Source organism: Rhodopseudomonas sp. (assembly GCF_013377015.1).
Classification (GTDB): domain Bacteria; phylum Pseudomonadota; class Alphaproteobacteria; order Rhizobiales; family Xanthobacteraceae; genus JARJEH01.
Map to the genome: position 1 here is coordinate 1 of NZ_JACABA010000005.1, position 56,763 is coordinate 56,763.

The following is a 56,763-nucleotide window of genomic DNA, read 5'->3' on the forward strand; positions in this document are numbered from 1 at the left end:
CAACCCGAACGCCAGGAACGAACTCATCGCTGGATAAAACTTGGGGGAAACGTCACCGCCGCTGGATTGCTTCGCTTTCGGCCGGCGCTTCGCGCCGGCCTCTCCCCGCAATGACGAAATCGAGGCTGATCCTATTGATCGCTTTTCGGTCAGGCTCTACGAAGGATTTCGAAGGCCCGTCGCAATCAGGCCGTCAGGTTTGTCCCCACGACCGGGACCGCCTGGCCTGACCGGCATGAGTCGGGGATCGGACCGACTGTCGTTATCAAGTGCGTATAGTCGCAACCATCGTCTTGTTGCCGTCGGCAGTTTCGGGTGACTGAGAGTCGGTAGCGCTCCCGCCAGATCAGAAAAGACGGAGCCGTCTCATGCAGGATTTCATCCGCGAGGAAAATCTCAAGCTGTATCGCCGAGCCCTGGTGGAAAGCACCGACGAAGAGCAGCGCAAGGTGCTGCTGGTGCTGCTTCGGCTGCTGGTGCTCGAGCAGGCCGCGATGGCGCCGCGCTCCCAGCAAGCTCAGATGGAGAGTCATCTGAGCCTTTGACCTTTCATCGCCGCCAAACCTCCCCAAGGTTCGGTGATTACTGATCCCCCGGGCCGACCTCCGCCCGCGCCCGGGGGATCGATTCTTTCAGGTTGATCCCTATTTGGAGATTTCGGCTGATGGCTGGCTTGCGGCCCGCGACGTTTTTGCCCGGGCAATTCCACTTGCTGGCTCGCGCTTTCGAGGAAGCCACCGCGGCGCTCTCGAAGGCGGAGTCGATCCCGTCGATCGAGGCTTGCCTGGCCGACAAGGTTCTTGCCGCCGTCGCAGCCGGCGAGTGCAATCCGGTCACGGTCAGTGTAGCCGCGCTCGCGGCGATGCGCGATTGCCTGCGCGATTGCACAGGCTGTCAGATCGGCGATCTGCCATCGTCATTCGTCGCGGGCGTCACAGCCTCGCCGTCGTGCGCGGGCGGCGATGCGAGATGGAATTAGCGAAGGAGTGACCGCGAACTACTTCGCCGCCTTCCCAATCACGCCTTCGCGTTTCTTGATCGCGTGGTAATAGGCCCACCACAGATGCGCCGCGGCGCCGCGCAGCGGCCGCCACGGTTCCGCCAGCGGCGCCATCTGCTTCGGCGTCGGCCGCGCCTCGAGGCCGAGCCCGATCCGCATCGCCTCCTGCACCGCGAGATCGCCGGCCGGCCAGGCGTCGCCGTGGCCGAGACAGAACAGCAGATAGATGTCGGCGGTCCACGGCCCGATGCCGTGCAGCGCGGTCAGCGTGGTGTGCGCGGCGTCGGCGTCCTCGTTGGCCAGCACCTCGAGATTGAGCCGCTCGGCGCCGAGTTCGCGCGCCAGGTTCTTCAGCGTCTTGATCTTCGCCGCCGACAGGCCGAGCCGGCCCAGCCGGTCGGCGCGGGCGCGCCGGATCGCGTCATGGTGAAACGGATCGAACGACTTGCTGACCCGGCCCCAGATCGCCGCCGCGCTGGCGACCGACAATTGCTGGCCGCAGACGATCGCGGCGAGCCCGGTAAAGCCGGGGTCGCGCCGTCGCAGCGCCGGCATCCCGGCGATCTTGACGACGGGCTTCAGCCGCGGGTCCAGCTTGACCAGCGCCTTGATCGCGTCGTCGAGATCGGCCTGGGTGTTGAGGTGGACGGTCATTGCGCTAGAACCATCATGTCCGTCGAAAGAGATCAATGCCACCCGTTTTCCGTTTCGCACCGAGTCCGAACGGCCTCTTGCATCTCGGCCACGCCTATTCGGCGCTGCTGAATTTCGATTCCGCGCGCGCCGCCGGCGGGCGGCTACTGTTGCGGATCGAGGATATCGACACCGCCCGCTGCAAGCCGGAATTCGAGGTCGCGCTGCTGGAAGATCTGGCCTGGCTCGGGATCGCATGGGAAACGCCAATTCGGCGGCAGTCCGAACATCTGGCGCTGTATCGCCAGGCGCTGCAGCGGTTGCAGGCGTTGGGCCTGATCTATCCGTCGTTCGAAAGCCGCGGCGAGATCGCCCGGCTGGTCGCCGGCCGCGAGGCGGAAGCGCCCTGGCCGCGCGATCCCGACGGCGCGCCATTGTATCCCGGCATGGCCAAGCAACTGGCGGCGGACGAGCGCGCGCGGCTGATCGAGTTGGGGACGCCTTATGCGCTGCGGCTCGACATCGCGGCGGCCCTTGAAAAGGTCGGCGATTTGTCCTGGACCGAGCTTGGCGAAGGCCCCCTTGGCGAGACCGGCGAGGTCACCGCCGATCCGCAAGCCTGGGGCGACGCCATCCTGGCGCGCAAGGAGACCCCGACCAGCTATCACCTCTCGGTGGTGATCGACGACGCCCTGCAAGGCGTCACCGACGTGGTGCGCGGCCGCGACCTGTTCTGGTCGACCAGCCTGCACCGCCTGCTGCAAGAGTTACTTGGCCTGCCGCGGCCGGTGTACCGCCACCACGGATTGCTGCGCGACCCGGCCGGGCGGAAGCTGTCGAAGTCGACCGCGGCCACCGGACTGCGAGAATTGCGCGCCCAGGGGGTCACCCCAACCGAGGTCCGGGCCATGGTCGGGCTGCCTTATTTGGCCTGAACTTCGCCCCACGCCGGTCGCAACGCTGCTCGACTACTGACCAGGGGTGACTTCGGCAACCGCTCCGTGGCAGTGTGGCGCCGGGCCGGGGTGAAAGAATCATGGCGCCGAAATCGCGCGCGCTACGCAGCTCACGGACGCAAGTGACGCGGACGGTGAAGAAAGCTGTCCGCAAGCCAGCCAAGCCCAAGCCAAAGCCCAAGTCAGACACCAAGCCAAAGAATCACCGGCCCGGCATGGTGGAAGCGGCGCTGGCCGCCTTCGCCCATGAAGTGCGCACGCCGCTGACCGGTATTCTCGCGGTCAGCGATCTGCTCGCGACCTCCGATCTCGGCGAGCGCGAGCGCCGCTGGGTCGATACGATCAAGGCCGGCGCCGAACACCTGGCCGGCCTCGCCACGCTGTTCGTCGATGCGGCCCGCAGCAGTCAATCCAGCCTCGGGGTCCGGCAGGAATTCTTCGACCTGCGGGCGCTGGCGCGCAATACCGGCGACTCGCTGGCCGGCCGCGCCGCGGCCAAGGGGCTGCGCGCCGCGGTGACGATCTCGCCGCGGCTGCCGGCCTTCGTGGTCGGCGACGCGGTGCGGCTGCGCGCGGCGCTGGAGAACCTGATCGACAATGCCGTGAAGTTCACCGAGCGCGGCGACGTCGCCTTGAAGGTCTCGCCGCTCGCCGGTGGCTCGAAGCAAAGTGTCGGCGTGGTGTTCGCGGTCTCCGACAGCGGCATCGGATTGTCGCTGGCCGAGATCAAGCGGCTGTTCCGTCCATTCTCGCAGGCCAACGTCACCATCGCCGCCAGATTCGGCGGCGCCGGCCTTGGATTGTCGTCGGTGCGGCAGATCGCCCGCGCGATGGGCGGCGACATCGCGGTGGCGCAGCGCGCCGGCGGCGGCACTACCTTCACGCTGACGGTGATGCTGACTCGGGCGAAGACGCCGGCGACCGGCAGCGCCGGCGGCCATCATCATGCGGCATCGGGGCCGGCGCCGGCGCTGCGGATCCTGAGCGTCGAGGACAATCCGTTCGGCCGGGTCGTGCTCAACGCGATCCTGACCGAACTCGGCCACCAGACCGAATTCATCGGACGCGGGGAATTCGCGCCCGAGCGCCTCGCACAAGGCTTTTCGCAAGGCGGCGGCTTCGACGCGGTGCTGATGGACATGGTGCTGCCCGGCATCAACGGCATCGAGGCGATCCGGCGGATTCGCGCGCTGCCGCAGCCGCTCGGCGGTATCGTCATCATCGGCGTGTCCGGGCGCGACGACGATGAGGCCGCCTCGCGCGCCGCCGGCGCCGACGCCTTCCTGCTCAAGCCGGTGTCGCCTCGCGCGCTCGCGACTGCGCTGCTTGAAGCGACACGCCGTGCGGCAGCCGCGACTTGATGATCGCGGCGTTGAGTTCGCCGCCAAAGACGAAGATCGCGGCGATGAAATACAGAAATACCAGCGCGATGATCACCGAGGCGAGGCCAGCATACATCGTGACGTAGTTGCTGGCGAAGTGCGCCAGATACATGCCGAAGCCGATGCTGGAAAGCAGCGACGCCAGCATGGTGAAGATGATGCCCGGGAAGATCTGGGTCAGGGTGCGACGTCCGGTCGGCAGCCAGGCGTGCAGGATGAATAGCGCGACGATCAGCGCGCTGACGGTGATGCCATAGCGCACGACGGTGACCAGGGTGGCGTTGACCTCGACCATCACCGGGACGTAGCGGCGTGCCGCCGCCAGCAGCAGCGGGCCGAGCACGATCAGGAACGACATCGCCAGCGCGGTGAAGGCGGCCACCAGGGTGTAGCCGATCGATTCCAGCCGCAGCCAATACCAGCGTCGCTGCTCGACCACCGAATAGGCGCGATTGAGCGCGACCCGCAGGCTCTCGACGCCGTTCGAGGCGAAATACAGTGCCAGCACCAGGCCGATGGTCAGGGCGTCGCCACGGGTGGTGGTCAGCACGTTGTGGATCTCGCCGGACAGGGTGTCGGCGACCTGAACCGGCCAGACCTGCAGCATCAGGCCCGCGGCCTGGTCGGCGAGATCCTTGGAGCCGAAGAAGCCGGCCAGCGAGGTCAGCACGATCAGAAATGGAAACAGCGCCATCAGCGACGACAGCGCGATATGGCTGGCGATCGCCCAGCCATCATCGGCCAGAAACGTATAGAAGGCATCCATCCCGACCAGGTAGACATAGCGAATCTGCCTCACGGCTTCACCTTGATGCGAGATGCGGGCCGACGCCGGGCTTGGTTTGCGAAGGATCCAGCATCCGATACTAACCGGCAAAAAGCTAGATCGTTGCGCCGGCGGCGATTTCATGAGATGGCATGACCACGCTCGCGGTGTTATGAAACCCTGATGACGACATTCCTCAGCACGATTCTTCTTCCGGTCCTGGTCGCGGCGGTGGCGCTGGTGCTGCTGTTCGGCCTGATCAACATGATGCGGGGCGGCTCGCCGAACCGGTCGCAGACCCTGATGCGGTGGCGGGTGCTGCTGCAATTCGCCGCCGTCGTCGTCACCATGCTGGCGGTCTGGGCGATGGGACGCTGACCGATGGTCGTGCTCAATCGGATCTACACCCGAACCGGCGATGACGGCACCACAGCGCTCGGCAGCGGTGAGCGTCGCCCGAAATATGATCTGCGCATCAGCGCCTATGGCACCGTCGACGAGACCAACGCCGCGATCGGCGTGGTGCGGCTGCATCTGGCCGACACGCCCGAGATCGACGCCATGCTGGGACGGATCCAGAACGACCTGTTCGACCTCGGCGCCGACCTCGCGGTGCCGGATCGCGACGGCAAGGCGGAGCGGCTGCGGATGCTGGCGACCCAGGTCGAGCGGCTGGAACGCGAGATCGATACGCTGAACGACCGGCTGGCACCGCTCACTTCGTTCGTGCTGCCGGGCGGCAAGCCGGCCGCGGCGCAACTCCATGTCGCCCGCACAATATGCCGCCGCGCGGAACGCATCATGGTGGAACTGGCTACCCGGCCCGACGAGCGGGTCAGCGCCGCCGCCGTGCAGTACATCAACCGGTTGTCGGATTTCCTGTTTGTCGCCAGCCGGTCGGTGAACGACAACGGCGCCGGCGACGTGCTCTGGGTTCCGGGCCAAAACCGCTAGGTTGGCGCAGTTTTTGGCTTTCGCGCGTTGACCGCCGATACCGGGCGCTTTAGGTTCCGCGGCCACGAGTTACAAACCAAGATGAACACGAAAGAGGATCGATGAAGGTTCTGGTGCCGGTCAAGCGGGTGGTCGACTACAACGTCAAGATCAGGGTCAAGAGTGACGGATCTGGCGTGGAACTCGCCAACGTCAAGATGTCGATGAATCCGTTCGACGAAATCGCGGTCGAGGAAGCCCTGCGCCTGAAAGAGGCCGGCAAGGCGACCGAGGTCGTGGTGGTGTCGATCGGCCCGGCGCAGGCCTCGGAAACCATCCGCACCGGGCTCGCGATGGGCGCCGACCGCGGCATCCTGGTGAAAGTCGAAGGCAGCGTCGAACCGCTCACCGTGGCGAAGATCCTGAAGGGAATCGCCGGCGAGGAGAAGCCGGGACTGATCATTCTCGGCAAGCAGGCGATCGACGATGACTGCAATCAGACCGGTCAGATGCTGGCCGCGTTGCTCGGCTGGTCGCAGGCCACCTTCGCCTCCAAGCTCGAGGTCGACGGCTCCGATTTCCAGGTCTCGCGTGAAATCGACGGCGGCTCGCAGACCGTGAAGTTGAAGGGCCCGGCGATCGTCACCACCGATCTGCGGCTGAACGAGCCGCGCTACGCCAGCCTGCCCAACATCATGAAGGCGAAGAAGAAGCCGATCGACGAAAAGACCGCCGAGCAATACGGCGTCGATCTCACGCCCCGTCTTGAAATTCTCAAGACCGTCGAACCGGGTGGCCGCAAGGCCGGCGTCAAGGTCAAGGATGTCGCCGAACTGGTGGCGAAACTCAAAGATGAAGCGGGTGTGATCTGATGGCTACGCTGTTGATTGCCGAGCACGACCATGCGGTGCTCAAGGATTCCACCAACAAGGCGCTGACGGCGGCCGCGGCGCTCGGCGCCGAGGTCCACGTTCTGGTCGCCGGTGGCGGCGAGGGCACCAGGGCCGCGGCAGAGAGCGCCGCCAAGCTCGCCGGCGTCAGCAAGGTGCTGCTGGCCGACGCCGCGATCTACGAGCACGACCTGGCCGAGCCGTTGGCCGCGCTGATCGTTTCGCTGGCGCCGGGCTATGACGCCTTCGTGGCTCCCGCGACCTCGCGGTTCAAGAATGTGATGCCGCGCGTCGCTGCATTGCTGGACGTGATGCAGGTTTCGGAGATCATCAAGGTGGTCTCGCCCGACACGTTCGAGCGGCCGATCTATGCCGGCAACGCGATCCAGACCGTGAAGTCGAAGGACGCCAAGAAGGTGATCACCGTCCGCACCTCGACCTTCGCAGCAGCGCCGGGCGAAGGCGGCAGTGCGGCGATCGAGACCGTGGCGGCTGCGGCCGATCCCGGCCTGTCCAGCTTCGTCGGCGAGGAAGTCGCCAAGAGCGACCGCCCGGAACTGGCCTCGGCCAAGATCATCGTCTCCGGCGGTCGCGCGATGCAGAGTCGTGAGAACTTCACCAAATACATCGAGCCGCTGGCCGACAAGCTCGGCGCCGGCGTCGGCGCCTCGCGCGCCGCGGTCGATGCCGGCTATGCCCCGAACGACTGGCAGGTGGGTCAGACCGGCAAGGTGGTGGCGCCGGAACTTTACATTGCGATCGGCATTTCGGGCGCGATCCAGCATCTCGCCGGCATGAAGGATTCCAAGGTGATCGTCGCGATCAACAAGGACGAAGATGCGCCGATCTTCCAGGTTGCCGATTACGGTCTGGTCGCCGATCTGTATCAGGCGGTTCCCGAACTCACCGAGGCGCTCGGCAAGCTTGGGCGGTAAGGTGTCGATATAAGGAACCGGCCACGGCCGGTTCCGCTTGATGGACTGAGAGCGTTTTTCGATGAGGGGGCGGTTTACCCTGAAAATGCTCCGATGGCCGGTCCGACGGACTCCGGCCGGCGTTTGTGCGAGGATGGGCTGGGCCGCGATCCGCGAGCCGAACCTTCCCAATGAGATGACAAGATGGCGGTAGTAATCAAGAAGGTCGGCGTGATCGGCTCGGGCCAGATGGGCAACGGCATCGCGCATGTGGTGGCGCTGGGCGGGTTCGACGTGGTGCTGAGCGATGTCTCGGCCGATCGCCTGAAATCGGCGATGGCCACCATCAACGGTAATCTGTCGCGGCAGGTGGCCAAGAAGATCATCACCGAGGACGCCCGCAAGCAGGCGCTGGCCCGGATCACCGCGGCCGAGAAGCTCGACGGCCTCTCCGATTGCGACTTGGTGATCGAGACCGCGGTCGAGAAGGAAGAAATCAAGCGCAAGATTTTTCTCGATCTGTGCGCGACGCTGAAGCCGGAGGCGATCATCGCCTCCAATACCTCGTCGATCTCGATCACCCGGCTGGCCGCGTCCACCGACCGGCCGGAGCGATTCATCGGCATTCACTTCATGAATCCGGTGCCGTTGATGGAGCTGGTCGAACTGATCCGCGGCATCGCCACCGACGATGCGACCTTCGATACCGCAAAGGATTTCGTCACCCGGCTCGGCAAGCATGTCGCGGTGTCGGAGGATTTCCCGGCCTTCATCGTCAACCGCATCCTGCTGCCGATGATCAACGAGGCGATCTATACGTTGTATGAGGGTGTCGGCAATGTCGAGGCGATCGACGCCGCGATGAAGCTCGGCGCGCATCATCCGATGGGACCGCTCGAACTGGCTGATTTCATCGGGCTCGATACCTGCCTGTCGATCATGCAGGTATTGCATGAGGGGCTGGCGGATTCGAAGTATCGGCCCTGTCCGCTGCTGGTGAAATATGTCGAGGCCGGTTGGCTTGGCCGCAAGACCCAGCGCGGTTTCTACGACTATCGCGGCGACAAGCCGGTCCCGACCCGCTAGGCCCTTTCCACCGACCGTTAACCGATCGCGGCTAAAGCTACCGCGACGGAGTTTTGCGCATGGATATGAGCCTGGTCACCGGCATTCTGGCCTCGAAGGCCGGCAGCGTGCAGATGCAAGTTGCCGCCACGATCCTGAAATCCAATGCCGATGCGGAGAAATCCGCGGTCGCCACGCTGCTCGGCGCGGCTCAGCAAAACCTGTCGTCGTTCGCCAATGTTGGCGCGGGCATCGGCGGAAATCTCGACGTTTCGGCCTAAAGGCCCGCGGCGACCGGCTTCACCGCAGCCTTGATCAGCTTCATCGCGTCGTCGCTGTCCCATTCCGCGGGACCCGCGATGGTGCCGATCTCGCAGCCGTTGCCGTCGACCAGCACCGAGGTCGGCATCCCGAGCGCCCGGCCGACGCTCTTAAGATCCTGGAACACCCTGGCCTTGGCGTCGCTAAAATAGCCGAGCCGGGTCAGCTTTTCGTCCTGAAGAAACTTCTTCGGCTTGTCGTGGTCGCGGGTGTCGATGTTGATCGCCACCACCTCGAAATTCGCGCTGCCGAGCTTGGCCTGCAAATTATCCAGCGCCGGCATTTCCTTGCGGCAGGGCACACACCAGGTCGCCCACAGGTTCACCAGAATGGTGCGGCCGCGCCAGTCCGACAGCTTTTTCGGCTGGCCGCCGGCATCCTCGAAGGCGAGGTCCGGGAGCTTCAGCGGCGCCGTCGCCATGGTCAGCGCGGCAACCTCGCCGTGCGCCAGCGGCGCCAGCTTCTGCGCAAGGTTGACTGCGGCGCGGCAGGCCGGATCGCCCGACGCATTGCGTTTCAGCCCGGCAATCCCGTATACCCCGGCCAATCCGATCAAACCGCCGACCGCGACGACGGCGACAATGATCGGGATGCGGCGGCTGGCGCCAGGTCGCTGCGGGGCGGGGTCGGGCAAGGTTTCATCCATCAGGATTTAATTACCGGCAGGCTGCGTCTGGTTGGAGGCGAATGTGAGATGACGGATTCGGGCGGCGCAGGGACGGGCATGATCGTGGACGGCACAGCATGAGCAACAAGATGTGGGGCGGCCGGTTCACCGAGCGTCCCGACGAGATCATGGAAGAGATCAACGTCTCGATCGACGTCGATCGCCACCTTTACGCCCAGGACATCGCGGCGTCCAAGGCCCATGCCGCGATGCTCGCCAAGCAAGGCATCATCACGGCGGTTGATGCGAAAAATATCGCCAAGGGTCTAGACACGATCCTGTCAGAGATCGGCCAGGACAAATTCAGCTTCAAGCGCGCGCTCGAAGACATTCACATGAATGTCGAGAGCCGGCTGTCGGACTTGATCGGCTCCGCCGCCGGACGGCTGCACACCGCGCGCTCGCGCAACGACCAGGTGGCCACCGATTTCCGGCTGTTCGTGCGCGATATCATCGACGACACCGACGCCGCGCTGGCCGCGTTCCAGCGCGCGCTGGTCGACCGCGCGATCGAGCATGCCGACACCGTAATGCCGGGCTTCACCCATCTGCAGACCGCCCAGCCGGTGACCTTCGGGCATCATCTGATGGCCTATGTGGAGATGGCGGCGCGGGATCGCGGCCGGTTCCAGGACGCCCGCAAGCGGCTGAACGAAAGCCCGCTCGGCGCCGCGGCGCTGGCCGGGACCTCGTTCCCGATCGACCGCGTCGCCACCGCGCAGGCGCTCGGCTTTGAGCGGCCGATGGCGAATTCGCTCGACGCGGTGTCGGACCGCGACTTCGTGCTGGAAACGCTGGCGGCGGCGTCGATCTGCGCGGTGCATTTGTCGCGCTTCGCCGAGGAGATCGTGATCTGGACCTCGCCGCTGGTCGGCCTGATCCGGCTGTCCGACAAATTCACCACCGGCTCCTCGATCATGCCGCAGAAGCGGAATCCCGACGCTGCCGAACTGGTGCGGGCGAAAACCGGCCGGGTGATTGGCGCGCTGACCGGGCTGTTAATCGTTATGAAGGGGCTGCCGCTGGCCTATCAGAAGGACATGCAGGAAGACAAACAGGGCGCGATGGAGGCCTTCGCCGCGCTGTCGCTGGCGATCCGGGCGATGACCGGCATGGTTGGCGACCTGGTCCCGGACCAGGAGCGGATGAAAGCCGCCGCCGGCGAGGGCTATGCCACCGCCACCGATCTGGCCGACTGGCTGGTGCGGACGCTGAAAATGCCGTTCCGCGACGCCCATCACGTCACCGGCCGGATTGTCGGCGTCGCCTTCAAGGCCGGGGTGGCGCTGCACGAATTGCCGCTGCAGCAGATGCAGGCGATCGAACCGCGCATCACCTCGGCTGCGTTGGCTGTGCTGAGCGTGGAATCGTCGGTGAAAAGCCGCGTCTCCTACGGCGGCACTGCGCCGAAGAACGTCCGCGCGCAGGCCAAGGCCTGGCTCAAGCGATTGGAAAAAGAGCGGAAATTAGGCTGATCCGGAGGCTGGCCGGAAAATACAATTTGACTCCGGGTCTCGCCAGAGCCCGGCAATCTTTGTATGGTGCCGCCGCAATTGGGGAAATCGACGTGAACCGCTCTGCCAGTCCATCGCGATGGGCCATCCTTGTTGTTGTCGCGGCATCCCTGGCCCTTGCCGGCTGCGGCCGCAAGTCCGGGCTGGATCTGCCGCCGGGCGCGGCGGGGGCGGCGACTCCCACGGCAGAGGCCGAGCCGGCGGCCAAGGGTGACGTGTTCGATCCTTCCTACGGAATCAATGCGCCTCCCAAAGCGGAGAAGGGTAGGAAGAAGTCCTTCATCCTCGATCCGCTGCTGGACTAGCCGCCAATGCGCCATTTCGATTATCGCGACGGCGTGCTTCACGCCGAGGGCGTGAATCTTGCGGCTTTGGCCGACTCGGTCGGCACGCCGTTCTACTGCTATTCCACCGCGACGCTGGAGCGGCACTACCGGGTGTTCACCGAGGCCTTCGCCGGCATCGACACGCTGGTGTGTTACGCCATGAAGGCCAATTCCAACCAGTCGGTGCTGCGCACCCTGGCGAAGCTCGGCGCCGGCGCCGACGTGGTCTCGGGCGGCGAGTTGAAGCGGGCGCTGGCGGCCGGAATTCCGCCGCAGAAGATCCTGTTCTCCGGCGTCGGCAAGACCGAGACCGAGCTGCGCGCCGCGCTGGCCCACGACATCCTCTGCATCAACGTCGAATCCGAGCCCGAACTCGAACTGCTGTCGCGGCTCGCCAGCGAGACCGGCCACACCGCGCGGATCTCGATCCGGGTCAATCCGGACGTCGATTCCGGCGGCCACGCCAAGATCTCCACCGGCAAATCGGAGAACAAGTTCGGCATTCCGCTCAGCCATGCCCGCGCGGTCTATGCCCGCGCAGCGTCGTTGCCCGGCATCCGCGTCACCGGCGTCGACATGCATATCGGCAGCCAGATCATCGATCTCGGTCCGATGGAAGCGGCGTTCCGGCTGCTCGCCGAATTCGTCACCGTGCTGCGCAGCGACGGCCACATCATCGGCCACGTCGATTTTGGCGGCGGGCTCGGGATTCCCTACTACGAGGATCGCGACGCGCCGCCGGAGCCCTTGGCCTATGCGGAGATGGTCAAGCGGGTGACGCACAATCTCGGCTGCACGCTGATGTTCGAGCCGGGCCGGATGATCGTCGGCAACGCCGGCATTCTGGTCAGCCGGGTGATCTATCTGAAGCGCGGCGATGGCAAGAATTTTGTGATCATCGACGCCGCGATGAATGATTTGATCCGTCCCACTCTGTACGAGGCCTATCACGAAATTTTGCCGGTGCGGGCTCCCGCGCCTGGTGCCACGACGATCGTCGCCGACGTGGTCGGTCCGGTCTGCGAGACCGGCGACTATCTCGCGCTCGACCGCAAATTGCCCGAGCCGAAATCCGGCGATCTGCTGGCGATTATGACCGCCGGCGCCTATGGGGCGGTGCAGGCCGGCAGCTACAACACCCGCGCGCTGGTGCCGGAAGTACTGGTCAATGGCGAACAATACGCTGTGGTGCGTCCGCGCATCGAGGTCGAGCAACTGATCGCGATGGATACGCTCGCGCCATGGCTGTGAGGCCCAACGGGGCTCGAAGGTGGATTGCAAGGGCGGGACCGCCATACGCGACTAAAAGATGGCGGTCCCGATCGCGCGATTGCAACTAGTGCCGGGAAGGGCGGCTTCGCCGACCTGCTCTGCGCGACAATTTCACCGTATCGATCTGCCGCGCCGCAGCAACGCAATCCATCGCTTAACCTAACTGATCAACCTTACCGCGGCGGAGGCGTGGAACTCGCTCTGCCCACCACCACGACTCCCGCCGCCTGCTCGAACGGCTTGATCGCGGTAGTAGTCGGACTCCTCGCCCGTCTTGCGCCTCAGCCCTTGTCGAGTTCGGCGAATACTTCGCGGGCGTGGCGGAAGCTGTCGACCCCAGCCGGCACCCCGGCATAGATCGCCACCTGCATGAAGATCTCGCGGATCTCGTCCTTGGTGACGCCGTTGGTCAGCGCGCCCTTGATGTGGATCCGCAATTCATGCGGCCGGTTCAGAATCGCGATCATCGCCAGATTGAGCATGCTGCGGGTCTTGCGCGGCAATTGCTCGCGGCCCCAGACCGCGCCCCAGCAATATTCGGTGACCAGTTCCTGGAACGGCTTGTTGAAATCGTCGGCGTTCTTCATCGCGTTCTCGACATAGGCCTCGCCCAGCACCGCCTTGCGAATTTCCAGTCCCTTGTCGTGTGTTGCCTTGTCCATCTTGTTTCCTCTAGTGGATGTGCGCGGACGTTACGGGGTCGGGCCGCCGCCGTCACGCTTTCGTGTTATGCGCGGCCGGGACAGGGTTTCCCGTCTCAAGGCGGTGCCTCATTGCCGCCTTTGTGCTAGGCTGCAGTTCGGCAACCCGGAGAGATTGTTGAGCGGCAGCATCCCTGACCCGTCGCAGGCCCCGCGCGATCACGACGCCGCGGCGCGGCTGCAATTGTCGCAAGCCCTGCAGCGATCGAAATTCGCGATCGCGTGGGAGCGTGGGTGGCCGTGTTTGGCGCGGTTTCTCAGCGTCACGGGGCTGTTTCTTGCGGTGTCTTGGGCCGGGCTGTGGCTGGCGCTCGCCCGCGCCGTCGGGCTTGCGCTCTTTGCGCTGCTGTTGCTGGCGGCGCTGTTTCCGCTGATTCGTTTTCGCTGGCCAAGCCGCGACGACGCGCTCGCCCGGCTCGACCGCAACAGCGGGATTCGGCATCGCCCCGCCACCGCGCTGACCGACACGCTGGCCTCGAGCGACCCGGTGGCGCAGGCGCTGTGGCAGGTGCAGCGCGAGCGCACGCTTGCCTCATTGAAGCGGATTCGCGCCGGGCTGCCGTCGCCACGGCTGGCGATCCACGATCCCTGGGCGCTGCGCGCCTTGGTCGCGGTGACGCTGGTAGCAACCTTCATCGCCGCGGGCGAAGAGCGTTCGGCGCGGGTCGCGGCGGCGTTCGATTGGAACGGCGTGCTGGCGCCCGCCAATGTCCGGGTCGACGCCTGGGTCACCCCGCCGCTCTACACCAACAAGCCGCCGATCATCCTGTCGGCGAGCAAGGACGCCGGCGCGCCGGTGCAAGGGGTGCTGCCGGTGCCGGCGGGCTCGACCCTGCTGGTGCGCTCCAGCGGCGGCAGTCTCGACGTCGCGGTCGGCGGTGGCGTCACCGCGGCCGAGTCGGCGACCGAAGCCCCGAAGGGCACCAGCGAGCGGCACTTCACGATTGCAGCCGACGGCACCGCACAGGTCCGCGCGCCGTCCGGACAGCCGCTGTGGAAATTCAGCGCGACGCCCGATCGCGCGCCAACGATCGCGCTGGCCAAGGACCCCGAACGTCAGGCCCGCGGCTCGCTGCAGATGTCCTACAAGCTCGAGGACGATTACGGGGTCACCGAGGCGCATGCGCTGTTCGCCTTGGCCGCGCCTGTTCCGACCAAACCCGGCGACGCCGCCAAGCCCGGCGGCCCGAACGCCGCGGCGCCGCGGCCGCTGTTCGAGCCGCCACAATTCGCGCTGGTGCTGCCGAATGCGCGGACCCGCAACGGCGTCGGTCAGACCGTCAAGGATCTCAGCGAGGACCCGTTCGCCGGCACCGACGTCACACTGACGCTGACCGCGAAGGATGAGGCCGGCAACAAAGGCAAGAGTGAGCCGTTCAGCATGCGGCTGCCGGAGCGGCTGTTCACCAAACCGCTGGCGCGCGCGTTGATCGAGCAGCGCCGGATTCTCGCGCTCGACGCCAACCAGAATGCCCAGGTCTACACCGCGCTCGACGCGCTGATGATCGCTCCGGAAGCCTTCACGCCCGAGGCCGGACAATATCTCGGCCTCTACACCGTGACCAACCAGCTCGAGCGGGCGCGCACCGACGATCAGCTGCGCGACGTGGTCGCCAGCCTGTGGTCGTTGGCGGTGACGATCGAGGACGGCGACATCACCGATGTCGACAAGGCGTTGCGCGCCGCGCAGGACGCGCTGAAGCAGGCGCTGGAGCGCGGCGCCAGCGACGAGGAAATCAAGAAGCTCACCGAGAATCTGCGCGCCGCGCTGGACAATTTCCTGCGCCAACTCGCCCAGCAGCAGCGCAACAATCCGCAGCAGCTGGCCCGCCCGCTCGACCCAAATACCAAGATGATGCGGCAGCAGGATCTCAACAACATGATCGAGCGCATGGAGCGGCTGTCGCGCTCCGGCGACAAGGACGCCGCCAAGCAATTGCTCGAACAGTTGCAGCAGATGCTGGAAAATCTGCAGATGGCGCAGCCGGGCCAGGCCGGCGACGGCGAAATGCAGCAATCGCTGAACGAACTCGGCGACATGATCCGCAAGCAGCAGCAATTGCGCGACAAGACCTTCAAGCAGGGCCAGGACCAGCGCCGCGACCGGATGCGCGGCCAGAAGGGCGAGCAGGGTCTCGGCGATCTGCAGCAGGACCAGCAAGGGCTGCGCGACCGGCTGAAGAAGCTGCAGGACGAACTGGCCAAGCGCGGCATGGGGCCGGGGCAGCAGGATCAGCAGGGCGAGGGCGAGGACGGTCTTGGCCAGGCGGATTCCGCGATGGGCGACGCCGATGGCCGGCTCGGCGAGGGCAATGCCGACGGCGCGGTCGACTCCCAGGGCAAGGCGCTGGAGGCGCTGCGCAAGGGCGCCCAGAAGCTCGCCGAGGCGATGCAGCAAGGCGACGGCGAAGGCCAGGGCGACGGCCCGGGCAACCGCCCCGGCCGCCAGCAAAGCGGCGGCAATCGCAGCGACCCGTTGGGCCGGCCGTTGCACGGCCGAGAATTCGGCGACGATCTGACCGTCAAGATCCCCGGCGAAATCGACGTGCAGCGGGTGCGGCGGATCCTCGAAGAACTGCGGCGCCGGCTTGGCGACGTCGCGCGGCCGCAGATCGAACTCGATTACATTGAGCGGCTGCTGAAGGATTACTGAGCGAGCGGTATCACCCCGCTGTCATCACCCGCGCGAGCGGGTGACCCAGTATTGCAGAGCGCTCGCGATATAGATGTGAAGCTGCGGCGTACGGGATCCCCGCTTTCGCGGGGATGACGGGGTATTAAACGGCGGGCTGCCCCGGTCCCCTCGTCAGCCCCGCTTCTTCGCCGCCAGCGCGTCGGCCACCGCGGTGCGGATGTCGGCCACCGAGAACGGCTTGGTGATGACGTCGTGGACGATGGCGTCTAGGCCGGAGGCGCGTTCACGCTGATCGGCGAAGCCGGTCATCAGCAGGATGGTGAGATTGGGGAAATCGCGCTTCACCGCCAGCGCCAGCGCGATGCCGTCCATGATCGGCATCTTGATGTCGGTCAGCAACAAGTCGAACGCGCCGTTCTCGCGGGTCAGGATTTCCAGCGCCTCGCCGCCGTCCTCGGCGGTGACGGTCTGGTGGCCGTCCATCGCGATGGCGCGCGCCACCAGCAGGCGCATCGATTCTTCGTCGTCGGCGATCAGTACACGCGGCATCGTACCGTCCTGAACAGGCGGCGGTCGCGGTGGCCGCCGGGCAATCGGAATCAAGCTTTAGGGAGCAATCCTATGCGCGCCCGGACGCCATGTCGCGCTTGGAGAAGAAGCGGACGTCGATGGCCCGGGCCTCGGCCGGCGGCGAGGCCAGCCGCGAGCGGAACCAGGCCTTTTCGCCCGGCTCCAGCACGGATTGTTCGAGCACCGCGTTCCAGGCGTAGATTTCGGTGCCGTGCTCGTCGCGGACCACGAAGCGCAGCCGCGGCAGGCTGACCGGCTTGCGGCCCTGGCCGATGATCAGGCCCTCGATCACCAGCACCGGCTTGTTTTCCACAGTCTCGGTCGTGATCTTGACGTCCTTGATCGCCAGGTCGCGCAGGTTCACTTCGAACCCGACCAGCTTGAAGAACGTCGCTGTCTGCGGCATCAGCCGCACCACATCGACGCGCCAGATCAGCAGCGCCATCACCAGCGCGCCCATCGCCGCGCAGGCGATCGGCGCGCTGAAAATCGATTTGACCGGCTTGAACAGATTGTCGACCGGCCGCAGCAGCCGCACCAGCAGCGACGGTCGGCGCGGCCGTGCGAACGATCGCGATTCGGCGATTTCCTCGACCGGTTGTTGCGACCAGCTTTCGGGTTCGGCGGCCTGCGAGAAAGCGGCGCTGGCCTCGGTCTCGGGCATCTCGGCAGTGATCGAGGGGCTCTCGACCACGGGGGTCTCCTCGTCGTCGCCGAGATCGCCCCAGCCCGGGTCGTTGTCGAGCCCCGCCGCTGGCTTGGCGTCCGCGGTCATCGCCGCGACCCGAACCTCGGTCTGGGCGGCGTCCTCGGCGTGGGCCAGCCAGACCTGCTTGCAGCGGGAACAGCGGACCGTGCGGCCGGCTTCGCCCAAAGTGGACGGATCGATCGCATAGGATGTCGTACAATGGGGACAGACGATGTGCATGAGCGAATCGCTACAATGATGCTGACCAGATCGTACCTCGCGTCCGTTAACGAACCGGAAACCATAACAGCGTCACAACCGGCGGGTCGGCCGGCGCCCTCGGCGCTGCCGTGGTGTTGCTTCTGGCGGCGCGCCGAAGCGGGCCGGCGGGCCGTGCCGCGCCATGGCGATCGCCGTCGCGCCAACCTCGAACGGAGCTGAATGTGGTTCGGTTCGAAAATGTCGGCCTCCGCTACGGGCTCGGACCGGAAATCCTGCGCGACCTCAATTTCGCGGTTCCGGCGCATTCATTCCAGTTCCTCACCGGCCCGTCCGGCGCCGGCAAGACCTCGCTGCTGCGGCTGCTGTTCCTGTCGCTGCGGCCGACCCGCGGTCTGGTCAATCTATTCGGTCACGACGTCTCACTGCTGAGCAAGGACGAAATCGCCGCGCTGCGGCAGCGGATCGGCATCGTGTTGCAGGATTTTCGCCTGCTCGACCACATGACCACCTATGAAAACGTCGCGTTGCCGTTCCGGGTGATGGGCCGCGACGAATCCAGCTACCGCCGGGAAGTCATCGATCTCTTGAAATGGGTTGGACTCGGCGAACGGATGGATGCGCTGCCGCCGATCCTGTCCGGCGGCGAGAAGCAGCGCGCCGCGATCGCGCGGGCGGTGATCGGAAGGCCGCATCTGTTGCTGGCCGACGAGCCGACCGGCAATGTTGATCCGACCCTGGGGCGGCGGCTGCTACGGCTGTTCATCGAGTTGAACAAGTCGGGCACCGCGGTGATCATCGCCACCCACGATATCGCGCTGATGGATCAGTACGAGGCGCGGCGGCTGGTGCTGCATCAGGGACGACTGCACATCTATGAGTAGGCAGGGCAGTGAATCGAATTGAAGACCAGCACGACGCGTTGATGGACCTCGGACATGAACGTCCGCAGGTTCCGGCGAAGGCGCGCAATTTGTCGCCGATCGTGCCGCGGGCTTCGATCGCCGGCCGCGCCTTGGTCGCGGTGGTGGCGATCATGACCTTCCTGGCGTCGATTACCACCGGCGCGGTGCTGCTGATCAGCGCCTCGGCCAGCGAATGGCAGTCCGAGGTCGCCAGCGAAATCACCATTCAGGTCCGTCCCGTCGCCGGTCGCGACCTCGAGCGCGACGTGGTCGCGGTGACCGAAGCGATCCGGAGCCAGCCGGGCGTCGTCGAGGTCCGGCCCTACACCAAGGACGAGTCCGCCAAGCTGCTTGAGCCGTGGCTGGGAACCGGTCTGTCGCTCGACGAACTGCCGGTGCCGCGTCTGATCGTGGCGCGAATAGCGGCCGCGGGCGGGCTCGATCTTGTCGATTTGCGCCGCCGGGTGAGGGAGCTGGCGCCGTCGGCCAGCCTCGACGATCACCGCGCCTGGATCGAGCGGATGCGGTCGATGACCGGCGCCACCGTGATCGCGGGGCTGGCGATCCTGGCGCTGGTGATCGTCGCGACCATCATCTCGGTGTCGTTCGCGACTCGCGGCGCGATGGCGGCGAACCGGCCGATCGTCGAAGTGCTGCATTTCGTCGGCGCCTCCGACCGCTATATCGCCGACCGCTTCTTCCGGCATTTCCTGATGCTCGGATTGCAGGGCGGCGTGATCGGTGTCGGCGCCGCGATGCTGGCCTTTGGATTCTCCGAATCGATCGCGACCTGGTTTTCCGGCACCCCGGTCGGAGACCAGTTCGCGGCCTTGCTGGGGACGTTTTCGCTGCGGCCGCTCGGCTATCTGGCGCTGGCCGCGCAGGGCGTGCTGATCGCGGCGATCACCGCGCTGGCGTCGCGCCGGACCTTGTTCGCCACGCTCAATGCGATCGACTGAGGTGTCCGTCGGACTATCCAGCAAGAAGAGAAAAAGCGCCCGGCAAATCCCCCTGACGCCGGACATGGAGACGCATTAACGCCACCGGTCCGACTCCAATTCGCCGGAAAACGCCTTATATTTCCGACGTTTTGCAGCGGTCCCGGGTGGTTCGCCGAAAGAGACCGAAGCGCCATCCCGCAATCGGAGTATATTAGGATCGAATGAATCCGCAGGCCGACCAGCATCCGTCGAAAGCCGCGCCCGGTCGCTCCGCGCGTCAGCCCAGCCGGCTGCGCGCCGCGATCGTTGCCATGCTGGCGCTGGGTTTCCTCGGCATGGCCGCCGGCTTCGTTGCGTTTCTGTCGCAATTGCGGATCGCCGAATTGAAGCCGGACCGCAACGCCGACGGCATCGTGGTGCTCACCGGCGGTTCGTCCCGGGTGTCGGACGCGATCGAATTGCTCGCCGGCGGCTTCGGCAAGCGGCTGCTGATCTCCGGCGTCCATCGGGCCAACGGCGTCAGCGATATCTCGCGCTCGCTGCCGGACAGCCAGGGCTGGCTGACCTGCTGCGTCGATCTCGACCGCTCCGCTGTCAACACCCGCAGCAACGCCGCCGAGACCAGGCGTTGGGCCCACGAGCGCGGCTTCAAATCGCTGATCGTGGTGACGTCGAACTATCACATGCCGCGGGCGATCGTCGAAATGTCACATGCCATGCCGGAGATCGAGCTGATCCCGTTCGCGGTGGTGGGTGACAAATGGCGCGAAGATCCATGGTGGACAAGTGGCGGAACGTTCAGGCTGCTGTTATCGGAATATGCCAAATACATCGCCGCGGAGCTGCGGGTGCGGCTGGCGCATCTCGGCATTGAACTTTCGCCGGATGCCGTCGAGCCGGGTCCCGAAGCGCTCAATCACCGCAAGCCGGCGACCGCTCTCGCCAACTGATCGGGTCATTCGATGGTATCGATTTTCTTGCGTTCGCTGGTCTTCAACGTGCTGTTCTATCTGCTGCTGGCGTTCTGGGTGCTGCTCGGCATCCCGACCTATCTGATGCCGCGCTGGGCGATCATGAACATCGCCAAATATTGGGGCCGCAGCAGCATCTGGCTGATGCGGGTGGTGTGCAACACCAAGGTGGAATATCGCGGCCTCGAGAAGATCCCGCAGGGACCGCTGATCGTCGCCTCGAAGCACCAGTCGATGTGGGAGACTTTCGCGCTGCTGCAGTTTTTCGACCAGCCGCTCTACATCCTGAAGCGCGAACTGCTCTATATCCCGCTGTTCGGCTGGTACCTGATCAAGTCGCACATGATCGGTGTCGATCGCAGTGCCGGCGGCCGTTCGCTGAAGCCGATGGCGCAACGGGCGGGCGAGGAGGTCCGGCGCGGCCGGCAGCTGATCATCTTTCCGGAGGGCACCCGGACCGCGGTCGACGCGGCGCCGAACTACAAAACCGGCGTCGGCCAGATCTATGTCGATTGCAACGTGCCGTGCCTGCCGGTGGCGCTGAATTCCGGGCTGTTCTGGCCGCGCCGGATGTTCATGCGCTATCCCGGAACGCTGGTGGTGGAGTTCCTCGATCCGCTGCCGGCCGGATTGCCGCGCAAGGAATTTCTGACCCGGGTCAGCACGGCGATCGAGACCGCCACCAACCGGCTGGTGGAAGACGCGCGGCGCGAGCAGGCGCAATTGTTCGGCCGGGTGCCGAGCACGTCGCGCAAGGCGGCACCGCGTCCCACCACCTGATCCAGCAACGGATTGTCGAATAGAGTGTGGACCGGTTTCAGCTCCCCAGCGCGCCGGGAGAGGTGAAACGCACGCGCGGCGAGGTGGCTTGATCTCGGCGAATCGGAATTTAGCGATGCGGCGCGACGTCGTCTCGCAGCCGCAGCGCTAATTGGTGCAATTGCGGATCGGGACAGCCCTGCGCTTCCAGCGCCTGCACGGTCGCCAGCACGTAGTCCCGGTTGGCGCCGGAGCGGCCGTGGCCCTGGCGGACGTAGCGGACCTGCTCGGCCAGCGACAGCCGTCCGGCATATTGCACATGGCCGCGATCGACCACATAGGCCAGCGCGCTGACCCGGCTGCGGGCGTCGTCGTGCAGCCACACCGAGCGCATCACTTCGCGATAGACGTTGGTGGTTTGCTCGCGCGCCCGCAGATAGGCGATGGTAGCGTCGCGGCGCTCGGCGGCGACGCGGAATGCGATGCCGCGGCAGGCGCCGCCGCGATCGAGCCCGAGCACCAGGCCCGGCCGTTCCGGCGTGCCGCGATGGTCGAACGAATAGACGCACAGCGCGCGGTGTTCGCCGATCAGCCGGGCCGGGACCTGCTCGACGAAGTCGAAGCCCGGCCGCCACATCAGCGATCCATAGCCGAACACCCAAAGATCGCCGCTGGCAGCTTCGGGTTCCGGCAGGTTTTTCGGGGACATCGTGGTTGCACCGCTCAATTGACAAAATCTGTGCTGTAAGGTCGCCGGATGTCAGACATCACCCTCGCGCCTCGCCGCCGGCTTTGGCCGGTATTCATTGCGCCCGCTTTGCTGCTGATCGCAGCGATCGGCTGGAGCGCGTTCTGGTTTTACACGGCGTCCAAGGTCGATCAATCGGTCGACAGCTGGCGCGCCCGCGAAGCCGCCTCCGGCCGGGTGTTCGATTGCGGCGACCGCTCGGTCGTAGGCTTCCCGTTCCGGCTCGAGGTGCGCTGCGCCAATGCCAGCGTCGCCTTGGTTTCGCAGACCGCCGCGCAGGCCACGAGCCAGACCCCGCTCACCGCGAAGCTGGGCGAAATCCTGGTGGTGTCGCAGATCTATGACCCACGGTTGTTGATCGCCGAATTCAAGGGGCCGGCGAGCTTCGCCGATCGCGGCCAGCCGACCTCGATGACCGCGAGCTGGAAAACCGCGCGCAGCAGCGTGGTCGGCCTGCCCGGTCCGCCGCAGCGTGTCGCGCTGGTGTTTGATGATCCCGCGCTCGATCGCGTCGCCGGGGCGGTGCCGACGCCGCTGGCGCGCGCCCGCCATGCCGAACTGCATGGCCGGCTGGTCGAGGGCGCAACCCCCGGACAGAAGCTGATCGAAGCCGATCTGCAGCTCGCCGGCGCCAGCGTGCAGGACGTCCATCCGCTGCTGGCCGAGAGTTTCGATGCCGAGGTTCGCGCTTTGCTCAGCGGGCTGCAGGATTTCGCGCCGAAACCTTGGCCAGTGCGGTTTCGCGAGATCCAGGCCGCGGGCGGCCGGATCGAATTCACCAAGGCGCGGATTCAACAGGGCGAGATGATCGCGGTGGCTACCGGGTCGCTCGGGCTGACCGCGGCCGGCAATGTCGACGGCGAATTGCAGATGACGGTGGCCGGGATCGACAAGGTGGTGGCGACGCTCGGCATCGACAAAATGCTCGAGCAGGGCGTGCCGCAGGCGACGCTGGACCGGGTCGCCCCCGGAGTCCGCGCCAAGGATCTCAACAATCTGATGGGCGCGCTCGACCGCGCGATCCCCGGTCTCGGCAATGTGGTCCGCAAGAACGCCAATGTCGGCGTCGCCGCCGGCATCAACGCGCTCGGCAAGGAGGCGGTGCTGGAAGGCAAGCCGGCCCGTGCCTTCCCGCTGCGCTTCGTCGACGGCGCGGTGATGCTCGGCCCGCTGAAAGTGGCGCAGGTGCAGCCGCTGTTCTGAGCGTCATTCCGTGCTGGTCTGGCCTGCCCGCAGCGATTTGCTGATGCGGGTCACGATGGCGTCGTAAGTCGACGCCTGGTCGGCCGGATAGTTCAGCGACATGCAATGCACGGTATCGCGGATGAAGTTGCAGCGCTGGTAATAGATGTCGTTGCCGCGTTTGCCAGACACCGCGAAGAAATTCGCCGTGACCTGTTTGTAGGTCGCGCCCTGGTGGTCGACATACTCTTCGAGATAGCTCTTCGGCGTGTTGTCCATGGCATTGTAGCTGGCGTAGATCGACAGCTCCGCCCGGCCGTCGCTGCTGTGGAAGCGCCGGCCGTCGTTGTTTTCCGGTGGCGGATCGATCACGCTGAAAATATCGGCCGGATAGTCGACGATCGTGCCGAACCGCGCGTTGGCGTAGCTGGTCCAGCGCGGAGCACCGGCGGCCGGGGTGGCTGCCGGCGCGTTGGCGTCGCTCTTTGTGGCGAGACGGTCCTTGGCGCAGGCGAGCAGCGCCGGAATCGCCTCGGCGCTGAAGTGGTAGATCGCCACCACGTTGACCGCTTTCGGATCGGCTTGCGACTGCACCACGACGAACTCGTTGCGGGCCGCCGCCACCATCTCCAGAAACGCCTGCGGGTTGCTCCGGGCCGTGAGGGTGAAATCGGTCGTGGTCGGTCGAGGCGTCGCGTAGTCGACGTCGCCCTCGAATGCGCGGATCGTCAGCCAGTCGCCGTTGCCGGTCTCCTTGCCGGCGAACACGCGCAGCGGCGCCGTCGGCGTGGCTTCCCGTTCGTCCGGTGCTTCCAGCCGGATGAAGGCGCCTGCCGCGGTGATGCCGATATCCAGCCGGTGGCTGGAGCCTTCCTCGCGGAAGTAGCACGCGGTCAGCCCGCGATCGGAGCGGCCGATCTCGATCTTGCGAGCCCGGTCGAAGGTTGCGGTCTTGGTCAGGGCGCCGACCGGATCGACGGTGGTCGCCGGTTGGGTCCAGGCGGGCGCAAGCGCCCCCGGTACGACGATGCAGGTGACGCTAGCCAGCGCTGCGGTCGCTGCGATCAAATTCGGCAGGCGATATCCCGACATAACCCATCTCCCGGCTTTGCGCGCGACGTGTCGCCGACGGTTGACTGTCGGCCGGTCGCCCCGCAGCGGCATTGACACGGCGCAAGCAGGCCGGCGCAGCCGCGGCCACTCAGGCGTGTAGCCCCGGCGCTTCCTGGCCGGTGCGGGCGACGTATTCGGTATAGCCGCCGCCATATTGGTGGATGCCCTCCGGCGTCAGCTCCAGCACCCGGTTCGACAGCGCGGCGAGAAAATGCCGGTCATGCGAGACGAACAGCATGGTGCCCTCATATTCCGACAGCGCCTTGATCAGCATTTCCTTGGTGGCGATGTCGAGATGGTTGGTGGGCTCGTCCAGCACCAAGAGGTTCGGCGGATCGAACAGCATCTTGGCCATCACCAGCCGTGCCTTCTCGCCGCCGGATAGAACGCGACAGCGCTTCTCGACGTCGTCGCCTGAAAAGCCGAAGCAGCCGGCCAGCGCCCGCAGCGAGCCTTGCCCGGCCTGCGGAAACCACTGCTCCAGCGATTCGAATACGGTGAGTTCGCCGTCGATCAGGTCCATCGCGTGCTGGGCGAAATAGCCCATCTTGACGCTGCCGCCGAGCGCCACGGTGCCGTCGTCCGGTTCGGTCGCGCCCGCCACCAGCTTCAGCAGCGTCGACTTGCCGGCGCCGTTGATTCCCATCACCGCCCAGCGCTCGCGGCGGCGGACCTGGAAATCCAGCCCGTCATAGATCCGGCGGCTGCCATAGCCCTTCTGCACGTTCTTCAGGCTGACCACGTCCTCGCCGGAGCGCGGCGCCGGCAGGAAGTCGAACGCCACGCTCTGGCGCCGTTTCGGCGGCTCGACCTTCTCGATCTTCTCCAGCTTCTTGACCCGGCTCTGCACCTGGGCGGCGTGCGAGGCGCGCGCCTTGAAGCGCTCGATGAAGTTGATCTCCTTGGCCAGCATCGCCTGCTGGCGCTCGAACTGCGCCTGCTGCTGCTTTTCGCTGAGCGCGCGCTGCTGTTCGTAGAATTCGTAATCGCCCGAATAGGAGGTCAGGGTGCCGCCGTCGATCTCGATGATCTTGTTGACGATGCGGTTCATGAACTCGCGGTCGTGCGAGGTCATCAGCAGCGCGCCCTCGTAGCCCTTGAGAAACTGTTCCAGCCAGATCAGGCTTTCGAGATCGAGATGGTTGCTCGGCTCGTCGAGTAGCATGGCGTCGGGCCGCATCAGAAGAATCCGCGCGAGTGCGACGCGCATCTTCCAGCCACCCGACAGGGAGCCGACGTCGCCGTCCATCATCTCCTGGGTAAAGCTCAGGCCGGCCAGCACCTCGCGGGCGCGGCCTTCCAGGGCGTAGCCGTCGAGTTCCTCGAAGCGGTGCTGCACCTCGCCATAACGCTCCAGGATGCTTTCCATCTGATCGGCCTGGTCGGGATCGGCCAGCGCGTGCTCGAGCGCCGACAGTTCGGCCGAGACGGCGGCGACCGGGCCGGCGCCGTCCATCACCTCGGCGACCGCGCTGCGGCCCGCCATTTCGCCGACATCCTGGCTGAAATAGCCGATGCTGACGCCGCGCTCGACCGAGACCTGGCCCTCGTCGGGCAGTTCCTGGCCGGTGATCATCCGGAACAGGGTGGTTTTGCCGGCGCCGTTGGGGCCGACCAGGCCGACCTTCTCGCCCTTCAGCAGGGTCGCCGAGGCCTCGATAAAGACCAGCTGGTGGCCGTTCTGCTTGGAAATATTGTCGAGACGGATCATGGGTCCACGGGGTTCGGAAAGGGGTTGCCGGCCCTTAGCCCATGTGGAGCATCGGTGGAAGGGTGTTGCGAATCGAAAGCCGTCGGTCGGAGGGGCGCGCGCCTCAGGAATGTAGGTTGAGATCGATGTTGTTGCGCGCAGCAAACAGCGCCGCCTGGGTCCGATTGGCGACGTCCAGCTTCTGGATCACGGTCGCCACCTGAGCCTTGACGGTATTGACGCTGATCCCCCGCGCCTTGGCGATCTCCAGATTGCTCATGCCGCGCGCCAGATAGGCCAGCAGTTCGACCTGACTCTTGCTCAGCCGGTCGAGTTGTTTCTCATCACGACCGCCGGTGTCACGAATCTGATTGGGATATCGTTCCTTCGGCCGCGACAGGGTTTCGGCGATGGCGCGCCGGACCGTGCTGGTGATGGCAGCGTCGAGCTGTGCCGAGGCTGCGTCGCCCATGCCCACCATCAATGCCGACAGGTCGCTGCGCCCTCTCAACGCCACCGAGATATCGATATGGAGCACGACGGTTACCGGCAGCTCGACGGATTTCGGAAATGCGACAACCAGGAGCCACTCGGTACCGCTCACGCCCTGCTGCCGGCAGATGGTGGAAAAGAAATCGATCTTGCGTTCGAGCAAATTCTTGAAGCCGCGCAGCAGCTCGATTGAATGCGGATCCGGTCGGATGCAGCGTTCAAAATAATTGTCGCCGACGTTGACACTGGCATGAGCCGCCGACTTGGCGGCCCTCGCCTTCCAGCCGTCGCTCAGTTCGACGATGTTGCCGGATCGATCGAGAACGACGCCGGTGATTTCAATGTCTTTGAGGATCGTACTGATCTCGTGGTGGACCATCAAGCTCCCCATACGCGAGGCTCAGCGTCTTTTGATTCATGATTCGATCAAAGAAAATCGTTGACGCAAATCAAACTCCCCGCGCGAGCCCGGCCCGGGTCAGCCGACTGGAATACCAGATGAGACGCATCGCTTTTCTAAGGCCGGTTCACCCGAAAGGATGTGAAATCCACCCGAAGTGATGGTCTCGGTTTCACCCATCGTTCTCGGGCGCGCATTCATGGTGACACGCCGACAGAAAGGTTCGGCGTCACAACATGCGTAGTCCAGAAGGATAAAAGTCAATGTCAGGAATTGTTCTCTCCAACGCCGTCCGTCAGAACCTGTCCTCTCTGCAGGCCACCGCGGATTTGCTCGCAACCACCCAGAGCCGTCTGTCGTCCGGCAAGAAGGTCAACACCGCTCTCGATAACCCGACCAATTTCTTCACCGCCGCCTCGCTCGACAGCCGGGCCAGCGACATCAACAACCTGCTGGATGGCATCGGCAACGGCGTGCAGATTCTGCAAGCCGCCAACACCGGTATCACCTCGTTGAACAAGCTCGTGGACAGCGCCAAGTCGATCGCCAACCAGGCGCTGCAGACCACCGCTGGCTATTCGACCAAGTCGAACGTTTCGACCACGGTCACCGGCGCCACCGCCGACGATCTGCGCGGCACCACCACCTACACCAGCACCTCTGCGCTCGGTAACGTGCTGTATGACGGCACCGCGGCCGGTGCGACCGCGATCACCAGCGCTACGAAGCTGGGTGGATCTTCGACCGCCGTCACGGGCTCGTCGATCTCCAACAACGGTACCGGTTCGCCGGCGCTGTCGACCTCGACGCTGCTCTACGACGCCGCTTCGGCGACGGGCGCTCTGAGCACGAAGGCGAACACCCAGTTCACCGATGGCTCGACGATCAACGTGAACGGCAAGACCATCACCTTTAGCGCCACCGCCTATACGCCAGGCACCGTGCCGAGCGGCTCTACCCAGCTCGGCGCCGGTTCGCACGTGACCCAAGACAATACCACGGGCAACCTGACCGTTTACATGGGCACTTCCGCCACCACTTCGACCGCGACCCTCGGAGATCTGTTGGCGGCCGTCGACGTCGCCAGCGGCGCGCAGACGATCACCGGTGTCACTTCCGGCGTGGGTACGCTCGGCGGTGGTACCGCCAGCTCGGTCACGGCCGGCACGGCGCCCGCGGGTAATCTCGTGCTGCAGACCTCCACCGGCGGCAGCCTCAACATCACCGGCAAAGCCGATATCCTGCACGCGCTCGGTTTGACCGGGTCGGTGGGCGGCAGCGATGCGACAGTCACGGCGAGCCCGACCAGCGCCGCTGGTTACCTGGGTTCGGCGGTCAAGGACGGCTCGACCCTGGTGGTCGACGGCAAGACCATCACCTTCAAGAACGAACGGTCGACCGACGTCAATGCGACGCCGACCGGCTTCGGCAAGACCGGCCATCTGGCGACCGACGGCAACGGCAACTCCACCGTGTTCCTGCAGGATGCGACGGTTGCCGACCTGCTGACGGCGGTTGACCTTGCCTCCGGCGTCAGCACCGCGACGATCGCGACCACGACCGCTACGGTGACGACCAGCGGCGCGAACGGGGTATCTTCGTCGGTTGTGTCGGGCGCTCTGAAGCTCTCTACCGGAACGGCAAAGGACCTCTCGATCGCCGGTACCGGCAATGCCCTGGCCGCGCTCGGTCTCTCCGGCCCGACCGGCACCGACACTTCGTTCAACGCCTCGCGTACCGCGAGCGCTGGCGCGGTGAGTGGTAAGACCTTGACCTTCAGCTCGTTCAACAACGGCACGGCGGTCAACGTCACCTTCGGCGACGGCACCAACGGCACCGTCAAGTCGCTGGCTCAGCTCAACGTCCAGTTGGCGGCCAACAACATGGTGGCGGCGGTCGACAACTCGACCGGAAAGCTGACGATCTCGACGTCGAACGACTACGCCTCGCATACGCTGGGCGGCAGCGAAGGCGGCGCGATCGGCGGCACCCTGAGTTCGTCCCTGACCTGGACGGTCCCATCGGCGCCGGTGGCCGACGTTAATGCGCAGACCACCCGCGCGGGCCTCGTCAAGCAGTTCAACGACGTCATGGACCAGATCACCACCACGGCCCAGGACGCCTCGTTCAACGGCGTCAACCTGCTGAACGGCGACAACCTGAAGCTGGTGTTCAACGAAACCGGCAAGTCGACAATCCAGATCCAGGGCGTCACCAACAACCCGACCGGCCTCGGCCTGTCGAGCCTGACCTCCGGGACCGACTTCATCGACAACAACGCCACCAACGGCGTGCTGACCAAGCTGGGCACTGCATCCACCACGCTGCGCGCTCAGGCCTCGGCGTTCGGTTCCAACCTGTCGATCGTGCAGGCGCGCCAGGCCTTCTCCAAGGATCTGATCAGCGTGCTGCAGACCGGCTCGTCGAACCTGACGTTGGCCGACACCAATGAGGAAGCGGCCAACAGCCAGGCGCTGTCGACCCGCCAGTCGATCGCGGTGTCCGCGCTGTCCTTGGCCAACACCTCGCAGCAAAGCGTGCTGCAGCTGCTGCGCTAAGCGCTTTGAAAATTGGAGACGGCGGAAGCAATTCCGCCGTCTCTTCCACCAACCAACCGGCTGCAACGATCGCTCGGAGAGAATCCATGGCCCTGAAGGTGAAGATGATGCCCTACGAGCGGATCTTCATTGGGGCCACCACCGTGACGAATTGCTGGTCGGAGCCGGCGAAATTCACCATCGAAGGCAGCGCGCCGGTGCTGCGCCAGGCGCATGCGATGCTCGAAGAGCGCGCCGACACCACGCTGAAGCGGGTCTATCTCTGCGTTCAGAAATTGTATCTCGGCTGCGATGGCGCCACGCCGGCGCAGTATTTCGCTCTGGTCTCGGCCTTGCTGGCGGAGATGCCGCAGGCGGCGACGACGGTCGCCCAGGCCAATTCCGAGATCGCCAACGGCTCGTATTACGGCGCGATCCGGGAATACCGGAAGCTGCTCGACAGCGAATACCCGCAACGCGACTGGGCCGCCGAACTCACCGGGATGTTCCAGCCGGACCCGAAGGCCGCGCCGGAGGTGATCCGCGCACCGCGCCGCGGCCGGCCGCCGCGCAAGGCGCAGGTCGCGGAACCCGAACTCGCCGACGCGTAGCGCTGCCTTCAGGATAGTCGGTCTGCCTCATTCCGCTCCCGGGTCATTCCGGGGCGCGAGCCCATTGGACGAGCGAACCTGGAATCTTGCGGCGAGGCTATCTTCGCCGTTTTCCCTCACTCGCCGTCGGGCAGCACCGCGTTGCTCGGCGTCTGGCGGTCGGAAATCTGCATCCCGAATAGGCTGCCGATCAGCTCGACCGCGACCCGCGCGGTGCGGCCGCGCTCGTCGAGGAACGGATTGAGTTCGACGATGTCGAGCGAGCGCACCAGTCCGGAATCGTGCAGCAACTCCATCACCAGATGCGCCTCGCGATAGGTCGCGCCGCCCGGCACCGTGGTGCCGACTCCCGGCGCCAGCTCGGGATCGAGGAAATCGACGTCGAACGAGACGTGCAGCACGCCGTCCTGGGCCTTGACCCGATCGATCACCCGGCGGATCAGCACGCCGACGCCGAATTCGTCGATCGCCCGCATGTCGGCGATCGCGATCTGGCGCTTGCGCACCAGATCTTTTTCCAAGGGATCGATCGAGCGGATCCCGAACAGGTCGAGCCGGTCGGGGTTGATCGAGGCGCGCGGCTGGTCGCCGAGCAATTGATCGAAGCCGGGCTCGCCGCACAAGAATGCCGCCGACATGCCGTGCATGTTCGCGGTCATCGTCGTGGCGGGTGTGTTGTAGTCGGCATGGGCGTCGAGCCACAGCACGAACAGCGGCCGGCCTGATTCTGCGCAGTGGCGCGCCACGCCGTTCACCGATCCCATCGACAGGCTGTGATCGCCGCCCATGAAGATCGGCACCGCGCCCGAACGCGCCAGCTGATAGGCATGTTCGCTGACCGTGCCGATCCAGGCCCGGATCTCGTCATAGAATTTTGCGTTCGGCGGCAGCAGCAGGCTGGCGTCGACAGCGGCCGGCGCCAGATCGCCATGGTCCTCGACCGCAAAGCCGAGCTGCTCCAGCACTCGACCGATGCCGGCGGTGCGCAGCGCCGCCGGGCCCATCAGCGTGCCGCGCTGGCCGGCGCCGATCTCGATCGGCACCCCAAGCAGGGCGATAAGCCCTGGCGCGTTCGATGCAGTCGATGCGCCGGATGATGACATGCGCGGGGCCGCCTTCGCTGCAGCAGATGCGGAAAGGATCAGACCTTGAAATAGGCGATCTGATGCGTGCTCGCCAGCAAACGCCCGCCGGCGGACCACAGTTCCCCGGTCTGGTCGGCGTAGCTCTTGTGAAAGATCTTGGCGTCGGCGACGCCGAGCACCGCGGTGGAATCCTCGGCCGCGAGGTCGGCGGCGTCGGCATGGAAATAGGTCGTCATCGACATCGTGCCGAACGGCACGATCTCGCCGCGGACATGGAAGATCCGGGCGAAGAACGCGTCAGCGATCGCCGCCAGCGACACTGCGTCGATCTTGCGCGGCACGCGGTTGCCGATCCACACCTTGGTGTGGGCGCTGGCGGGCGCGTCGTGCGGCGCGCCACCGAATTTCGGGGTGCTTTCGACGAAACGAAACTCGAACTGCCTGATCCAGGGCGCAGCGCCTGCGCTGCCGAACACCGGCGTCTGCTCGTAGGACGGGGTGTCCGGCAGCCCGGCGGGCTGGTGCGACCAGGTCGACCGGCGCAGAGCGAACACCGCGGTGGCGAAGGCCAGAACGTCGTCGTTCCCTTGCGTGAGTTCGACCGACCAATGCTGGCTTGAGCGGTTCGCCTTGATCAGGCGCAGATCGAGATCGAACGGCCCGGTGCCGATCGGCGCGCAGAAATTGACGGTGAAGGCCAGCGGATCGCCGGCGCGCTCGGGATGATCGAGCAGCGCACGCAGCATGGTCGCGGCGGTGACGCCGCCGAACGGACCGACGAAGGCGCGGTAGTCGTCACTGACGTGGCCGATCCAGCGGCCGTTTTCGGGCGTAACCCTGGTGGCGAAATCGAACGGGTCGGCGGCACCGTCCTGGACCTTGGCGTGCATGTTGTCTCCATTGTGGCGATGCAGGTTGGCCCCGCATTCCGTCTCATTCAATCAAGTTAGACGTGACGATCCTGTCGCAGTTGGACGACGCTGAAGTGGTCATTCCGGGGCGCGAGAGCGTCGCTCGAGCGAACCCGGAATCTTGCGGTCCTGCCGTGTAGCGAGATTCCGGGTTCGCACGCGGCTGGCGCCGCGCGCGCCCCGGAATGACGGGGGAGATGCGGTAGGATGGATCGACACCGCCCAACTGGCCCACGCTCAGCGCAGCGCCTGCCGTGGGGATGATTGCTGCGCGGCGGGCCTGCTCGGTACGTTCCAGATCTCCTCGGCATATTCGCGGATGGTGCGGTCGGACGAGAACCACGCCATTCGCGCGACGTTGAGAATGCCGGCGCGGGTCCAGGCCGGGCCGGCGCGCCAGCGCGCGTCGATACCGCGCTGGGCCTCGAAGTAGCTGTCGAAATCGGCGCTGACCATGTAGTGGTCGAGGTGCCGCAGCGCGTGCGCGATCGACGCGAAGCGGGCCGGATCGTCAGGCGAAAACGCGCCAGCATCGATGGCGCGGATCGCCCGGGCCAGATGCGGCGAGCGCGTGATCACATCGTTGGCGTCCAGCCCCTGCGCACGGCGTGCCACCACTTCGAGCGCTTCCATGCCGAAGATCGCGATGTTCTCGGCGCCGACATGATCGCGGATCTCGATATTGGCGCCGTCCAGCGTGCCGATGGTCAAGGCGCCGTTCAACGCCAGCTTCATGTTGCCGGTGCCCGAGGCTTCCATCCCGGCGGTCGAGATCTGTTCCGACAGGTCGGCGGCGGGGATGATGACTTCGGCCAGGCTGACATTGTAGTCGGCCATGAACACCACCTTCAGCCGTCCGGCGATCGCCGGGTCGTTGTTGACCACCTCGGCGACGTCGTTGATCAGCTTGATGATCAGCTTGGCGTAGCGATAGCTCGCCGCCGCCTTGCCGGCGAAGATCTTGACCCGCGGCACCCAGTCGCGCTGCGGCTCGTCCTTGATCGCGTAATACAGTGCGACGGTCTCGAGAATATTGAGCAACTGCCGCTTGTATTCGTGGATACGCTTGATCTGCACGTCGAACAGTGCGCTGGCGTCGATCTTGATGCCGTTACGCTCGGCGATCAGCCGGGCCAGCGCCACCTTGTTGCGGTGCTTGACGTCGCGGAACTCCTGCTGGAACGCATTGTCGCCGGCGAACGCTTCGAGCCGTTCAAGCCGCGATGGGTCGTCCAGCACCTCCTCGCCGCAGGTCGCGCGCAAAAGGTCGGTCAGCCCCGGATTAGCCAGCATCAGCCAGCGCCGGAAGGTGATGCCGTTGGTCTTGTTGGTGATGCGGCCCGGATAGAGGTGATTGAGATCGTGGAACACGGTCTCCTTCATCAGGTCGGAATGCATCGCCGAAACGCCGTTGATCCGGTGCGAGCCGATGAAGGCGAGATGCCCCATCCGCACCCGCCGTCCGGCGCGCTCGTCGATCAGCGAAACCGAGGCGCGGAAATCGACGTCGCCGGGGCACCGGGTTTCGGCGAGGCCGAGATGGATTTCGTTGATGCGATAAACGATCTCGAGATGGCGCGGCAGGCAGCGCTCGAACAATTCGACCGGCCAGGTCTCCAGCGCCTCGGGCAGCAGGGTGTGGTTGGTGTAGGACAGCGTCGCCTTGGTGATTTCCCAGGCGTCTTCCCAGCGCAGGCCATGGAGGTCGACCAGGATCCGCATCAGCTCGGTGACGGCGAGACTGGGATGGGTGTCGTTGAGCTGGATCGCGGCTTTCTTCGCCAGCCCGCGGATCTGCCCGTCGGACGCAAGGTGGCGCTTGATCAAATCCTGCAGCGAGGCCGAGACGAAGAAATATTCCTGCCGCAGCCGCAATTCGCGACCTGCGGCGCTTTCGTCGTTTGGATAGAGGAACTTGCAGATCGATTCGGCGCGGGCTTCGTGCGCGGTCGCGCCGAGATAGTCGCCGGTGTTGAAGACGTCGATCAACAGCGGATCGGGCGCCCGCGCCGACCACAGCCGTAGCGCGTTGACGTGCTGGCCGCGCCAGCCGACGATCGGGGTGTCGTAAGCCACGGCCTGCACCGTCTCGCCCGGAGTCCAGAACGCACGATCGCGCCCCTTCGAATCGGCGACGTGTTCGACATGGCCGCCGAAATAGACCTGGTACACCACCTCCGGCCGCTGCAACTCCCAAGGATTGCCGAAGCCGAGCCACTCGTCGGGATATTCCTTCTGCCAGCCCTGCGAAATGATCTGGCGGAACAGGCCGAAATCGTAGCGGATGCCGTAGCCGAACGCCGGAATCTCCAGCGTCGCCATGCTTTCCATAAAGCAAGCCGCGAGCCGGCCCAAGCCGCCATTGCCGAGTGCGGCGTCCGGTTCGCATTTGCGCAGATCGTCGAGCCCGACCCCGAGGTCACCGAGCGCCGCGTCGAACAGCGGCAGCAGGCCCATATTGTTCAGCGCGTCGGTGAACAGCCGGCCGATCAGGAATTCCAGCGACAAATAGTAGACCCGCTTGCGGCCGCCGTCGTAGCTTTCCTTTTCAGACAGCAGCCAGCGGTAGACGATACGGTCGCGCAGCGCCAACGCCGCCGCCTTGTACCAGTCGTGCTTGGTCGCGAGTGCGGCTTCCTTGCCGATCCCAAGCGTCAGCTTGGAGACGATCGCGGTCTTGATCTCGGCAAGCGCCAGCTCGTCGAGCGGGGCATTCGGCGGCTGGAAGTTCTCTGGGGACGACTGGACTGGCAAGTTTCGATCCTAAACGACGTAGATGGTAAGCATACGCGCATTATGACCGGATCGGAACCCGTTGCGAGTGCATCGTTGCGGCGCGATGCCTCGGATTTGTGCAAAACAGCACGAGTGGAAATAAAATGTGCCGATGGCGTTTGTTATTTTGTGTTCGTTGCGTCGGCTGATGCTGCGATGATGCGCGCAATCGAGCTCAGCGAGGGAGACAATCGAGATGTCGGACCAACGTCGTCGCGCCGGCGTGAAGATCACCGGGCTGTTCCACGACCTGGTTCGGAAATGGTCGACGGTTTCGGTCGTCTGGGAGGACGATCCCGAAAAGGCGATACGCGAGTTGGCCTCTGCGATCGCGACCATCCCGGTCAAGGCCGTCGAGTGAGCCTAGAACAAATTAAGAACACTTTAGCAAGTCTTTGATATATCATAGTGATTCGGCGCGTGCCGGCACAATATCTATGGTCTGTCTCTGCTTGCGAGGACTACATGTCCACCATCGCCTTCGATCAACTGGCGCTCACCCGGATCGCCGATTTCGCCCGTTCGCTGTCGCGGCTACATCAACTGGCCCGCCGGCAGGTGGTCGATGACGACCAGATCGACCGCGAGTTCAACGCGGTGTGTCTGTCGATCTGGGGCTACACCACCGACGACATCAGCGACGAACTGTTCTCCGACACCGACCACGGCTGGCTCGACACGCTGGACGAGGCCCATGCGCGGATCTTCGCCGCCGAGCAGGGCTACGACCTGGTCGACGACACCGGCATGCTGACCGATTGGTGGGGCTATTGCTGGATGATCCTGGCCGAGAAGCGTGGCCTCTTGACGCCGGAAAACCGCGCCGCGGCGCGCGTGCGGATCGAGGAGAAATATCTGTTGGCGCCGAACGTGATCGGCGTGATCGTCGGACGATGACCGGTTAGTTGATGTCGGCGCGCTTGGCTTTCGGCGACGCGGTCTTCGGGATCACCGTCGTCGGCGGGGCGACGTCGCGGCTGACTTCCGGCAGTGGCGCATCCTCGGCGAGCAGTTCGGCGCTGACCGGCGCCACCTTCATGTCGCCGAGCTTGGCGCGGACCTCCGCGGTGAGCCCCGGATAGGACGCCACCGGGGTGAGTTCCGGGGTCTGATCGGCACCGAGCCGGACCCCCGAATAGGCGACGAGGCCGTCCGCAGTCGCCACCACGTCGCCGCGCCGCAGCGAGGTGTCGAGCGACAGATCGATCGGCGCCAGACCGGCCGGGTCGCGGCCGTTGCAGGTGCAGTCGGCCTTCAGCGCCGTACGATAGGCGAAGGCATTGTCGCTGTCGGCATAGCGCTGGCCGTTGTTGGCTCTCGCGCTAGCAATGCTGCCGCCGAAGAATACTTGGGCGTTTCCGGCCGGACAGAACGCCTGGCACATCTGCGCTGGCGTAATGCCGCCGCGCGCCTGCAGCGGGAAATACTTGCCGTCGCAGCTGCGCACGCAAAACGCCGGTCCGCCGCCGGCGGCGACCGGACGCGGCGGCGGCGGTGCCGCCTGCTGGTTGAATCCGAACGGATCGGCAAAGAAGTTCGCTTGCGCCGGTGCCTGCTGCCGTTGCTGTCGCTGCTGGCCGCCGCCGAACAGCGCTTCGAAGAAATTCTCCGCGGAGGCAGTCCCCGGCGCCAGCGTTACGGGGCCGGCGATGGCGACCGCGGCCACCAGCGTAATGCCGCGACGCAGGCGCGAAATTCTCGATACTTTAAGCAACGCTCACTCCACCACCGCGATCGACCGTGCGCGACGAAGGATGCCGCGATACTGGTGACTTTAATGCGGGATGGTAAACGAGCGGTGAGTGAGGGTCCGACTGCCGAAAAGATTTGCAGCCGGAACAGGGAGATCGGCGCCCTCAGCGGCTCAGCGGTTCAGGAATTCGCTCGCCTTGTACAGCGAGCGGAACGGCAGGCCGGCTTCGGCGAAATTCGCGGCGGCGCCTTCCTCGCGATCGATCATGGTCAGCACCATGACGATTTCGGCGCCGGCCTCGCGCACCGACTCCACCGCCTTGATGGCGGAGCCGCCGGTGGTGGTGACGTCCTCTACGATCACCACGCGCTTGCCCTGCAGCGTCTCGCCCTTCGCCAGCCCCTCGATTGCCAGCTTGGCGCCGTGCTCCTTCGGCTTCTTGCGCACGAAGAACGCCGCGATCGGATGGTTCTTCAGCCAAGACAATTGCGCGATCGCGCCGGCCAGCGGCACCGCGCCCATTTCCAGCCCGCCGACATAATCCGGCATGTCGTCGCGCAGCGCCTCATAGGTCAATTCTGCCAGCAAGGTCGCGCCCTCGGGGTCGAGCATGGTCGGCTTCAGGTTGAAATAGAAGTCGCTCTTGCGCCCGGAGGCCAGCGTGATCTCGCCGCGGCCGAACGAGCGGACGCGGATGATGTCGGCAAGGCGGGCGCGGGAGGCTGATTTGGACACGGGCGGGTTCTTTCGGCTGGACGCGCCGCAATCTATCGGCGCCGCGCGGCGAATTCCAGCGGAGATCGCCCGGAAAGAGGGATGGGGAATAGCGCGGCAACAAGAAAGTCCGTCATCGCCCGGCTTGACCGGGCGACCCAGTATTCCAGAGCTGTCATGGCTTCGTGTCCGCGCTTTACGTCAAGTTTGGTCGGCGGCACAGCTATCATCGACCGCCGTGCGTACTGGGTCGCCCGGTCAAGCCGGGCGATGACGGCAGAAATTCTCAATGGGCTTCGTCCCAATTCACCGCGGCCCGGGCGTCGACCTGCAGCGGCACGTGCAGGATCACCGCCGGGAACGGCGCGTCCTGCATCACGTGCTGCACCACCGGCAGAGTCGCGGCGACCTCGTCGTCCGGGACCTCGAAGATCAGTTCGTCGTGGACCTGCAGCAGCATCTGCGCCGAGAGTTTTTTCTCGGCCAGTGCGTCCTCCATCCGCACCATGGCGCGGCGGATGATGTCGGCGGCGGTGCCCTGCAACCGCGCATTGATCGCGGCGCGCTCGTTGAAGGCGCGGATCGAGGCGTTGGACGCCTTGATGTCGGGGTAGTGGCACTTGCGGCCAAACAGGGTCTCGACATAGCCGTGCTCGCGGCAGAAATCGCGGGTCGCGTCCATATAGGCGCGGATGCCGGGGAAGCGCTCGAAGTACTTCTTGATATAGGCGCCAGCCTCCTCGCGCGGAATCCCGAGCTGGTTGGCGAGGCCGAAGGCCGAGATGCCGTAGATGATGCCGAAATTGATCGCCTTGGCGCGGCGGCGGACTTCGCCCGGCATGTCCTTGACCGGCACGCCGAACATTTCCGACGCCGTCATGGCGTGGATGTCGACGCCGTCCTGGAACGCCTTGCGCAACGCCGGGACATCGGCGACTTCGGACAGCAGCCTCAGCTCGATCTGCGAATAATCCGCCGACACCAATTTATGACCGGGCGACGCCACGAAGGCGCGGCGGATCTTGCGGCCGTCCTCGGTGCGCACCGGAATGTTCTGCAGGTTCGGCTCGTTCGACGACAGCCGACCGGTGGTGGTGGCGGCCAGCGCATAAGTAGTGTGAACCCGGTGGGTCTGCGGATGCACGTAATTCGGCAGCGCATCCGTATAGGTCGAGCGCAGTTTCGACACCTGGCGCCAGTCGAGAATCTTGCGCGGGAATTCGTGGCCCTGTTCGGCCAGTTCGTCGAGGATCTGCGCCGAGGTCGACCACGCCCCGGTCTTGGTCTTGGTGCCGCCCGGCAGGCCCATCTTGCCGAACAGGATGTCGCCCAGCTGCTTCGGACTGCCGATATTGACCTCCTCGCCGGCGATCTCGCGGATTTCCGATTCAATGCGCGCCGCCGTCTGGGCGAAATCCGCCGACAGCTTCGACAGCACCGCCCGGTCGATCGAAATGCCGCGCCGCTCCATCCGCGCCAGCACGCCGATCAGCGGCCGTTCCAGCGTCTCGTACACCGTCGTCATCCGCTCGGCGGGCAGCCGCGGCTTCAGCACGCGCCACAGCCGCAACGTCACGTCGGCGGTTTCGCCGGCATATTCGGTCGCCCGCTCGATCGTCACCTGATCGAAGCCGACCTTGCCTTTGCCGCTGCCGATCACCTCGGCGAAGCTCAGCATCTTGTGGCCGAGGCGGCTTTCCGCCAGCGCCTCAAGGCCGTGGCTGTTGCTGCCGGCATCGAGCGCATAGGACATCAGCTGCACGTCGTCGGCATTGCGGATCGAAATGCCGTGCTGCGCCAGCAGCACCGCGGTGAATTTGATGTTGAAGCCGATCTTCAACAGTCCCGGCGATTCAAGCAGCGGTTTCAGCACCTCGAGCGCATCGCTGGCCTTGATCTGGTCGGGCGCGAGACCGGCGGCGAACAGGCCGGAGCCATCGCCGGATTGCCGGTGCCCGAGCGGAATGTAGCAGGCGTCATTGGGGCCGAGCGCCAGCCCGATGCCGACCAGATCGGCCTGCATCGGATCAATCGAGGTCGCCTTGGCTTCCACGGCGAAATGGCCGGTGTCGTGAATCCGGGCGATCCAGGCGTGCAGTTCGTCGAGCGTGCGGACGATCGCGTACTTGCTGCGATCCACCGGAGTCTTTCGCGCAGCTTCCGCGCGTGAGGCGGCCAGCGCCTGCGGGGTGAACTGGTCCTGCGGCGACGTCTGCGCGCTCCCTCCCCCCTTGCGGGGGAGGGTTGGGGAGGGGGGTAACTCCGAAGTGCTGCGGTCCTGGGCCCCCCCACCCCGACCCTCCCCCGCAAGGGGGGAGGGGGAAGAACCGCTCTTGTTTGCCGCGTCGGCTTCCACATCCGCCGGATCGATCTGCGAATATTCCGCCACCCGCCTTGTCAGTGTGGAAAACTCCATCGACTTCAGGAACGCAATCAGTTTTCGCGCGTCGGGTTCGTGCACCGCGAGTTCGTCCAGCGGCACGTCGAGCTTGACGTGATCGTCGAGCAGCACCAGCTGCCGCGAGATCCGCGCCTTCTCGGCGTTCGCGAGCAGCGCCTCGCGCCGCTTCGGTTGCTTGATCTCGCCAGCGCGCGCGAGCAGCGCTTCCAGATCGCCATATTCGACGATCAGCTGCGCCGCGGTCTTGACGCCGATGCCGGGCACGCCCGGCACGTTGTCGACGCTGTCGCCTGCCAGCGCCTGGACCTCGACCACCTTGTCGGGCGGCACGCCGAATTTCTCGATCACTTCGGGGATGCCGATGCGGCGATCCTTCATGGTGTCGTACATCGTGACGCAATCGGTGACGAGCTGCATCAGGTCCTTGTCGGACGACACGATGGTGGCGGTGGCGCCGCGTTCGCAGGCTTCGCGCACATAGGTCGCGATCAGATCGTCGGCCTCGAACCCGACCTGTTCCAGGCAGGGCAGGTCGAAGGCGCGCACCGCCTCGCGGATCAGCGCGAATTGCGGGATCAGATCGTCCGGCGCCGGCGGCCGGTGCGCCTTGTAGTCGGGGTACAACTTGTTGCGGAAGGTGGCTTCGGATTTATCGAAGATGATCGCCAGATGCGTAGGCCGGTTGTCCGGCGGCATCTCGCGCAGCAGCTTCCACAGCATGTTGCAGAAGCCGAGTACGGCGTTGACCTGCAAGCCGTCTGATTTGCGGTTCAGCGGCGGCAGTGCGTGATAGGCGCGGAAAATATAGGACGACCCATCGACCAGGAAGACGTGGTCGCCTTTTCCGGGGGCTTTGGCGGCGGCTTGTTCTGCGGTTTTCGGCATCGCCGCAACTTAAGGATTTTTCCGCGCAATGACACCCGTCCGGAAGCCGAGAAAGCGGGATTTTTCCGCGTCGGCTGTCCCGGAATTGGTTGCATCGGAGCCTGTTCCATGACCCGGTGGTTCTTTCGACTCAAGGCTTCGGAAGGACGCCACGATGACCACGCAACTCGACGATCTGATGCAGAAGCTGCGCTCGGTCGAGGCTGAGATCGAGGTCGAATTGGCGAAGCGGCGCGAGGGGCTGCGCTACCGTCTGGAAAACCAGAAGATTGTGTTCGAGCAGGAGGCGCTGCGGTTGCAGCGCCAGGTCAAGGTGGCGCTGGCGCGCTACATTCGCGACGCCAACCCGAAGATCGCGCTGTCGGCGCCGGTGATCTATTCGCTGATCGTGCCGTTCGTGCTGGTCGACCTCTGGGTGATGGCGTATCAGGCGATCTGCTTTCCGATCTACAAGATCCCGAAAGTCCGCCGCCGCGATTATCTGGTATTCGACCGGCATCATCTGGCCTATCTCAACCTGCTGGAAAAGATCAATTGCGGCTATTGCTCCTATGGCAATGGCGTGATCGCGTTCGTGCGCGAGGTGGCGTCGCGCACTGAAGTCTATTGGTGCCCGATCAAGCACGCCCGCCGCGTGCTCGGTCCGCATCCGCACTATCAGGGATTCGCGGATTTCGGCGACGCCGAAGGTTTTCGCGAAAAAATCAATCAAATGAAAGACGGCGTGAAGATCGACGGCGCGGGGTAGCGTCGCGGACCGCGACGCATGTCGCATTCACGCCTTACAGGCCGATCCGATGGACGCTGGTCTGCGGCATGAGGCGGCTGATATCGTCCAGCCGGGCAAGCTCCGTTCCGGGATGGAGCAGCGCCGCCGAGCCCGCGGCAATTCCATATCTCAGGGCGGTTTCGAGAGGATCCTGACGCGCCAGGCTCCAGATGATCGCGGCCAGGAAGCTGTCGCCAGCTCCGACGGCGCTCGCGGGTTCGATCGCGAGCCCTTCCGAGCGCAACGCGCAGTCCGCCGTGATCAGAAGTCCGCCCTTGGAGCCCATACTCAGAGCGACGATCTCGACCTGGCCCTGCGCAATCAAGTCGCGACCGGCGTCGGCCAGCGCATCGTCGTCCTCGGAAACGACGCCGGTCAGTTCGTGAAACTCGCGGAGGCTCGGCTTGATCAGGTGGACGCCTTCCCGCAAAGCGGCCTTGAGAGCCGGCCCCGAGCTATCGACAACCACCTTGCTGCCCATCGCCTTCGCGGCACGGGCCACCAGAGCAAAGAAATCTGCCGGGACCCCCGGAGGCAAGCTGCCGCTTGCGACCACGAAGGCGGGCGCAGGCGTGGCCGAGACGACGGCGCCGATCAGTTGTTGCCATTCTTGTTCGGTCAGCTTCGCCGCCGGCACAACGAAGCGAAACTCTTGTCTGGTGGCGTCCTCGAATACGGTAAAGTCTTCCCTTGTCTCCTCGGACGTCAGGATTGCCCGGCTCGCAACGCCTTCCTCTTCCACCAGCGAGCGGAGCAGCTCGCCGATCGCTCCTCCCGCTGGATAGATTGTGAGGGCCTCGCCGCCCAATCGCTTGATCACGCGCGCCACGTTGATGCCGCCGCCGCCGGGGTGCCGCAGTAGCGGACCGCACCGGAGTTTTGAGATCGGCACGATCTTCTTCACGGAGGTCCAGGCGTCGATCGCCGGACCAGGGGTGACGGTGACGATGTGGGGCAAGCGGATTTCCCGATTCGAAGCGCCGGCATCCTAGCGGCGCTGGTGGCGTGGTTCGGACGTTCTCTTCACTATTGCCGCGAGTTCTTCAAGTGAAGTTCTGAACCAAGACCACGCCAAAACCGCCAATCTACAACCCTGCATCGGGATGTCGGCGCCGAACGGGTCCATATCCCGTCACAACAGCCTGTTAGAAATGCGGACATCAGGGGAACAGGCTTGTCACATTCCCGATCGGTCATTTCCGGACGAAACAACAGAGGATCACGATGGGTAAGATGAAAGCCGCGGTGTTTGTCGAGCCTGGCCGGATTGTTCTGGATCAGAAGCCGATCCCGGAGATCGGCCCGCTGGACGCGCTGGTTCGAATCACGACGACCACGATCTGCGGCACCGACATCCACATCCTGAAGGGCGAATATCCGGTGGCGCGCGGCCTGACCATCGGGCACGAGCCGGTCGGCGTGATCGAAAAGCTCGGCTCCTCCGTCCAGGGTTACCAGGAAGGCCAGCGGGTGATCGCCGGGGCGATCACGCCCAGTGGCTACAGCAATGCCTGCCTGTGCGGCTGTCTCAGTCAGGATGGCGCCGGCACCAAGCATGGCTTCAAGGCGCTCGGTGGCTGGAAGTTCGGCAATACCATCGACGGCTGCCAGGCCGAATACGTCCTGGTGCCGGACGCGATGGCCAATCTGGCACTGGTGCCCGACGGTCTGACCGACGAACAGGTCCTGATGTGTCCGGACATCATGTCGACCGGATTCAGCGGCGCCGAGAGCGGCAAGATCCGGATCGGCGACACGGTGGCGATCTTCGCCCAGGGGCCGATCGGGCTGTGCGCCACCGCCGGCGCCAAGCTTTCCGGTGCCACCACCATCATCACGGTCGATGGCCTGCCGGAACGGATGGAAGTCTCGCGCAAGCTAGGGGCGGATCATTGCCTGAATTTCAGGACCGTCGACCCGGTCGAGGAGATCATGCGGCTGACCGACGGCCGCGGCGTCGACGTCGCGATCGAGGCGCTCGGCACCCAGGCCACCTTCGAGGCAGCGCTGCGGGTGCTGCGGCCCGGCGGCACGCTGTCCAGCCTCGGGGTGTATTCGTCGGATCTGTCGATTCCACTCGGCCCTTTCGGCGCCGGGCTGGCCGATACCACCATCGTCACCACCCTGTGCCCCGGCGGCAAGGAACGGATGCGGCGGCTGATGGCTGTGATCGATTCCGGCCGCATCGACCTCAAGCCGCTGGTGACGCACCGCTTCAAACTCGACGACATCGAGGCGGCCTACGACCTGTTCGGCCACCAGCGCGACGGCGTGCTGAAAGTCGCGATCACGCCGTAGCGCGTTTCGATTCCGGAAACGCCAAAGCTTGTCATTCCGGGGCGCTAGCCCTTGGGCGAGCGAACCCGGAATCTTGACACACCATATGCCGCAAGATTCCGGGCTCACTCGCAGCTCTCGCTGCTCGTGCCCCGGATGACGACGCCGTCGCGATTGCTCACGCAAAGCCGTGCTTCACCTTGCTCTCCTGCTCCTGCGCCTTGAACTGGTTGAAGCGCGGCAGGAACTTGTCCCAGTCGATGATGTGGGCGTCGAGCTCTGGGCCGTCGATGCAGGCGTGCTTGCGCACCATCTTGCCGTCGATCGTCACCGGCACCATGCAGGCGCCGCACATTCCCGTCGCGTCGACCATGATCGAGTTGAGACTCGCCACGGTCTTGACGCCGTAAGGCTTGGTGAGGTCCGAGACGGCGCGCATCATCAGCGGCGGCCCGATCGCGATCACCTCGGCGACGGTGCGGCCACGGCCCGCCTGGTTCGCTTTCAGCATCTCCTCCAGCGGCCCAGTGACGAAACCCTTGACGCCATAGCTGCCGTCATTGGTGGTGTAGATCACCTCGAGCTGGTCGCCGAACTCCTTCTGCAACTTGCCGACTCGTTCGTCCTCGCCGGTCCAGAACAGGAAGTCGATGGCGCGGAAGCCGGAGATCAGGGTGACGTGATTGCCCATCCGCAGATGCTCGCGCATGATCGGATAGACCGGCGGCAGCCCGACGCCGCCGGCGCAGAACACCACGGTGCGGTCGCCATCGTAGCGATGCAGTTCGGAGGCGCGGCCGAGCGGGCCGGCGATGCCGCTGAAGGCATCTCCGATCGCCATCCGGTTGATCTCAAGCGAACTGGTACCCATGCCCTGCACCACGAGATCGATGGTGCCTTTCTCGGCATCCCAGTCCGCCAGCGTCAGCGGAATCAGTTCGCCCTTGTCCCACGGCAGCACGCGGACGAATTGTCCGGCCCTCGCCGCCTTCGCCACCATCGGCGCGCGCACCACGAATTCGACGATGCCGCCGGCCAGCTCGATCTTGTCGACGATGGTCGGCTTCAGCTGCCCGAGTTCGGTGTAGCGCGCGGCCTTCGCTACCATCGCCTTGATTTCGGCGGCGGAGAACGGAATGTCGCCGACGATCTCTTTCGCCGCCGCCTGACCGTCGCCAGCCGCGCGGATCGCGGTGGAGCCGCCGCGGGCGGCGTCGCCGCCGGTGTAGACGTCCGGAATCGAGGTCTTCTGCGAGCCGCGCTCGATCTCGATGGTGCCCCATTTGTTGGTCTTCAGCGTCGGCTCGGCGTCCTTCATGATCGGGTTGGCGGTGTTGCCGAGCGCCATGATGACCAGATCGACCGGCATCCGCTCGACCTTGCCGGTCGGCACCGGGCTGCGGCGGCCGGATTTATCGGGCGCGCCGAGTTCGTTGACGTCGAGCACCGCATGGGTGACGAAATTGGTCTTGGCGTCGCCGAGAAATTCGCTCGGCGAACGCAGCACCGCCAGATCGATGCCTTCCTCCAGCGCGTGATGCAGCTCTTCGACGCGGGCCGGCATTTCCTTCTTGGTGCGGCGATAGACGATGGTGACGTGGCCGCCGAGCCGCTTGGCGGTGCGCGCCGCGTCCATCGCAGTGTTGCCGCCGCCGATCACGAACACCTGCTTGCCCTTCACCTCGGGCAATGGGGTTTCGTATTTCTCGTCGAGCGCGCGCATCAGGTTGACGCGGGTGAGGAACTCGTTGGCCGACATCACGCCGAGCAGATGCTCGCCAGGCACGTTCATGAAGGTCGGCAGACCGGCGCCGGTGCCGAGGAACACTTTCCAGAACCCGGCGGCCTTGAGATCTTCCAGTGTCGCGGTCTTGCCGACCACGAAGTTGCGGACGAAGCGGCCGCCCAGCAGCGTGATCTTTTCGACCACGTCGTCGATCAGCGAATTCGGCAATCTGAACTCGGGAATGCCGTAGCGCAGCACGCCGCCGAGATCGTGGAACGCCTCGAACACCGTGACGGGGAAACCTTCCACCGCCAGCAAGTAAGCGTTGATCAGTCCGGCCGGGCCGGAGCCGACCACCGCGATCGGCGGCTTGGTCGCGGCGTTCCACGGGCTGACGATGCCGGCGAAACGCTTGTTGGCCTCCGGGTTCACCGCCTTCTCGTGTTCGGGCAGGTACCATTCGATCTGGCCGATCTCGATCGGCCGCTTGGTGTGGGTGCAGACGCCCTGGCACTGCAGTTCCTGCGGACAGACCCGTCCGGTCACGTTCGGCAGCGGGTTGCAGCTTTCGATCAGCTCCAGCGCCTCGCGATGCCGGCCGGTGCCGAGCAGATCGAGCATTTCGGGAATGTGGATCTTGACCGGGCAACCGCCCTTCGGCTCGTTCTTGCCCTGGATCAACAACCCGATCTCGCAGGGCCTGTCGTCGCACTGCTTGTCGCGCAGCACTTCGAGCCAGACGAACAGCTCGCATTCGCGCATGCTGTAGCCGAGGCTCTGGTAGCCAAGGTAGCCCTGGTTCACCAGTTCGAAATCATGCGAGCGCTCTTCCGCAGGGCGGATATAGGGCGGGATGTAGGTCTCGCCCGGCCAGCCGTGCGACAGGTCCTTGAACATCGGGTAGCGGTCGGACAGATGGGTGTCGATCGCTTTGATGAACTTGCGCTTGAACTTCAGCGGCAGCGCCCAGATGAAGCGCTGCAGGATCGCGCTCATATCGTCGTCGCGCTTGAGCAGGTCCCATAGAGTATTGGTGAACGCCGGGCCCAGCTCGGGCTGTTGGAATTCCCAGACGATCGCCTGCGTGCCGTCGGCGATGAACATGTTGCGCAGCGAGGCGGGATCGTTCAGAAGCCGCTTCTGTAACAGCGCGACCTGCTTCTGGAACACGCCAACCGCTTCGCTTTGCTGCAGTTCCTCGAGCTCACTGCGGCTGGTTTCGAGCGTGCTGCGCGCCTGTTGGTAGCGCAGTAGTTCGTCGGGGACGCCGCCTGCGATCTCGCTCATCGGATGATCTCCGCGTCGCAATTAGCCGCCGCGCGGCTCAGTTTGGCCGACAGCTCGGGCGTGATCTTGATCTTGCTGAACACGCCGGGGATCACATGGGCGACGTCCTTGGAGACGCCGCCGACCACGATCTTGGTCAGCTCGAACACTTCAGGCACGTCCTGGTAGCAGCTCTTGCAGTTAGTGCATTTCTCCAGATCGCACTCGTCGATATGGATCGGGATCGCGCCGTTGCCGTTTGCGGCCTTGGCGCCGTTGATGGCGGCGGCCGGCGCCGTGGCGGTCGGGGCGAGCCCGGCCATCAGCCCGGCGAATCCGCCCGCTGCCGGCGCGTTGGAGGAAGCCGCCAGTTCGCTCATGCCGCGCGCGATCGAATCCAGCGAGCTCTCCCGCGCCTTCACCGACTCGTCGTATTGCTGCCGCAGCGCGGCCAGTTCGGCGTGGTGCGCCTCGTCGAGCGCGCGGACGTCGAAGCCGCCGAGATATTGCAGCGTGCGCCAGTATTTCCGCCGTTCCTCGACCAGCTGGATCACCGTTGCGCCGACCGCATAGCGGACCAGCCGCTTGTCGTCGTCGGTGCCGTAGATGAAAGGCGTCTTGCCGGCGCGCTGGTCGGTGCCGAGCGCGACGTATTCATCCACCGGCACGGCGTCGGCGTCCTTGGCCAGCGGCTTGAACTGCTTCTTGAACCGAACTTCGGTGAAGGCGAAATCGGCCGGCGTCACCTTGACCTTCAACAACTGGGTGGCGCCGTTATCGTCGACATATTCGATCGACTGCGAGGCCCAGTCCTGATCCGGTTCGGGGTTGCCGTCGAGCGAAAACCAGCTGTGCAGATTGGCGCCGCGGCGCGGGTCGTGCACGAACACCGGGTTCATCCGGCTCTCCACCGCCTTGCGGGCTTGGCGGTTGGCGACGGCGTCGCCGATGCCGTGTTCGGCTTGGCACGGGGTGTAGACATCGAGCACCGCCGGCGAGTTGGTGTAGTTGAGGAACTCCATCACGTTCTTCAGGAAGTGGCCCTGCAGCGCGGTCGAGGTCTGCACCACGAACACGTTGGGATGGAACGAGGCGATCAGGCCGAGCTCCTTGCGGGATTCCTGCTTGCCGCTATTGGCGACGCCGTAGCGCGACAGGTCGGAGTCCTGGCCGGTGAGGCTCGCGGTCGAAGTCTGGCCGCCGGTGTTGGAATAGGCGCCGGTGTTCAGCACCACAACCTTGATCGGGGTCTTGGTCGCGAGCAGCCGCGACAGCGCGCCGAAGCCGATGTCGTAGGTGGCGCCGTCGCCGCCCATGCTGAGCACGGTCGGCAGCAGGCCGCGCTCCTCGGGCGTGAACTGCCCCCAACCGAAGTAGCGGAAGAAGTTGTCGTGAGCGGTTGGGTCATAGGCGTCGGCCAGCTCAAGCTTGGCGATCCGCAGCCCGCGGAAATCGTCCGCGGCCGCCGCAGTCAGTCCCTCGAAGATTCCCTTCGCCACCGCGGGCGTGTCCTGGAACAGGCTGTTGACCCACGGATCGGTGTAGGGATTGAACGGGAAGGTCGAGGCATAGACGCTGGAACAGCCGGTGGCGTTGGCGATCACCATGCCGGACGGGCCGTTGCCGGTGGGGCCGGACTCGTAGAGATACAGCCGCTTCTCCAGCGTCTTGAGGGTGCGGTCGATCCGCGCGCAGCGTTCCGCATCGGCCGCGACCGCGTCGCGCTTGGCGGTGAGCTGCTCGATCAGCGCTTCCAGCTCGCGGGTGTGATCCTTGCGACGCTTGTCGTGGATGGCGTGATTGGTCGAGGTGACGAGGCGGATCGCCGTGACCTCACCGCAGCCGCGGCAGGCGCCGTGGCCGCCGGTGGTGGCGTAGTAATTGGCGCGGTCCAGCATCAGCCGCTTGGTCTCGCCGCCCTCGCGGGTCGCGCCGTCGAAGAACCGCGCCGGCGTGTTCGGCATCCGGCTGAGGAATTCGAACCGGGTCTGCAGCGTTTCCAGCAGCGGCTCGTCCTGCTCGCGATCAACCAGCGCACCGGGGCCGCAGACGTCGATGCATTCGAGGCAGCCCGAACATTTCCACGGATCGACGCTGACCGAATACAGCCCGCCGGAGCCCGGCTGGCTCTTTTCCATCGCGTCGAAGAACGGCCGGGTCCGCGCCACCGGATAGGCCTGCAGCGCCGCGGCTAGCTTGCCGAAATTGCGCTTCAGCGTGGCGTTGTCGACGTCGAGCGCGGCCGAAGCCTGCGCCACGATGTCGTGGAACGGCTTGTCGTCCTTGCTGCCGCGATAGACCTCGCGGATCGCCTCGCTCAATGCCGGGATCTGCCCGCGCAGCGCTTCCTGCTGCGCCGGGGCGATGTCGAGCTGCTTGATCGCGGTGCCGAGCAGTTCATGGATGTCGTGCACAGCGTTGGGGATCGCGGCGTCGGGGCAGACCAGCGCGCATTCCAGACAGCCGGTGCAGAGTTCGGGCTTGAACTCCGGCACGTTGCGGCGGAACAGGCCCTTGTCCTTCATCGCGGCGCTGCCGGCCGGCATGAACATTCCGATGCCGGGCATCACCGGCGCATCCGCGATGGTGCCGTCGCGGAACGGCGCCGCCATCACGTCGTCGTAATATTGCGGATCGAGGAAGCCCGCGGCAGAGGCCGGGCCGGCGATCCGGCACATCGCCGCCGAGGTGGAGACATCATGGCTCTTCTTCGCCGCGGTCTTGACCTCGGCGTCGCGGAATTCCGGAGCGTCGTAGTCGACCTTGTGGGTCGCCTCGAGGCCCTCGCGGATCACCGCCATGTTGCCTTCGACCACCGGGCCGCCCTTGGCGCCGAACTTCTTGGCGATCTGCTGGCGGATCTTGGTGAGGATCACGTCCTCTGAGGCGTCCGCCACCACGCGATCGACATGACCGCAGACCGCGCCGATGAAGGCGATGCCCATCATCCTTGTTTCGAGTTCGGCGGTCGGGGCGTGGCGCTTGGCCACCGCAAAGGCGTCGATCACGAAGAAGCGGATCTTCCGGTCGCGGATGGTCTTGCGCACATTGGCCGGCAATTCGCGCCAGACTTCCAGCGGCGACAGATTCGATTGCAGGATGAAGGTGCCGCCGGCGACCAGGCCGCGCAGCGGATTGGTGTGGATGAACACCTTGTGGTCGGGCGAGATCACGATCTCGACGTCTTCCAGCTCGGCATTGGTGATCTTCACCGGCTCCGGCGACAGCGTGATGTAGTAGTTGGTCGGCGCGCCACTCTTCTCCGAGCCGTATTTCGGCGCGGATTTCGAATGCAGGTCGAGCACACCGGCGAGGATGTCGGTCAAGAGCTTGCCCGACGCGATGGTGCCGTAGCCGCCGATCGAGTGGAAGCGAATCCGGAACGCCGAGGCCGGCAGCAGGCTCGGATTCTCGCCGCACTCCAGGGCCATGAATTCGGTTTCCGGATAGGCCGCCTTCAGCCGATCCTGCAGCGCTTCCATCCGCGGCGACGGATTCTTGGAGAAGAACTGGGTGCCGAGATAGACGAACGGCGCGTTGGTCTTCGGATTCTCCATGTTCTGGTAGGCCGCAATCAGATGCCGCGGCTGCAAATCATGGGCGCCGAGGCCGAAGATCGCGGTGGTGATCTTCGGCAGCCTGTCGATCGGCGGAATCCCGGCATGGCGGACGCCGTCGGCGTTCTCGCGGGCCTTGCACAGCGCATGCGTCACGAAGCCGGTCAGCGCCGTGACGTCCGAGCGCTCCAGCACGGTGACGGCCTTCTTGCCGGCGAGCGCGGCGACCAGTTCGGCTTCCGGGAACGGCTGCAGCAGCTTGATCGCCACCACGCCGACCTTCTTGCCCTGGCTGCGCAGATAGGTCGCGACCGCCTCGGCGTCGTCGGTGACCGAACCCAGGCCCACCAGCACAGTCTCGGCATCGTCGCACATATAGGTCATCACCGGCTTGTACTCGCGCCCGGTCAGCGCGGAATATTCCGCCATTGCTTCCTTGACGAAGCGCGGCACCGCGTTGGCGAAATGGGTGCGGTGATCGACCGCGCCGGCCTGGAAGTCGGGCTGGTTCTGGACGCCGCCGGTGAGGCCCGGATTGTCGATGTCGACCAGCGCTGGCACCAGTTGCCGGGTGCCTTTCTCCGGCGCGTTGATCCACTGCCGCTTCCACTGCCCCCGCAGCTCTTCCGGCACCAAGGCGAGCGTGTCACCGATCAGCGCGCCGGCATTGTCGGCCTCGATGGAATTGGCGTGGGCGGAGAGATGCGCCTTGAGTTTCTCCAGATCGGCCGGGACGAAGTCTCCCTCGTGCCGCGCCAGATATTGCTTGAGCTGGAACACCCGGCCCTTGGCGCCGAACAGCATCTCCTGCGCCACGGTCGGACATTTGATCCGGCCCGACGGATCGCCGAGGAATTCGCGCAGCAGCTCCGGCTCCGGCATCAGCGCTTCGCTGAGCATGTGCGAGGTGGCGAAGCCGTCCATCGCATTGGCGACCGGGATCAGCGAGGTGGCGCTGACTTTGTAGGAGATCGCCGCCAAGTCGGCCGCCTCCTGCGGATTGGCGCCGAACAGAATGGTGTAGCCGGACGACAGTAGCGCATAGACGTCGTCATGGCCGGCCATCACGTTGAGCGAATGCTTCGACACCACGCGCGCGGCGACCTGCAGCACGAAGCCGCCGACCTTCTTGCCGACGGTGACGTAGTGCGACTCCAAACCGTACAGGATGCCCTGGCTGGACGAGGCGTTGGAGATAAACTTGCCGCCGGTCAAGGCAGCGCCGAGCGCGCCGGACTGCGCCGAATGCTCGCCTTCGGGCTCGAAGAAGAACGGGTGCTTGCCCCAGACGTTGCAGCCGCCCGAGGAGCGGAACGCTTCGTAGATTTCCGAGATCTCGGTCGAGGGCGTGATCGGATAACCGATGACGCCGCCGCAGACGTGACCCATCACCTGCGCCACCGCGCCGTTGCCGTGGATCACTGTCGGAAGTCCGGGATATTTTGCGTTCATGCTGTCCGTCCATTTTTTCAAACCGCTTGCGCCGCGGTTTCGCCGCTTCGACATGCGCGAGAAAAGCGCTTCCTCAGCCGTGACCGCTGCGGTGACGCAGCGGCCGGCAAAGCGATTTCGATTTCCAGAATTGACCGCCTGCTCGTCAGTCGACTTGCCGGCAAAGCCTCCATCAAGTTGTGCACCGCAGTAGCACGGAGGAAATACCGTCGATTTGACGCGCATCAAAAGCCAAGTTCAGGCGGTATTCCGCGCAATAAAATTACGCCCGCGGCGAATTCCGCGATGGAAAATGCGAGGGAGGGGGGCGCAATCGGCTTGCAGCTGCGTCGAAGGACGGATTTGCCCTTCGCCGGCCCTGCGTTATATAGATCGAATACATGACGTGAAGGGAACGGCCGTGACGTTCGACTCCCAATGCGATCTCGCCGCGCTGGTGTACGAACCGGACCAGGACCCCGATCGGGTGTTGGGCGATTTTGCCTCTGAGCTGAATGCGCTCGGCCACCGCGCGGTCGGTCTGGTGCAGTTCGGCCACCGCGAAGCCGACACGCCGCGGCTGTCGGCGCTGCTGTTGCATTCCGGCGAACGGCTGCAATTGTATCAGGACCTCGGCCCGATGGCGTCCGGATGCAAGCTCGACACCGGCCGGTTGCTCGACGCCGGCGCGCGGGTCGCCAGCGAAATCGACGCCGGAGCCGACCTCGTCATCATCAATCGCTTCGGGCGGCAGGAGCGCGAAGGCAAGGGCCTCAGCTATCTGATCGACCGCGCGCTCGGCGCCGATATTCCGGTGGTGATCGCGGTGCCGAGCGCGCGCTTTGCCGACTGGATCAAATTCGCCGACGGCATGAGCGTCCGGCTGCGCTGCGACCGCGACTCACTGCAGGCCTGGTGGACCGCGCTGTCGGCGCGCGGCGGCCGCAAGACGAACCGGCACACCAGTTTCTGCGAAGCTTTGAAATGACCGGCGACGCGCGATCGACGACCCGGATTACCGTGCCGCCGATCGCGCCTGCGACTCAGCTATCAGTCGATCGCGACCAGCACGTCCGAGGCCTTGATCAGGGCGGTCGCCGACTTGCCCTTGGCCAGCTTCAATTCCTCGACCGCCTCATTGGTGATCGCCGCCGTTACGATCGCCCCGCCGCCGATGTCGATCCGGACATGCGAGGTGGTGGCGCCTTTGACGACATCGACGATGGTGCCCTTGAGCTGGTTGCGGGCGCTGATTTTCATGATCCGATTCTCCATGTTGCTGACTCCCCCGATTGGGGTTAGGCGTTATATAGATAAACTATACAGCCAAAGGCGAGCCTGTCTTTATGCCTATCGAAGCCACCGTCACCTTGAAAAGCAGGGATATTTCCGGCGTCGGCCGCGACCGGATCCGGCTGCTGCAGGCGGTGGCGCGGGAAGGCAGCATCACCGCCGGCGCCAAGGCGGCGGGGCTGAGCTACAAGGCGGCCTGGGACGCGCTCGACGCGATGACCAATCTGTTCGGCCAGCCGCTGCTGGAAACCCGGACCGGCGGCAAGGCCGGCGGCGGCGCGGTGCTGACCCCAACCGGGGTCCGGGTGATCGAGGCGTTCGGCCGACTCGAGGCCGAAATGGCAAGGGTGTTTCGCAATCTCGAACCCGACCTCGCCGGCTCCGGCATCTCGCCCTTCAACCTCGTCTCCGGGTTCTTCATGAAAACCAGTGCGCGCAACGCCCTTCGCGGCACCATCACGGCAATTCAGTCGGATACGCTCTCCGCCGAGGTTGCGGTCGCGGTGTCCGACGACACCACGATCTACGCGATGCTTACCAGCGAGAGTGTGCGCAGCCTTGGCCTGTGCGTCGGGCGCGAAGCGATCGTGCTGATTAAGGCGCCGTTCGTGCTGATTTCGCCCGGCAGCGAGGCGCCGTTGGTCTCGGCGCGCAATTGCGTGCACGGCGTGGTCCGGCGCATCGATGTCTCCGCAGTCAACGCCGAGATCGTGCTCGACATCGGCGGCGACAAGACCCTTGCCGCGTCGATCACGGCGCGTAGCGCCGCCGACTTAAACCTTTCCCCCGGCGATCCCGCCTGCGCGTTGTTCGACGCCGCGCATGTCATCGTCGCCATCGACTGAGCAAAGGAGACACTTGTGAGAATCTCGAAACTGTTGCGGCTGGTCGCTGGCGCCGCCATCGTCTCGCTCGTGGCTAGCAACGCCTTCGCCGCTTCCGCCAACATCGCGGTCGCCGCCAACTTCACCGACGCCGCCAAGGAAATCGCCGCGGCGTTCAAGCAGAAGACCGGTCATGAGGCGGTGCTGAGCTTCGGCTCCTCCGGGCAATTCTTCACCCAGATCACTCAGGACGCGCCGTTCCAGGTGTTTCTGTCGGCCGACGCCGAGCGGCCGAAGAAGCTCGAGGATGACGGCCTCGGCGTCGCCGGCAGCCGCTTCACCTATGCGATCGGCAAGCTAGTGCTGTGGAGTAAGACTCCTGGTCTGGTGAAAGGCGAGGAGACGTTGAAGGCCGCATCGTTCGCCAAGCTGTCGATCTGCAATCCGGTGGCCGCGCCCTATGGCGCCGCGGCGGTCGAGGCGATGAAGGCGCTGAATGTGGCCGACGCATTGCAGCCGAAGCTGGTCGAGGGCGCCAACATCACCCAGGCGTTCCAGTTCGTGCAGACCGGCAATGCCGAGGTCGGCTTCATCGCGCTGTCGCAGCTGACCGGCAGCAACGAAGGCTCGCGCTGGGTGGTGCCGCAGAATCTCTACACCCCGATCCGGCAGGACGCCGTGTTGCTGAAGAAGGGCGCAGCCAATGAGGCCGCCACCGCCTTCATGACGTTTCTGAAGGGACCGGAAGCCCGCGCCATCATCGAGAAATACGGCTACGAGATCGGCGAGCGGAGCTGACCTACATGGGCGGGCTTTCCAACGATATTTGGCAGCCCGTCCGACTCACCGTCGAGCTGGCCGCGATCACCACGCTGATTCTGCTGATCGTCGGCACGCCGATCGCGTGGTGGCTGGCGCGGTCGAAGGCGTGGTGGAAGGAGGGCGTCGCCGCCGTGGTGGCGCTGCCCTTAGTGTTGCCGCCGACCGTGCTCGGCTTCTATCTGCTGGTGCTGCTCGGGCCGGACGGGCCGGGCGGCGCGCTCGCCAATTTGTGGGGCGGCCGTACGCTGGCCTTCAGCTTCGAAGGCCTGGTGATCGGCTCGGTGATCTATTCAATGCCGTTCGTGGTGCAGCCGATCCGCAATGCCTTCGCGGCGATCGGCGACCGGCCGCTGGAAGTCGCGGCGACCTTGCGCGCCTCGCCGACCCGCGCGTTCTGGACCGTGGCGATTCCGCTGGCGCGGCCGGGCTTTCTCGCAGGCGCCGTGCTCGGCTTCGCCCACACTGTCGGCGAGTTCGGCATCGTGCTGATGATCGGCGGCAATATTCCCGGCAAGACCAAAGTGCTGTCGGTGGCGATCTTCGACTATGTCGAGACCTCGCAATGGCGCGAGGCCAATATCCTGGCCGGCGGCATGGCGGCGTTCGCCTTCGTGGTGATCCTGACCATGATGCTGCTGGAAAAACGCACCGCACGGATCGGCGCATGAGGGCGATCTCACCCCGCAGCATCCGCGGAGAGTTTCGCGGCCAGCTCGGCGGCTTCGCGCTGGACGCGTCGTTCAGCGTGCCGGCGACCGGCATCACCGGCCTGTTTGGTCCCTCCGGCTGCGGCAAGTCGACCGTGCTGCGTTGTCTTGCCGGCTTGCAGCGATTGCCCGGCTCGTTCTGCGAAGTCGATGGCGAGGTGTGGCAGGACACTCAGCTGTTCCGGCGGCCCTTCGAGCGGCCGATCGGCTATGTGTTTCAGGAAGCCAGCCTGTTCCCGCATTTCTCGGTGCGCGCCAATCTCGAATACGGCGCGCCGCGAGGATCGCGGTCTGCCCCCGGCGCTATCGCGTTCGACGAGGTGATGGAGCTGCTCGGGCTCGAGCGGCTGCTGGCGCGTTCGCCGCAGAACCTCTCCGGCGGCGAACGCCAGCGCGTCGCGATCGGTCGTGCGCTGCTCTCGCAACCGAAGCTGCTGTTGATGGACGAGCCGCTGTCGGCGTTGGATCGGCTGACCAAGGACGAGATCCTGCCGTTCCTGGAGCGGCTGCACGATCGGCTGGCGCTGCCGGTGATTTATGTCAGCCACGACATGACCGAGATCGAGCGGCTCGCCGACCATCTGATCCTGATGCAGGCCGGCCGCGTGCTGGCGGCGGGGCCGCTGCACGATCTGCAAAGCGATCCGGCGCTGCCGCTGGCGGTAGCGCGCGACGCCGCGGTGAATTTCGACGCCACGGTTGAAAGCCACGATCCGACCTATGGCCTGCTGACGCTGCGGATCGACGGCGGCCAGTTGCTGGTGCCGGCGCCGCCGCTCGCGATCGGCGAACGCCGTCGGGTGCGGATCGCGGCCGGCGACGTCAGCCTCGCCCGGCAGGCGCCGCAAGGCACCTCGATCCTGAACGCACTGGCCGCGCGCATCGTCGCCAAGTCGCCGATTGGCCGCAGCGAAATTCTGGTGGTGCTAGGGCTCGGTCCGCAAGGTGAGGGCGCAAGGCTGCTGGCGCGGGTGACGCGGCGGTCGTGGGATCATCTCCAGCTTGCTGAAGGTCTCGATATCTTCGCCCAGGTCAAGGGCGTCGCGTTGGCACCGGAGCGCGGCGCCTCGAGCGATCAGGGTTATGCCGCGGCGAAAACTGCGGGCTGACCGTGCAAGGCTCGGTCGTCGCGCGTCGGGCCGCGGAGATTGTTGCGGCACGAACTTCGCATAGTGCCGACTGCGTTCGGCAAGGCTCGCGCCGAGTTGGCTCAGCTGCGAACGAAGCCATCGATCCAGCGTGCTACTCGCTACGGAGTTACCGATTTTGTGTCGCCATGTGCGATGCGCATCCGTTCGAGATGAAGGGGAATCGACAATGTCGTTGGAAGTCATTCAATCCGCATTGATCGCGGCCGTCCGCGGCGGGCCGGGCACGCCCGCGGCCGATGTGCTGACCGCGTTCGCGCTGCGTCGCCGGGCCGAAGGCGTCAAGATTGTTGGTGTCGTGGTGCCGCCCGACGATACCGGCCACGTGCCGCCCCATGCGCATGCCGAAGGTCACGCGGGCCATGGCGGGCACGAGAGCTGCGAGTGCCGCAGCGAATTGCTCGATATCGCCACCGGCGATCGCTACGCCATGCACCAGAATCTCGGCTCTGGCTCGCAGGCATGCAACCTGAATTCGTCGTCGCTGGCGCTGGCCGCGGGCGCGGTCGAACGCGCGATCGCGTTGGCTCCTGACCTCGTGGTGCTGAGCCGGTTTGGCGGGCAGGAAGCGGTTCGCGGCGGGCTGATGTCGGCGTTCCAGGCGGCGGTCGCCGCCGGCGTTCCGATCGCCTGCGTGGTGACGCCGAAGGCGGAAAGCGTCTGGGCGAGTTTCGCCGA

52 protein-coding genes (1 of these 52 only partly in view) are annotated in these 56,763 nt (G+C 65.2%); 32 read left to right on the forward strand and 20 right to left on the reverse strand.

From position 1 onward, the window contains the following. From traD to HXX15_RS18805, 3 genes are all read left to right on the forward strand, one after another. On the forward strand, window positions 1-114 hold a 114-nt coding region (gene traD, locus HXX15_RS23195; protein ID WP_366558599.1), incomplete at its 5' end, for a conjugal transfer protein TraD. A 254-nt stretch (window positions 115-368) separates the two neighbouring features. Beyond that, window positions 369-545, forward strand: coding sequence for a hypothetical protein (locus HXX15_RS18800; RefSeq protein ID WP_296517913.1), 177 nt, complete (start codon window positions 369-371; stop codon window positions 543-545). A gap of 119 nt (window positions 546-664) precedes the next feature. Continuing rightward, entirely contained in the window at window positions 665-979 is a 315-nt protein-coding gene (locus HXX15_RS18805; protein WP_296517914.1) for a hypothetical protein, read from the forward strand. A gap of 18 nt (window positions 980-997) precedes the next feature. Here HXX15_RS18805 and HXX15_RS18810 read toward each other — a convergent pair whose 3' ends face one another. After that, on the reverse strand, window positions 998-1,654 hold the full coding sequence (locus HXX15_RS18810; protein WP_296517915.1) for a DNA-3-methyladenine glycosylase 2 family protein: 657 nt from the start codon (window positions 1,652-1,654) through the stop codon (window positions 998-1,000). Window positions 1,655-1,689: 35 nt separating this feature from the next. Here HXX15_RS18810 and gluQRS point away from each other — a divergent pair, with 35 nt between their 5' ends. Further along, window positions 1,690-2,568 (forward strand): tRNA glutamyl-Q(34) synthetase GluQRS, encoded by an 879-nt coding sequence (gluQRS, locus tag HXX15_RS18815; protein ID WP_296517916.1) that lies wholly within the window; start codon window positions 1,690-1,692, stop codon window positions 2,566-2,568. Window positions 2,569-2,669: 101 nt separating this feature from the next. Next, entirely contained in the window at window positions 2,670-3,950 is a 1,281-nt protein-coding gene (locus HXX15_RS18820) for an ATP-binding protein (RefSeq protein ID WP_296517917.1), read from the forward strand. On the opposite strand, the gene HXX15_RS18825 is transcribed toward HXX15_RS18820, so the two are convergent. Then, a complete protein-coding gene (locus HXX15_RS18825; protein WP_296517918.1) occupies window positions 3,877-4,770 on the reverse strand; it encodes a YihY/virulence factor BrkB family protein in 894 nt (297 codons plus the stop codon). The two genes, HXX15_RS18820 and HXX15_RS18825, sit on opposite strands and share 74 nt — an antisense overlap. Window positions 4,771-4,920: 150 nt before the next feature. Between HXX15_RS18825 and HXX15_RS18830 the strand changes: the two genes are divergently transcribed. The 6 genes from HXX15_RS18830 to HXX15_RS18855 all read left to right on the forward strand — a co-directional run bounded on the left by HXX15_RS18830 (window position 4,921) and on the right by HXX15_RS18855 (window position 8,820). Beyond that, window positions 4,921-5,115: a twin transmembrane helix small protein gene (locus tag HXX15_RS18830; protein WP_296517919.1), complete on the forward strand. Its 195-nt coding sequence runs from the start codon at window positions 4,921-4,923 to the stop codon at window positions 5,113-5,115. Window positions 5,116-5,118: 3 nt separating this feature from the next. Then, window positions 5,119-5,691: a cob(I)yrinic acid a,c-diamide adenosyltransferase gene (locus HXX15_RS18835; protein ID WP_296517920.1), complete on the forward strand. Its 573-nt coding sequence runs from the start codon at window positions 5,119-5,121 to the stop codon at window positions 5,689-5,691. 101 nt (window positions 5,692-5,792) lie between these two features. Next, complete coding sequence (locus HXX15_RS18840; protein WP_296517921.1) at window positions 5,793-6,542, forward strand: electron transfer flavoprotein subunit beta/FixA family protein; 750 nt, start codon at window positions 5,793-5,795, stop codon at window positions 6,540-6,542. Then, window positions 6,542-7,495, forward strand: a complete 954-nt coding sequence (locus HXX15_RS18845) for an FAD-binding protein (protein ID WP_296517922.1) — start codon at window positions 6,542-6,544, stop codon at window positions 7,493-7,495. The genes HXX15_RS18840 and HXX15_RS18845 overlap by 1 nt, the downstream gene beginning before the upstream one ends. A 183-nt stretch (window positions 7,496-7,678) precedes the next feature. Continuing rightward, window positions 7,679-8,560 (forward strand): 3-hydroxybutyryl-CoA dehydrogenase, encoded by an 882-nt coding sequence (locus HXX15_RS18850; protein WP_296517923.1) that lies wholly within the window; start codon window positions 7,679-7,681, stop codon window positions 8,558-8,560. Between the two features lie 59 nt (window positions 8,561-8,619). Beyond that, window positions 8,620-8,820 (forward strand): hypothetical protein, encoded by a 201-nt coding sequence (locus HXX15_RS18855; protein WP_296517924.1) that lies wholly within the window; start codon window positions 8,620-8,622, stop codon window positions 8,818-8,820. Here the strand turns inward: HXX15_RS18855 and HXX15_RS18860 are convergent. Further along, complete coding sequence (locus HXX15_RS18860) at window positions 8,817-9,506, reverse strand: TlpA disulfide reductase family protein (protein WP_296517925.1); 690 nt, start codon at window positions 9,504-9,506, stop codon at window positions 8,817-8,819. The two genes, HXX15_RS18855 and HXX15_RS18860, sit on opposite strands and share 4 nt — an antisense overlap. A gap of 98 nt (window positions 9,507-9,604) precedes the next feature. Here HXX15_RS18860 and argH point away from each other — a divergent pair, with 98 nt between their 5' ends. From argH to lysA, 3 genes are all read left to right on the forward strand, one after another. After that, complete coding sequence (argH, locus tag HXX15_RS18865; protein ID WP_296517926.1) at window positions 9,605-11,002, forward strand: argininosuccinate lyase; 1,398 nt, start codon at window positions 9,605-9,607, stop codon at window positions 11,000-11,002. A gap of 92 nt (window positions 11,003-11,094) precedes the next feature. After that, a complete protein-coding gene (locus tag HXX15_RS18870) occupies window positions 11,095-11,346 on the forward strand; it encodes a lipoprotein (protein ID WP_296517927.1) in 252 nt (83 codons plus the stop codon). 6 nt (window positions 11,347-11,352) lie between these two features. Continuing rightward, window positions 11,353-12,618: a diaminopimelate decarboxylase gene (gene lysA / locus HXX15_RS18875; RefSeq protein ID WP_296517928.1), complete on the forward strand. Its 1,266-nt coding sequence runs from the start codon at window positions 11,353-11,355 to the stop codon at window positions 12,616-12,618. 302 nt (window positions 12,619-12,920) lie between these two features. On the opposite strand, the gene HXX15_RS18880 is transcribed toward lysA, so the two are convergent. Beyond that, complete coding sequence (locus HXX15_RS18880) at window positions 12,921-13,301, reverse strand: carboxymuconolactone decarboxylase family protein (RefSeq protein ID WP_296517929.1); 381 nt, start codon at window positions 13,299-13,301, stop codon at window positions 12,921-12,923. A gap of 157 nt (window positions 13,302-13,458) precedes the next feature. Here HXX15_RS18880 and HXX15_RS18885 point away from each other — a divergent pair, with 157 nt between their 5' ends. Next, window positions 13,459-15,993, forward strand: a complete 2,535-nt coding sequence (locus HXX15_RS18885; RefSeq protein WP_296517930.1) for a TIGR02302 family protein — start codon at window positions 13,459-13,461, stop codon at window positions 15,991-15,993. Window positions 15,994-16,146: 153 nt separating this feature from the next. Here the strand turns inward: HXX15_RS18885 and HXX15_RS18890 are convergent, their stop codons facing one another. Both HXX15_RS18890 and HXX15_RS18895 read right to left on the reverse strand, forming a co-directional pair. Next, window positions 16,147-16,524, reverse strand: a complete 378-nt coding sequence (locus HXX15_RS18890; RefSeq protein ID WP_296517931.1) for a response regulator — start codon at window positions 16,522-16,524, stop codon at window positions 16,147-16,149. A 70-nt stretch (window positions 16,525-16,594) separates the two neighbouring features. Next, window positions 16,595-17,473, reverse strand: coding sequence for an MJ0042-type zinc finger domain-containing protein (locus HXX15_RS18895; protein WP_296517932.1), 879 nt, complete (start codon window positions 17,471-17,473; stop codon window positions 16,595-16,597). A gap of 203 nt (window positions 17,474-17,676) precedes the next feature. Between HXX15_RS18895 and ftsE the strand changes: the two genes are divergently transcribed. The 4 genes from ftsE (at window position 17,677) to HXX15_RS18915 (ending at window position 21,049) form a co-directional block, all read left to right on the forward strand. Further along, window positions 17,677-18,336, forward strand: coding sequence for a cell division ATP-binding protein FtsE (gene ftsE / locus HXX15_RS18900; protein WP_296517933.1), 660 nt, complete (start codon window positions 17,677-17,679; stop codon window positions 18,334-18,336). Between the two features lie 8 nt (window positions 18,337-18,344). Continuing rightward, window positions 18,345-19,316: an ABC transporter permease gene (locus tag HXX15_RS18905; protein ID WP_296517934.1), complete on the forward strand. Its 972-nt coding sequence runs from the start codon at window positions 18,345-18,347 to the stop codon at window positions 19,314-19,316. Between the two features lie 203 nt (window positions 19,317-19,519). After that, on the forward strand, window positions 19,520-20,248 hold the full coding sequence (locus HXX15_RS18910; protein WP_296517935.1) for a YdcF family protein: 729 nt from the start codon (window positions 19,520-19,522) through the stop codon (window positions 20,246-20,248). 12 nt (window positions 20,249-20,260) lie between these two features. Beyond that, window positions 20,261-21,049: a 1-acyl-sn-glycerol-3-phosphate acyltransferase gene (locus HXX15_RS18915; RefSeq protein ID WP_296517936.1), complete on the forward strand. Its 789-nt coding sequence runs from the start codon at window positions 20,261-20,263 to the stop codon at window positions 21,047-21,049. Window positions 21,050-21,158: 109 nt separating this feature from the next. On the opposite strand, the gene HXX15_RS18920 is transcribed toward HXX15_RS18915, so the two are convergent. After that, window positions 21,159-21,737 carry a gamma-glutamylcyclotransferase gene (locus HXX15_RS18920; protein WP_296517937.1) on the reverse strand — a complete coding sequence of 193 codons (579 nt, stop codon included), beginning with the start codon at window positions 21,735-21,737 and terminating at the stop codon, window positions 21,159-21,161. A 48-nt stretch (window positions 21,738-21,785) separates the two neighbouring features. Between HXX15_RS18920 and HXX15_RS18925 the strand changes: the two genes are divergently transcribed. Beyond that, on the forward strand, window positions 21,786-22,979 hold the full coding sequence (locus HXX15_RS18925) for a DUF2125 domain-containing protein (RefSeq protein ID WP_296517938.1): 1,194 nt from the start codon (window positions 21,786-21,788) through the stop codon (window positions 22,977-22,979). 3 nt (window positions 22,980-22,982) lie between these two features. Here the strand turns inward: HXX15_RS18925 and HXX15_RS18930 are convergent, their stop codons facing one another. The 3 genes from HXX15_RS18930 to HXX15_RS18940 all read right to left on the reverse strand — a co-directional run bounded on the left by HXX15_RS18930 (window position 22,983) and on the right by HXX15_RS18940 (window position 26,632). Then, the gene (locus HXX15_RS18930) at window positions 22,983-24,050 is read right to left on the reverse strand and encodes a hypothetical protein (protein ID WP_296517939.1); all 1,068 of its coding nucleotides are present in this window, start codon (window positions 24,048-24,050) and stop codon (window positions 22,983-22,985) included. Between the two features lie 109 nt (window positions 24,051-24,159). Continuing rightward, window positions 24,160-25,782, reverse strand: coding sequence for an ABC-F family ATP-binding cassette domain-containing protein (locus HXX15_RS18935; RefSeq protein WP_296517940.1), 1,623 nt, complete (start codon window positions 25,780-25,782; stop codon window positions 24,160-24,162). Window positions 25,783-25,885: 103 nt separating this feature from the next. Next, on the reverse strand, window positions 25,886-26,632 hold the full coding sequence (locus HXX15_RS18940; RefSeq protein ID WP_296517941.1) for a LuxR C-terminal-related transcriptional regulator: 747 nt from the start codon (window positions 26,630-26,632) through the stop codon (window positions 25,886-25,888). Between the two features lie 284 nt (window positions 26,633-26,916). Here HXX15_RS18940 and HXX15_RS18945 point away from each other — a divergent pair, with 284 nt between their 5' ends. Further along, a complete protein-coding gene (locus tag HXX15_RS18945) occupies window positions 26,917-29,211 on the forward strand; it encodes a DUF1522 domain-containing protein (protein ID WP_296517942.1) in 2,295 nt (764 codons plus the stop codon). A gap of 86 nt (window positions 29,212-29,297) precedes the next feature. Further along, entirely contained in the window at window positions 29,298-29,801 is a 504-nt protein-coding gene (locus HXX15_RS18950) for a flagellar biosynthesis repressor FlbT (protein WP_296517943.1), read from the forward strand. Between the two features lie 116 nt (window positions 29,802-29,917). Here HXX15_RS18950 and rocF read toward each other — a convergent pair whose 3' ends face one another. From rocF to HXX15_RS18965, 3 genes are all read right to left on the reverse strand, one after another. After that, window positions 29,918-30,904: an arginase gene (gene rocF / locus HXX15_RS18955; protein WP_296517944.1), complete on the reverse strand. Its 987-nt coding sequence runs from the start codon at window positions 30,902-30,904 to the stop codon at window positions 29,918-29,920. Window positions 30,905-30,942: 38 nt separating this feature from the next. Continuing rightward, window positions 30,943-31,776 carry a thioesterase family protein gene (locus HXX15_RS18960; RefSeq protein WP_296517945.1) on the reverse strand — a complete coding sequence of 278 codons (834 nt, stop codon included), beginning with the start codon at window positions 31,774-31,776 and terminating at the stop codon, window positions 30,943-30,945. Window positions 31,777-32,034: 258 nt separating this feature from the next. After that, a complete protein-coding gene (locus HXX15_RS18965) occupies window positions 32,035-34,551 on the reverse strand; it encodes a glycogen/starch/alpha-glucan phosphorylase (protein WP_296517946.1) in 2,517 nt (838 codons plus the stop codon). A gap of 217 nt (window positions 34,552-34,768) precedes the next feature. On the opposite strand from HXX15_RS18965, the gene HXX15_RS18970 reads away from it, so the two are divergent. Both HXX15_RS18970 and HXX15_RS18975 read left to right on the forward strand, forming a co-directional pair. Beyond that, window positions 34,769-34,933 (forward strand): hypothetical protein, encoded by a 165-nt coding sequence (locus HXX15_RS18970; RefSeq protein ID WP_296517947.1) that lies wholly within the window; start codon window positions 34,769-34,771, stop codon window positions 34,931-34,933. Between the two features lie 104 nt (window positions 34,934-35,037). Beyond that, window positions 35,038-35,469, forward strand: a complete 432-nt coding sequence (locus tag HXX15_RS18975; protein ID WP_296517948.1) for a hypothetical protein — start codon at window positions 35,038-35,040, stop codon at window positions 35,467-35,469. A 4-nt stretch (window positions 35,470-35,473) separates the two neighbouring features. Here HXX15_RS18975 and HXX15_RS18980 read toward each other — a convergent pair whose 3' ends face one another. The 3 genes from HXX15_RS18980 to polA form a co-directional block, all read right to left on the reverse strand. Then, window positions 35,474-36,286, reverse strand: coding sequence for a DUF2865 domain-containing protein (locus HXX15_RS18980; RefSeq protein WP_296517949.1), 813 nt, complete (start codon window positions 36,284-36,286; stop codon window positions 35,474-35,476). A gap of 150 nt (window positions 36,287-36,436) precedes the next feature. Continuing rightward, window positions 36,437-37,000 carry an orotate phosphoribosyltransferase gene (gene pyrE / locus HXX15_RS18985; RefSeq protein ID WP_296517950.1) on the reverse strand — a complete coding sequence of 188 codons (564 nt, stop codon included), beginning with the start codon at window positions 36,998-37,000 and terminating at the stop codon, window positions 36,437-36,439. Window positions 37,001-37,265: 265 nt separating this feature from the next. After that, the gene (gene polA / locus HXX15_RS18990; protein ID WP_296517951.1) at window positions 37,266-40,265 is read right to left on the reverse strand and encodes a DNA polymerase I; all 3,000 of its coding nucleotides are present in this window, start codon (window positions 40,263-40,265) and stop codon (window positions 37,266-37,268) included. A gap of 154 nt (window positions 40,266-40,419) precedes the next feature. Here polA and HXX15_RS18995 point away from each other — a divergent pair, with 154 nt between their 5' ends. Further along, window positions 40,420-41,013, forward strand: a complete 594-nt coding sequence (locus HXX15_RS18995; protein ID WP_296517952.1) for a hypothetical protein — start codon at window positions 40,420-40,422, stop codon at window positions 41,011-41,013. Between the two features lie 34 nt (window positions 41,014-41,047). On the opposite strand, the gene HXX15_RS19000 is transcribed toward HXX15_RS18995, so the two are convergent. Then, the gene (locus HXX15_RS19000) at window positions 41,048-41,992 is read right to left on the reverse strand and encodes a 1-phosphofructokinase family hexose kinase (RefSeq protein WP_296517953.1); all 945 of its coding nucleotides are present in this window, start codon (window positions 41,990-41,992) and stop codon (window positions 41,048-41,050) included. A 266-nt stretch (window positions 41,993-42,258) separates the two neighbouring features. On the opposite strand from HXX15_RS19000, the gene HXX15_RS19005 reads away from it, so the two are divergent. Continuing rightward, on the forward strand, window positions 42,259-43,332 hold the full coding sequence (locus HXX15_RS19005) for an NAD(P)-dependent alcohol dehydrogenase (RefSeq protein ID WP_296517954.1): 1,074 nt from the start codon (window positions 42,259-42,261) through the stop codon (window positions 43,330-43,332). A 157-nt stretch (window positions 43,333-43,489) separates the two neighbouring features. On the opposite strand, the gene HXX15_RS19010 is transcribed toward HXX15_RS19005, so the two are convergent. Beyond that, a complete protein-coding gene (locus tag HXX15_RS19010; protein WP_296517955.1) occupies window positions 43,490-46,324 on the reverse strand; it encodes a sulfide/dihydroorotate dehydrogenase-like FAD/NAD-binding protein in 2,835 nt (944 codons plus the stop codon). Next, window positions 46,321-51,312 carry a 2-oxoacid:acceptor oxidoreductase family protein gene (locus HXX15_RS19015; protein WP_296517956.1) on the reverse strand — a complete coding sequence of 1,664 codons (4,992 nt, stop codon included), beginning with the start codon at window positions 51,310-51,312 and terminating at the stop codon, window positions 46,321-46,323. The genes HXX15_RS19010 and HXX15_RS19015 overlap by 4 nt, the downstream gene beginning before the upstream one ends. A 400-nt stretch (window positions 51,313-51,712) precedes the next feature. On the opposite strand from HXX15_RS19015, the gene HXX15_RS19020 reads away from it, so the two are divergent. Beyond that, complete coding sequence (locus tag HXX15_RS19020; RefSeq protein WP_296517957.1) at window positions 51,713-52,279, forward strand: DUF2478 domain-containing protein; 567 nt, start codon at window positions 51,713-51,715, stop codon at window positions 52,277-52,279. 62 nt (window positions 52,280-52,341) lie between these two features. On the opposite strand, the gene HXX15_RS19025 is transcribed toward HXX15_RS19020, so the two are convergent. Further along, window positions 52,342-52,551 (reverse strand): molybdopterin-binding protein, encoded by a 210-nt coding sequence (locus tag HXX15_RS19025; RefSeq protein WP_296517958.1) that lies wholly within the window; start codon window positions 52,549-52,551, stop codon window positions 52,342-52,344. Between the two features lie 86 nt (window positions 52,552-52,637). Between HXX15_RS19025 and HXX15_RS19030 the strand changes: the two genes are divergently transcribed. From HXX15_RS19030 to HXX15_RS19050, 5 genes are all read left to right on the forward strand, one after another. Beyond that, a complete protein-coding gene (locus tag HXX15_RS19030; RefSeq protein ID WP_296517960.1) occupies window positions 52,638-53,429 on the forward strand; it encodes a TOBE domain-containing protein in 792 nt (263 codons plus the stop codon). A gap of 15 nt (window positions 53,430-53,444) precedes the next feature. Then, window positions 53,445-54,206 carry a molybdate ABC transporter substrate-binding protein gene (gene modA, locus HXX15_RS19035; RefSeq protein ID WP_296517962.1) on the forward strand — a complete coding sequence of 254 codons (762 nt, stop codon included), beginning with the start codon at window positions 53,445-53,447 and terminating at the stop codon, window positions 54,204-54,206. Between the two features lie 5 nt (window positions 54,207-54,211). Beyond that, window positions 54,212-54,898: a molybdate ABC transporter permease subunit gene (gene modB, locus HXX15_RS19040; RefSeq protein ID WP_296517964.1), complete on the forward strand. Its 687-nt coding sequence runs from the start codon at window positions 54,212-54,214 to the stop codon at window positions 54,896-54,898. Continuing rightward, a complete protein-coding gene (modC, locus tag HXX15_RS19045; RefSeq protein WP_296517965.1) occupies window positions 54,895-56,046 on the forward strand; it encodes a molybdenum ABC transporter ATP-binding protein in 1,152 nt (383 codons plus the stop codon). Before modB ends, modC begins: the two co-directional genes overlap by 4 nt. Window positions 56,047-56,254: 208 nt before the next feature. Then, window positions 56,255-56,763, forward strand: partial view of a DUF2478 domain-containing protein gene (locus HXX15_RS19050; RefSeq protein ID WP_296517966.1) — the 5' portion only. 85 nt of this gene lie beyond the right edge of the window; the window shows 509 of its 594 coding nt (coding positions 1-509); it begins with the start codon at window positions 56,255-56,257; its stop codon lies beyond the right edge, outside the window.

Excerpts from the sequence above, each read along its gene's own strand:
- HXX15_RS18800 (WP_296517913.1), top strand. The coding sequence starts at position 369 with ATGCAGGATTTCATCCGCGAGGAAAATCTCAAGCTGTATCGCCGAGCC.
- HXX15_RS18805 (WP_296517914.1), top strand. The coding sequence starts at position 665 with ATGGCTGGCTTGCGGCCCGCGACGTTTTTGCCCGGGCAATTCCACTTG.
- HXX15_RS18810 (WP_296517915.1), bottom strand. The coding sequence starts at position 1,654 with ATGACCGTCCACCTCAACACCCAGGCCGATCTCGACGACGCGATCAAG.
- gluQRS (WP_296517916.1), top strand. The coding sequence starts at position 1,690 with ATGCCACCCGTTTTCCGTTTCGCACCGAGTCCGAACGGCCTCTTGCAT.
- HXX15_RS18820 (WP_296517917.1), top strand. The coding sequence starts at position 2,670 with ATGGCGCCGAAATCGCGCGCGCTACGCAGCTCACGGACGCAAGTGACG.
- HXX15_RS18830 (WP_296517919.1), top strand. The coding sequence starts at position 4,921 with ATGACGACATTCCTCAGCACGATTCTTCTTCCGGTCCTGGTCGCGGCG.
- HXX15_RS18835 (WP_296517920.1), top strand. The coding sequence starts at position 5,119 with ATGGTCGTGCTCAATCGGATCTACACCCGAACCGGCGATGACGGCACC.
- HXX15_RS18840 (WP_296517921.1), top strand. The coding sequence starts at position 5,793 with ATGAAGGTTCTGGTGCCGGTCAAGCGGGTGGTCGACTACAACGTCAAG.
- HXX15_RS18845 (WP_296517922.1), top strand. The coding sequence starts at position 6,542 with ATGGCTACGCTGTTGATTGCCGAGCACGACCATGCGGTGCTCAAGGAT.
- HXX15_RS18850 (WP_296517923.1), top strand. The coding sequence starts at position 7,679 with ATGGCGGTAGTAATCAAGAAGGTCGGCGTGATCGGCTCGGGCCAGATG.
- HXX15_RS18855 (WP_296517924.1), top strand. The coding sequence starts at position 8,620 with ATGGATATGAGCCTGGTCACCGGCATTCTGGCCTCGAAGGCCGGCAGC.
- HXX15_RS18860 (WP_296517925.1), bottom strand. The coding sequence starts at position 9,506 with ATGGATGAAACCTTGCCCGACCCCGCCCCGCAGCGACCTGGCGCCAGC.
- argH (WP_296517926.1), top strand. The coding sequence starts at position 9,605 with ATGAGCAACAAGATGTGGGGCGGCCGGTTCACCGAGCGTCCCGACGAG.
- lysA (WP_296517928.1), top strand. The coding sequence starts at position 11,353 with ATGCGCCATTTCGATTATCGCGACGGCGTGCTTCACGCCGAGGGCGTG.
- HXX15_RS18880 (WP_296517929.1), bottom strand. The coding sequence starts at position 13,301 with ATGGACAAGGCAACACACGACAAGGGACTGGAAATTCGCAAGGCGGTG.
- HXX15_RS18890 (WP_296517931.1), bottom strand. The coding sequence starts at position 16,524 with ATGCCGCGTGTACTGATCGCCGACGACGAAGAATCGATGCGCCTGCTG.
- HXX15_RS18895 (WP_296517932.1), bottom strand. The coding sequence starts at position 17,473 with ATGCACATCGTCTGTCCCCATTGTACGACATCCTATGCGATCGATCCG.
- HXX15_RS18910 (WP_296517935.1), top strand. The coding sequence starts at position 19,520 with ATGAATCCGCAGGCCGACCAGCATCCGTCGAAAGCCGCGCCCGGTCGC.
- HXX15_RS18915 (WP_296517936.1), top strand. The coding sequence starts at position 20,261 with ATGGTATCGATTTTCTTGCGTTCGCTGGTCTTCAACGTGCTGTTCTAT.
- HXX15_RS18920 (WP_296517937.1), bottom strand. The coding sequence starts at position 21,737 with ATGTCCCCGAAAAACCTGCCGGAACCCGAAGCTGCCAGCGGCGATCTT.
- HXX15_RS18925 (WP_296517938.1), top strand. The coding sequence starts at position 21,786 with ATGTCAGACATCACCCTCGCGCCTCGCCGCCGGCTTTGGCCGGTATTC.
- HXX15_RS18930 (WP_296517939.1), bottom strand. The coding sequence starts at position 24,050 with ATGTCGGGATATCGCCTGCCGAATTTGATCGCAGCGACCGCAGCGCTG.
- HXX15_RS18935 (WP_296517940.1), bottom strand. The coding sequence starts at position 25,782 with ATGATCCGTCTCGACAATATTTCCAAGCAGAACGGCCACCAGCTGGTC.
- HXX15_RS18940 (WP_296517941.1), bottom strand. The coding sequence starts at position 26,632 with ATGGTCCACCACGAGATCAGTACGATCCTCAAAGACATTGAAATCACC.
- HXX15_RS18945 (WP_296517942.1), top strand. The coding sequence starts at position 26,917 with ATGTCAGGAATTGTTCTCTCCAACGCCGTCCGTCAGAACCTGTCCTCT.
- HXX15_RS18950 (WP_296517943.1), top strand. The coding sequence starts at position 29,298 with ATGGCCCTGAAGGTGAAGATGATGCCCTACGAGCGGATCTTCATTGGG.
- rocF (WP_296517944.1), bottom strand. The coding sequence starts at position 30,904 with ATGTCATCATCCGGCGCATCGACTGCATCGAACGCGCCAGGGCTTATC.
- HXX15_RS18960 (WP_296517945.1), bottom strand. The coding sequence starts at position 31,776 with ATGCACGCCAAGGTCCAGGACGGTGCCGCCGACCCGTTCGATTTCGCC.
- HXX15_RS18970 (WP_296517947.1), top strand. The coding sequence starts at position 34,769 with ATGTCGGACCAACGTCGTCGCGCCGGCGTGAAGATCACCGGGCTGTTC.
- HXX15_RS18975 (WP_296517948.1), top strand. The coding sequence starts at position 35,038 with ATGTCCACCATCGCCTTCGATCAACTGGCGCTCACCCGGATCGCCGAT.
- polA (WP_296517951.1), bottom strand. The coding sequence starts at position 40,265 with ATGCCGAAAACCGCAGAACAAGCCGCCGCCAAAGCCCCCGGAAAAGGC.
- HXX15_RS18995 (WP_296517952.1), top strand. The coding sequence starts at position 40,420 with ATGACCACGCAACTCGACGATCTGATGCAGAAGCTGCGCTCGGTCGAG.
- HXX15_RS19005 (WP_296517954.1), top strand. The coding sequence starts at position 42,259 with ATGGGTAAGATGAAAGCCGCGGTGTTTGTCGAGCCTGGCCGGATTGTT.
- HXX15_RS19010 (WP_296517955.1), bottom strand. The coding sequence starts at position 46,324 with ATGAGCGAGATCGCAGGCGGCGTCCCCGACGAACTACTGCGCTACCAA.
- HXX15_RS19015 (WP_296517956.1), bottom strand. The coding sequence starts at position 51,312 with ATGAACGCAAAATATCCCGGACTTCCGACAGTGATCCACGGCAACGGC.
- HXX15_RS19025 (WP_296517958.1), bottom strand. The coding sequence starts at position 52,551 with ATGAAAATCAGCGCCCGCAACCAGCTCAAGGGCACCATCGTCGATGTC.
- HXX15_RS19030 (WP_296517960.1), top strand. The coding sequence starts at position 52,638 with ATGCCTATCGAAGCCACCGTCACCTTGAAAAGCAGGGATATTTCCGGC.
- modB (WP_296517964.1), top strand. The coding sequence starts at position 54,212 with ATGGGCGGGCTTTCCAACGATATTTGGCAGCCCGTCCGACTCACCGTC.
- modC (WP_296517965.1), top strand. The coding sequence starts at position 54,895 with ATGAGGGCGATCTCACCCCGCAGCATCCGCGGAGAGTTTCGCGGCCAG.